General features: G+C 53.6%; 47 protein-coding genes and 3 pseudogenes (1 of these 50 running past the window's edge). 36 read left to right on the top strand and 14 right to left on the bottom strand.

The features are described 5' to 3' along the window. The 5 genes from SFA31_RS00250 to SFA31_RS00230 form a co-directional block, all read right to left on the bottom strand. Positions 1-284: the 5' portion of a YqgE/AlgH family protein gene (locus SFA31_RS00250; protein ID WP_322836190.1), read on the bottom strand. It extends 280 nt beyond the left edge of the window; only the first 284 of its 564 coding nucleotides appear in the window; the start codon lies at positions 282-284; the stop codon falls past the left edge of the window. Positions 285-378: 94 nt separating this feature from the next. Further along, positions 379-1,332 carry a glutathione synthase gene (gene gshB / locus SFA31_RS00245; RefSeq protein WP_322836189.1) on the bottom strand — a complete coding sequence of 318 codons (954 nt, stop codon included), beginning with the start codon at positions 1,330-1,332 and terminating at the stop codon, positions 379-381. An 11-nt stretch (positions 1,333-1,343) separates the two neighbouring features. Next, positions 1,344-2,075: a 16S rRNA (uracil(1498)-N(3))-methyltransferase gene (rsmE, locus tag SFA31_RS00240; RefSeq protein WP_322836188.1), complete on the bottom strand. Its 732-nt coding sequence runs from the start codon at positions 2,073-2,075 to the stop codon at positions 1,344-1,346. A gap of 98 nt (positions 2,076-2,173) precedes the next feature. After that, a complete protein-coding gene (gene endA / locus SFA31_RS00235) occupies positions 2,174-2,875 on the bottom strand; it encodes a deoxyribonuclease I (RefSeq protein WP_322836187.1) in 702 nt (233 codons plus the stop codon). A gap of 86 nt (positions 2,876-2,961) precedes the next feature. Beyond that, on the bottom strand, positions 2,962-3,474 hold the full coding sequence (locus tag SFA31_RS00230) for a SprT family zinc-dependent metalloprotease (RefSeq protein WP_322836186.1): 513 nt from the start codon (positions 3,472-3,474) through the stop codon (positions 2,962-2,964). A 654-nt stretch (positions 3,475-4,128) separates the two neighbouring features. Between SFA31_RS00230 and SFA31_RS00225 the strand changes: the two genes are divergently transcribed. The 4 genes from SFA31_RS00225 (at position 4,129) to SFA31_RS00210 (ending at position 21,714) form a co-directional block, all read left to right on the top strand. Then, complete coding sequence (locus tag SFA31_RS00225; protein ID WP_322839261.1) at positions 4,129-5,403, top strand: TolC family outer membrane protein; 1,275 nt, start codon at positions 4,129-4,131, stop codon at positions 5,401-5,403. Between the two features lie 120 nt (positions 5,404-5,523). Further along, a complete protein-coding gene (locus SFA31_RS00220; protein ID WP_416208308.1) occupies positions 5,524-18,162 on the top strand; it encodes an Ig-like domain-containing protein in 12,639 nt (4,212 codons plus the stop codon). 172 nt (positions 18,163-18,334) lie between these two features. After that, positions 18,335-20,542: a type I secretion system permease/ATPase gene (locus SFA31_RS00215; RefSeq protein ID WP_322836185.1), complete on the top strand. Its 2,208-nt coding sequence runs from the start codon at positions 18,335-18,337 to the stop codon at positions 20,540-20,542. Continuing rightward, entirely contained in the window at positions 20,539-21,714 is a 1,176-nt protein-coding gene (locus tag SFA31_RS00210; protein WP_322836184.1) for an HlyD family type I secretion periplasmic adaptor subunit, read from the top strand. Before SFA31_RS00215 ends, SFA31_RS00210 begins: the two co-directional genes overlap by 4 nt. A 50-nt stretch (positions 21,715-21,764) precedes the next feature. On the opposite strand, the gene SFA31_RS00205 is transcribed toward SFA31_RS00210, so the two are convergent. The 3 genes and pseudogenes from SFA31_RS00205 to metK all read right to left on the bottom strand — a co-directional run bounded on the left by SFA31_RS00205 (position 21,765) and on the right by metK (position 26,261). Continuing rightward, positions 21,765-22,595, bottom strand: coding sequence for a MarR family transcriptional regulator (locus SFA31_RS00205; RefSeq protein ID WP_322836183.1), 831 nt, complete (start codon positions 22,593-22,595; stop codon positions 21,765-21,767). 545 nt (positions 22,596-23,140) lie between these two features. Further along, positions 23,141-24,533, bottom strand: a pseudogene (locus SFA31_RS00200) (sugar porter family MFS transporter). 573 nt (positions 24,534-25,106) lie between these two features. Then, a complete protein-coding gene (metK, locus tag SFA31_RS00195; RefSeq protein ID WP_322836182.1) occupies positions 25,107-26,261 on the bottom strand; it encodes a methionine adenosyltransferase in 1,155 nt (384 codons plus the stop codon). A gap of 586 nt (positions 26,262-26,847) precedes the next feature. Here metK and SFA31_RS00190 point away from each other — a divergent pair. From SFA31_RS00190 to speB, 3 genes are all read left to right on the top strand, one after another. After that, entirely contained in the window at positions 26,848-26,991 is a 144-nt protein-coding gene (locus SFA31_RS00190; protein WP_322836181.1) for a hypothetical protein, read from the top strand. Continuing rightward, positions 26,984-28,960 (top strand): biosynthetic arginine decarboxylase, encoded by a 1,977-nt coding sequence (speA, locus tag SFA31_RS00185; protein ID WP_322836180.1) that lies wholly within the window; start codon positions 26,984-26,986, stop codon positions 28,958-28,960. Before SFA31_RS00190 ends, speA begins: the two co-directional genes overlap by 8 nt. Before the next feature lie 145 nt (positions 28,961-29,105). Continuing rightward, positions 29,106-30,026 carry an agmatinase gene (gene speB, locus SFA31_RS00180; RefSeq protein ID WP_322836179.1) on the top strand — a complete coding sequence of 307 codons (921 nt, stop codon included), beginning with the start codon at positions 29,106-29,108 and terminating at the stop codon, positions 30,024-30,026. Positions 30,027-30,254: 228 nt separating this feature from the next. On the opposite strand, the gene SFA31_RS00175 is transcribed toward speB, so the two are convergent. Then, complete coding sequence (locus tag SFA31_RS00175; protein WP_322836178.1) at positions 30,255-31,811, bottom strand: methyl-accepting chemotaxis protein; 1,557 nt, start codon at positions 31,809-31,811, stop codon at positions 30,255-30,257. 1,042 nt (positions 31,812-32,853) lie between these two features. Further along, positions 32,854-33,627: a M48 family metallopeptidase gene (locus SFA31_RS00170; RefSeq protein ID WP_322836177.1), complete on the bottom strand. Its 774-nt coding sequence runs from the start codon at positions 33,625-33,627 to the stop codon at positions 32,854-32,856. 379 nt (positions 33,628-34,006) lie between these two features. Here SFA31_RS00170 and tkt point away from each other — a divergent pair, with 379 nt between their 5' ends. The 6 genes from tkt to SFA31_RS00140 all read left to right on the top strand — a co-directional run bounded on the left by tkt (position 34,007) and on the right by SFA31_RS00140 (position 42,888). After that, entirely contained in the window at positions 34,007-35,998 is a 1,992-nt protein-coding gene (gene tkt, locus SFA31_RS00165; protein WP_322836176.1) for a transketolase, read from the top strand. Between the two features lie 1,409 nt (positions 35,999-37,407). Then, positions 37,408-38,571: a phosphoglycerate kinase gene (gene pgk / locus SFA31_RS00160; RefSeq protein WP_322836175.1), complete on the top strand. Its 1,164-nt coding sequence runs from the start codon at positions 37,408-37,410 to the stop codon at positions 38,569-38,571. 198 nt (positions 38,572-38,769) lie between these two features. Further along, positions 38,770-39,846: a class II fructose-bisphosphate aldolase gene (gene fbaA, locus SFA31_RS00155; RefSeq protein WP_322836174.1), complete on the top strand. Its 1,077-nt coding sequence runs from the start codon at positions 38,770-38,772 to the stop codon at positions 39,844-39,846. Positions 39,847-40,025: 179 nt separating this feature from the next. After that, positions 40,026-40,886: a small-conductance mechanosensitive channel MscS gene (gene mscS, locus SFA31_RS00150; protein ID WP_322836173.1), complete on the top strand. Its 861-nt coding sequence runs from the start codon at positions 40,026-40,028 to the stop codon at positions 40,884-40,886. 392 nt (positions 40,887-41,278) lie between these two features. Next, positions 41,279-41,929, top strand: coding sequence for an arginine exporter ArgO (argO, locus tag SFA31_RS00145; protein WP_322836172.1), 651 nt, complete (start codon positions 41,279-41,281; stop codon positions 41,927-41,929). A gap of 191 nt (positions 41,930-42,120) precedes the next feature. Next, entirely contained in the window at positions 42,121-42,888 is a 768-nt protein-coding gene (locus SFA31_RS00140) for an oxidative stress defense protein (protein ID WP_322836171.1), read from the top strand. A gap of 374 nt (positions 42,889-43,262) precedes the next feature. On the opposite strand, the pseudogene SFA31_RS00135 reads toward SFA31_RS00140, so the two are convergent. Further along, positions 43,263-43,838: pseudogene (locus SFA31_RS00135) on the bottom strand (TonB-dependent receptor domain-containing protein); the annotation flags it as partial. A gap of 267 nt (positions 43,839-44,105) precedes the next feature. After that, positions 44,106-44,633, bottom strand: a complete 528-nt coding sequence (locus SFA31_RS00130; RefSeq protein WP_322836170.1) for a helix-turn-helix transcriptional regulator — start codon at positions 44,631-44,633, stop codon at positions 44,106-44,108. A 151-nt stretch (positions 44,634-44,784) separates the two neighbouring features. On the opposite strand from SFA31_RS00130, the gene SFA31_RS00125 reads away from it, so the two are divergent. Then, positions 44,785-44,997 carry a helix-turn-helix domain-containing protein gene (locus SFA31_RS00125; protein WP_322836169.1) on the top strand — a complete coding sequence of 71 codons (213 nt, stop codon included), beginning with the start codon at positions 44,785-44,787 and terminating at the stop codon, positions 44,995-44,997. A 19-nt stretch (positions 44,998-45,016) separates the two neighbouring features. On the opposite strand, the gene SFA31_RS00120 is transcribed toward SFA31_RS00125, so the two are convergent. Then, on the bottom strand, positions 45,017-45,478 hold the full coding sequence (locus SFA31_RS00120; RefSeq protein ID WP_322836168.1) for a hypothetical protein: 462 nt from the start codon (positions 45,476-45,478) through the stop codon (positions 45,017-45,019). Between the two features lie 48 nt (positions 45,479-45,526). Here SFA31_RS00120 and SFA31_RS00115 point away from each other — a divergent pair, with 48 nt between their 5' ends. The 21 genes from SFA31_RS00115 (at position 45,527) to SFA31_RS00015 (ending at position 55,958) form a co-directional block, all read left to right on the top strand. Next, positions 45,527-47,527, top strand: a complete 2,001-nt coding sequence (locus tag SFA31_RS00115) for a transposase domain-containing protein (protein WP_322836167.1) — start codon at positions 45,527-45,529, stop codon at positions 47,525-47,527. Positions 47,528-47,557: 30 nt separating this feature from the next. Beyond that, positions 47,558-48,496, top strand: coding sequence for an AAA family ATPase (locus tag SFA31_RS00110; RefSeq protein ID WP_322839259.1), 939 nt, complete (start codon positions 47,558-47,560; stop codon positions 48,494-48,496). A gap of 2 nt (positions 48,497-48,498) precedes the next feature. Next, positions 48,499-48,738 carry a hypothetical protein gene (locus SFA31_RS00105; RefSeq protein WP_160621597.1) on the top strand — a complete coding sequence of 80 codons (240 nt, stop codon included), beginning with the start codon at positions 48,499-48,501 and terminating at the stop codon, positions 48,736-48,738. 13 nt (positions 48,739-48,751) lie between these two features. Next, positions 48,752-49,015: a hypothetical protein gene (locus SFA31_RS00100; RefSeq protein WP_322836166.1), complete on the top strand. Its 264-nt coding sequence runs from the start codon at positions 48,752-48,754 to the stop codon at positions 49,013-49,015. Next, positions 49,015-49,254, top strand: a complete 240-nt coding sequence (locus SFA31_RS00095; RefSeq protein WP_160621598.1) for a host nuclease inhibitor protein — start codon at positions 49,015-49,017, stop codon at positions 49,252-49,254. The genes SFA31_RS00100 and SFA31_RS00095 overlap by 1 nt, the downstream gene beginning before the upstream one ends. Positions 49,255-49,256: 2 nt before the next feature. Continuing rightward, on the top strand, positions 49,257-49,781 hold the full coding sequence (locus SFA31_RS00090; RefSeq protein ID WP_322836165.1) for a host-nuclease inhibitor Gam family protein: 525 nt from the start codon (positions 49,257-49,259) through the stop codon (positions 49,779-49,781). Between the two features lie 94 nt (positions 49,782-49,875). Further along, the gene (locus SFA31_RS00085) at positions 49,876-50,151 is read left to right on the top strand and encodes a hypothetical protein (protein ID WP_322836164.1); all 276 of its coding nucleotides are present in this window, start codon (positions 49,876-49,878) and stop codon (positions 50,149-50,151) included. Continuing rightward, the gene (locus SFA31_RS00080; RefSeq protein WP_322836163.1) at positions 50,144-50,614 is read left to right on the top strand and encodes a hypothetical protein; all 471 of its coding nucleotides are present in this window, start codon (positions 50,144-50,146) and stop codon (positions 50,612-50,614) included. Before SFA31_RS00085 ends, SFA31_RS00080 begins: the two co-directional genes overlap by 8 nt. An 82-nt stretch (positions 50,615-50,696) precedes the next feature. Continuing rightward, positions 50,697-51,152, top strand: a complete 456-nt coding sequence (locus SFA31_RS00075) for a hypothetical protein (protein ID WP_322836162.1) — start codon at positions 50,697-50,699, stop codon at positions 51,150-51,152. Beyond that, positions 51,149-51,601 carry a hypothetical protein gene (locus SFA31_RS00070; RefSeq protein ID WP_322836161.1) on the top strand — a complete coding sequence of 151 codons (453 nt, stop codon included), beginning with the start codon at positions 51,149-51,151 and terminating at the stop codon, positions 51,599-51,601. The genes SFA31_RS00075 and SFA31_RS00070 overlap by 4 nt, the downstream gene beginning before the upstream one ends. Then, positions 51,585-52,082, top strand: a complete 498-nt coding sequence (locus tag SFA31_RS00065; RefSeq protein WP_322836160.1) for a regulatory protein GemA — start codon at positions 51,585-51,587, stop codon at positions 52,080-52,082. Before SFA31_RS00070 ends, SFA31_RS00065 begins: the two co-directional genes overlap by 17 nt. An 80-nt stretch (positions 52,083-52,162) precedes the next feature. Further along, a complete protein-coding gene (locus SFA31_RS00060) occupies positions 52,163-52,555 on the top strand; it encodes a hypothetical protein (RefSeq protein ID WP_322836159.1) in 393 nt (130 codons plus the stop codon). Between the two features lie 90 nt (positions 52,556-52,645). After that, a complete protein-coding gene (locus SFA31_RS00055; protein WP_322836158.1) occupies positions 52,646-53,065 on the top strand; it encodes a Mor transcription activator family protein in 420 nt (139 codons plus the stop codon). Between the two features lie 112 nt (positions 53,066-53,177). Continuing rightward, on the top strand, positions 53,178-53,684 hold the full coding sequence (locus tag SFA31_RS00050; RefSeq protein WP_322836157.1) for a lysozyme: 507 nt from the start codon (positions 53,178-53,180) through the stop codon (positions 53,682-53,684). Further along, entirely contained in the window at positions 53,671-54,054 is a 384-nt protein-coding gene (locus tag SFA31_RS00045) for a DUF2570 domain-containing protein (protein ID WP_322836156.1), read from the top strand. Before SFA31_RS00050 ends, SFA31_RS00045 begins: the two co-directional genes overlap by 14 nt. A 158-nt stretch (positions 54,055-54,212) precedes the next feature. Continuing rightward, positions 54,213-54,410 (top strand): hypothetical protein, encoded by a 198-nt coding sequence (locus tag SFA31_RS00040; protein ID WP_322836155.1) that lies wholly within the window; start codon positions 54,213-54,215, stop codon positions 54,408-54,410. A 1-nt stretch (position 54,411) separates the two neighbouring features. Beyond that, positions 54,412-54,711, top strand: a complete 300-nt coding sequence (locus SFA31_RS00035) for a DUF2730 family protein (RefSeq protein WP_160621609.1) — start codon at positions 54,412-54,414, stop codon at positions 54,709-54,711. Further along, positions 54,708-54,995 carry an ArsR family transcriptional regulator gene (locus SFA31_RS00030; RefSeq protein ID WP_322836154.1) on the top strand — a complete coding sequence of 96 codons (288 nt, stop codon included), beginning with the start codon at positions 54,708-54,710 and terminating at the stop codon, positions 54,993-54,995. Before SFA31_RS00035 ends, SFA31_RS00030 begins: the two co-directional genes overlap by 4 nt. A 9-nt stretch (positions 54,996-55,004) precedes the next feature. Continuing rightward, the gene (locus SFA31_RS00025) at positions 55,005-55,583 is read left to right on the top strand and encodes a DUF3486 family protein (protein ID WP_322836153.1); all 579 of its coding nucleotides are present in this window, start codon (positions 55,005-55,007) and stop codon (positions 55,581-55,583) included. An 8-nt stretch (positions 55,584-55,591) separates the two neighbouring features. Next, entirely contained in the window at positions 55,592-55,768 is a 177-nt protein-coding gene (locus SFA31_RS00020) for a hypothetical protein (protein ID WP_322836152.1), read from the top strand. Further along, positions 55,761-55,958, top strand: a complete 198-nt coding sequence (locus tag SFA31_RS00015) for a hypothetical protein (RefSeq protein ID WP_322836151.1) — start codon at positions 55,761-55,763, stop codon at positions 55,956-55,958. The genes SFA31_RS00020 and SFA31_RS00015 overlap by 8 nt, the downstream gene beginning before the upstream one ends. On the opposite strand, the gene SFA31_RS00010 is transcribed toward SFA31_RS00015, so the two are convergent. After that, complete coding sequence (locus SFA31_RS00010) at positions 55,933-56,139, bottom strand: hypothetical protein (protein WP_322836150.1); 207 nt, start codon at positions 56,137-56,139, stop codon at positions 55,933-55,935. The genes SFA31_RS00015 and SFA31_RS00010 overlap by 26 nt on opposite strands. 71 nt (positions 56,140-56,210) lie before the next feature. Between SFA31_RS00010 and SFA31_RS00005 the strand changes: the two are divergent. Then, a pseudogene (locus SFA31_RS00005) lies at positions 56,211-57,671 on the top strand (hypothetical protein); the annotation flags it as partial.

Here is a 57,671-nt window from a genome sequence, read left to right as displayed (position 1 = left end):
GAAGCAAATGTGCGCTGAGGTGAGTGGAGAATAAAGCCGCGATCCTCCGCCAGTGGCCCGCCCAGGAACACCGGCTTATCGAGGCGAATAGAGGGATCGCGCGGCTCTGGCGTGATTTTTAACTTTTCCAGCACTTCCTCGACGCTAAGATGCCCCAGCGGCTTGTTGATAATAATCCCCATCGCCCCGTCGTCATTGTGCTCACAAATATACACAACGGAGCGGCGGAAAAAGGAGTCCTGCAGCGCTGGCATGGCAATCAAAAAGTGGTGCTGTAAATTCATGGGCGGTTATCTATGTCCATTATCAGTCATTAACCCGTCAGGAAGCCTGTTGCAAAGTATCGCCGGTAACCGACCGACGGGCCGCGGTGCCGATTTATACGCGCGCGGCCAGACGCTTTTCGATGGCGTCCATTAGCATACCGGTTATCGAAACTGGAAACGCCGCTTCAATTTCACGAATACAGGTGGGGCTGGTAACATTTATTTCCGTCAGCCGATCGCCGATGATGTCCAGCCCGACGAAAATAAGTCCCTTCGCTTTTAACGCCGGGGCGACACGCCGGGCGATTTCCCAGTCGCTATCGCTTAATGGCCGCGCTTCGCCGCGCCCACCCGCCGCCAAATTGCCGCGGGTTTCACCGCCCTGGGGAATTCTCGCCAGGCAGTAGGGCACCGGTTCCCCGTCGACGACCAGCACGCGCTTATCACCTTCGGTTATGGCTGGCAGAAAGTTTTGCGCCATACAGTAGCGCGTGCCGTGTAGGGTTAAAGTTTCGGCAATGACGGAAAGATTAGGATCGCCTGCTTTTACGCGAAAAATAGACGCGCCGCCCATCCCATCCAGCGGTTTCAATATTACATCACCGTGCCGTTCCCAAAATGCTTTCAGCTGCGCTTTATTCCTGGTAACCAGCGTATCAGGCGTGAGCTCAGGAAACCACGCGGTATACAGCTTCTCATTGCAATCGCGCAGGCTTTGCGGCTTATTGACGATGAGCGTACCCTGCTCTTCGGCGCGCTCCAGCATGTAGGTGGCATAAATATATTCAGTATCGAAGGGCGGATCTTTGCGCATTAGGATGACATCGAGATCGGCGAGGGCGATATCCTGTTCGCTGGTAAATTGGTACCAGGCGTCGTAATTCTGCTCAACGCTCAGCGTGTGCGTATGCGCGCGCGCCTGCCCCTGATATAAATAGAGATCCGCCATTTCTATATAGTGCAGCTCATAACCGCGGCGCTGTGCTTCGAGCAACATCGCAAAACTGGAGTCTTTCTTAATATTGATGGATGAAATAGGGTCCATCACGATGCCGAGCTTGATCATTCTTTTCTCCTTTAACCCAGATCGCCGAAGCGCACCTGAAGGGCGGTAATAGCGGTGAGCGCGGTTGTTTCGGTACGCAGTACGCGCGGTCCTAACAGAATATCTGTAAAGCCTCGCTGTGCCGTCATCGCGATCTCTTCTGCGGACAAACCCCCTTCCGGGCCGATGAGCAGACGCACGCGGGAAACCGAATTTGGCAGCGTATTAATACTCTGGCTGGCGCGCGGGTGCAGATTGAGCTTCAGACCGGCTTCCTGCTCAGCGCACCATGCATCAAGCGCCATCGCCGAGCGGACTTCCGGCACGGCGTTGCGCCCACACTGTTCGCAGGCTGAAATGGCAATCTTATGCCACTGCTGGCGCTTTTTCTCCAGACGTTCCTGATCCAGTTTAACGCCGCAGCGCTCAGAAAACAGCGGGGTAATAATATTTACGCCAAGCTCAATGGATTTCTGGATAGTAAATTCCATTTTTTCGCCTCGCGACATGACCTGGCCCAGGTGCAAATGCAGCGGTGATTCCCGGCACTCTTCGCGTGATGAAAGCACGCGTACCTGCACGCGTTTTTTATCGGCAGCCAGAATTTCCGCGTCGAAAATTTGATTACTGCCGTCAAATAATTGCAGCGCCTGACCGGTGCTCATGCGCAGTACGCGCCCAATGTGGGCCGCGGCATCGTCATCGAGCATAATATCGGTGCCGACATCCAGCGGGTGTGGATGATATATACGGGGAGTTCGCATGGCGTTCCAGATCCCTTAGGCGAGGTGAAGTTATAACCCTGAGCGCGGTGGTTAATCACTTTCTACGCGCAAGTTTAATTAAAGGCCGCTAGTGTAGGTTAGCTATTTCGCCGCTGGCAAGACTTCAGCACCCAGGGATTATGGTTTCCCTGTATCTGTGCGATACGTGCGTCGCGTTTACATTCCCACTCCGTCACGGGATAGCTGCGGTTCCAGGCCTCGAAGAGCTGAGTCTGCTGCTTTGACAGGCGAATATGCCAGACGTCGCGCATATAAAATTGTGCACGGGCGATAGCGCCTCTGGCGCGCGCCGGTGGCTCTGCGCGTTTGCCTTTAAAATCAACTTTCATTTCGCACCGACCATACTGACCTTCACCGCCGGACCACTGGCCGTAGCGGAAGTTATTGCGATCGCCGTTCACTTCGCCAACGGCGGGCTGCAGGTTATGTAAATCAGCCTCCATTTGCCGATAGATAGGATCCTTATTGCAGTTTTTACGCCCGCCGTGCTGCCAGCACTGACGCTGATGGCCAAACTGCCAGGCTGGTACGATGTGTTCCCACTCGATTCGTCCGGCGCGGTTAGCGTTTTTGCGTACCTGATAGCCACAGGAAGATAAATCCGGGACGCCTTTTTTGCCCAACCAGCGGATAGAACAGCCGCAATAAAAGGAGCCGGGTGCATCGGCATTGATTTTGGCACTGACGGCTTTCGCCTGGGAAAAACTATGGATAGCGGCGACCGCAGGAAAAATCATGCTATAGACCGTGATTACAGCGGCCAGCGAAATGCGATACATCTTCAGACTCCAGAATAAAACGAGCCGGGATACTGAAACAAATCGCGTCGGTTTTCAATCGGTTTACATGTTAAAAATTCCAGTAATTAGACGCTTTTTTCAGACGCCAGTCGCAGCGGCTGGCCGCACTGGGTACATCGATATTCGGTCTCTCCACGCTGGGTTTTATTGTGGCGCCGTATCGTTAAATGATGCTGGCGACAGGCGCAGCGATACAGAAAAGTTTTGCGCGGTAAAGCAGAGATATCGAAGCAATGGGTACGCTGTGCCGGAACATCAAGAATGGTTTCCATCATCCAGCGCCACTCTTTACCGTGCGGCGCGGTTTTCCCAAAGCGCTTCCACACCAAAAGATGTGCCAGTTCATGAGGCACTACGCTGTCAATAAAGGTTTGCTGATTCGCCAGTAGTAAGACCGGGTTTAGGCGAATTTCATAGTGTTCGAGCCAGGCGGTGCCCGCAACCGTACCGCGCTGGTGCCAGCTTATGGCAGGTTCCGGGAAGGATTGATTCAAGCGCGCGTTGGCCTGAGCCAGTTTTTCGCGCAGGCAGCGCATCACCGCCTGTTGTAGCGCTATCGGGATACGGTAGGTATTCATGGGGCGTCAGCATAATAGTGCGCCGTTTTGGCAGCAAGCGGCTTTTAGCCGGTAATGATCATTAAAACTTCCTGTTTCTTCCAAATATAAAAATACGCGGCTGGGGATGGGTAAATAATCTTTGCGTTAACACAGTAGGTAAATAAACGTAAAAATGTTCAAGTTTGCGCTGAATTATTTTTCATAACCTTTTGCCAGCTATGAATAAAATTTTCCTCCGATTTAAACTTTTTTTCACTAAGCATTATTCTTAATGGACTATGGATTAATCCTACGGGAGCTATAAGTGGCGTCTTAAGGAAAATTCTGATAATGTCGCGCTCGCTTTAAATCAGGGGCGTTGCTGCAAACGATTTGATTGTAATAAATATAAGTTATTAACCTAACTTGCGATTTTCCTATGGAAATATCCTAAGTGATGAGGAAACTTATAAAATAGCGATTATATTAAATAATGTGCCATGGATTATTCCTATGAATTTGACGGCGGCATTCATTATCAGGTTGTAATTTTTTACAGGTAATTTTTACAGAAAATCAACCGGGACAGGACGTTAACACAGCCCGCTGTGTATCAGGAAAGGGATATTGCTGATGAGATTGTTTAGCCTCTCACTTATTTTCTCAGTCACACTATTATGCGCTGCGCCACTTATGGCCGCTCCCTTCCCTCAGCGCGGTAACGTTTCTACGGTTGCCGGCATTGATAAACTCACTTTAAAAGAAAGCATTTTATTTGCTCTGGACCGCGACCCGTCAGTCAGTCAGCAGGCTGCGCAAACCGGGATTGGCCAGGCGCAAATTGACGAGGCGCGCAGCGCCTGGTTTCCCCAGGTGTCATTAAACGGCAATACCGGTCATAGCCGCACTACGGATTCCAGCGGTTCTCTGAAGAACTCTGCGGCATGGGGACTTAGCCTGACGCAGTTGGTCTATGATTTCGGCAAAACCAATAACACTATCGATCAGCAGAAAAAGCGGCTGGACAGCTATCGCTATCAGCTTATGGCAACGCTGACGCATGTGGCTGAACAAACGGCGCTGACGTATGTCGAGGTTAAGCGCTACGACGCACTTATCGCTGCGGCACATAACAATATCAACGCGCTGGAGGCGGTACAGCATATTGCCGGGTTACGAGCCGATGCCGGCCTTAGTTCCAGCTCTGATGTATTGCAAACCCACACCCGCATCGGCGGCATGCGCGCCATGCTTGAGCAGTATCAGGCCGCATTACAGAGCGCCAGGGCACGCCTGGGCGTATTGACCGGCGTAGACGCACGCTCTTACGCAGCCCTGCCTGACTCTATGCTTCCCGAACAAACCTCTCTTGAACATATTGATTATTCAATGGTTCCCGGGGTAATGGCCGCGCAGGCGATGGAAGACGCCTCCCGTTCCGGCGTTGAGCGTGCCAAAGCCGAGCGCTGGCCGACGCTAAGTGTGCGGGGCGGGCGCACGCGCTATCAGTCGGATAATCGAAATTACTGGGATGACCAAATCCAATTCAATGTGGAAGCGCCTTTGTATCAGGGGGGCGCAGTCTCAGCGCGCGTAGCCCAGGCAGAGGGTGCTCGCAATATCGCGATGTCGCAGGTCGAACAGGCGAAATTCGATGTATTACAAAAAGCGTCCGTGGCGCTGGCAGACTGGCAGGGCGCATGGGGGCGCGAAGCCGCCAGCCAGTCTCAGTATGAGAACGCGCTGCGCGCCCGCGAGGTTTATCGTAATGAATACAAGCTCAGTAAACGCAGCCTGAATGATTTATTGAGCGTTGAGCAGGATGTCTGGCAGGCGGAGTCGTCGCGTATTACCGCCGATTACGACGGATGGGCCGCCGCGGTGAATTACGCTGCGGCGATAGACAGCTTACTACCTCTGGCGGGCATCGCGAAGGACGCAACCAACACGCTACCCAACCTTAATTAACCGAACTGCGCGAATTTATTGAAATTCGCCCAAAGAAAAATGGGGACACCGTTCTCAGGAGCGAGTTCGTCTCAAAAAAGGATATGTCCCGGCAAAGGCTACCTACAAGGAGATTGGCAAGTGAATAAAATGATTGAAGTCATTGTTCGTAAAACGGCGGCGAAAACGGCTCTTTCGGGCGAAGGCAACCTCTCCGTCTCTCTGACTGCTCCCAGCGTGATTGAAATTCATGCTTCTGCGGCGGACGTTGCACGCTATGTCCGTCAGGGCAAAGATCTGTTGATCTACATGAAAGACGGCAGCGTGATTCGCTGTAGCAGTTACTTTGTTGCCGAAGGCGCTGACGGCCATTCCGAGCTGGTCTTTGCCGATGAACAGGGACTGACGCATATCTCCTTCCCGGACGCCGCAGACACGGTCGGTATGGCACCGGTTACGCTAACGCCGCACGCATCGCCGATCGCAAGTATCGCGCCTTTCCTCGAACACGCCTCTGGAGACAGCCAAGTCTGGGGCTGGGCCGCGGGCGCGGCGCTTGGGGGCGGTGCAATTGGCGCGCTGCTGGCGCACGATAGCGGCGGCGATGACAAACATCACACAAAAATCATCGATAAAACGCGCGAAGTGGAAAGCGCGAAGCCTTCTTTTGTCGTCAGCGATCATAAAGGCGACAGCCAGGGCGTTCTGAGCGCGAATGCGACCACGGACGATGCGACTCCTACCTTTAGCGGCACCGGACAGCCGGGCGCGACTATCCAGATAAAAGATGCGAAGGGCAATACCATCGCCAGCGCAATGGTGGGAAAAGACGGTGCATGGAGCGTTAAGCTTCCGACTCAAAGCGACGGAACGCATAGCTGGTCTGTAGTACAAATCGACGGCGATAAAACTACCGCAGCGGGGAATATCACGCTGAACGTTGATACCCGTGACGCCAGCGTAGCGCTGGACACCACGACGGGCGATAACGTTATCAACGGCGCAGAACAGGCCGCCGGTTTCACGCTGGGCGGCCACAGCGAGCATTTGGCCAATGGAACGGTATTAACCGTCAGCCTGAACGGAAAAACCTATAAAACCACCGTGGATGTTCACGGAAAATGGAGCGTGCAGGTTCCCGCCGGTGATGCGCAGGCGCTGGGCGATGGCACCTGGACCGTCACGGTGCAGGGTATCGATGGCGCCGGGAATCGCGTTAACGGCAATCAAACCCTGCACGTTGATACGCGCGCTCCGACGCTTTCTATTGACGCATTAACCGCAGATAACGTGGTCAATGCGGCAGAAAAAGGCGGTGCGCTAACGCTGATCGGCAAAAGCAGCGCGGAGCCTGGTCAAACGGTAACCATCACGCTGGAAGGGAAAACCTGGACGGCGAAAGTTGGGGCGGATGGCAATTGGTCCGTAACGCTGGATGCCAAATCCGTGGCGACGCTGGCAGAAGGTAATCACACGCTGACGGCTAGCGTGAGCGATAAAGCCGGCAATCAAACCACATCCGGCGGCCATTTTAGCGTTGATACCGAAGCGCCCGTGGTTTCCGTCAACACAGTGGCTGGCGACAATGTCCTCAATGCGCAGGAACAGACGCAAACGCAGCTTATTTCTGGTAGCGCCAGCGGCGCAGCCGTGGGTGATACGGTTATTGTGACGCTGGGTAATAGCGAGTTTCGCACCATCGTACAGGCGGATGGTACGTGGCGAGTCGGCGTCCCCTCCTCTGTCTTAAGTACCTTAGGGCACGGCGAGGCGCAAATTAACGTTAGCGTTACCGATAGCGCAGGCAATACCGGCAGCGCTTCGCGCACGATTGTGCTTAGCGGTGATGCGCCTACGTTTACGCTGGATGCGATGTGTGAGGATAACGTTCTCAATGCGGTAGAGGTTAAGCAACCGCTGACATTAAGCGGCAGTAGCAACTTGCCGGATGGTAGTTCCGTTACGGTTACGCTGAACGGGGTGCAGTATCACGCGACCGTTTCACACGGCGTATGGAGCACCCAAGTGCCCGTGAGCGATTTGCAGAACCTGGCAAATACGCAATACACCATTATCGTGAACGGTAATGACGCCGTGGGTAATGCCGGTTCCTGCGAGGGCGTGCTGATCGTGGATACCGCACTGCCGCAGGTCATCATAAATACCTTTGCCGGTGACGATAAAGTCAATCTTAACGAGCTGGGCAGCGCCCAGATATTGTCCGGGCGCGTGGTCGGTGCCGCCGCAGGCGATACGGTTACCATTACGCTCGGAAATATGCACTGGCAGGCTAAGGTGCAGAAAGATCTGACCTGGCGCCTGGAGCTGCGCCCCAACGAATTAACCCCGCTCGGCGATGGTGAATTAACTTTTGTTGCCTCGGTAACCAACGCCCATGGCAATACCGGCACCGGCCAGCATGATATCGATGTTAATGCAGCGCTGCCGGGGCTACGTATCCACATGATTTCCGGTGATGACGTCGTTAACGCCATTGAGCAACGGCACGATCTGGTAGTGAGTGGCACCAGTGAACATTTAAGCGCGGCAGCGGTAGTGACGGTCACGATTAACGGCAAAACCTATACCACCGCAGTGGACGCCCAGGGGCACTGGCGCGTAGGCGTGCCCGCTTCCGACCTTGCCACCTGGCAGGCGGGACACATTGTCGTCAACGCCAGCGCGGCGGATGCGTGGAATAATCCGGTTTCAGTCGATCGCCCTATCGAGCTCGATCTGAACAGTGTCGCGATCTCCATCGACGCGATTACCTCTGACGACATGATTAACGCCGCAGAGAAAGGCGCTGGCCTTGTTCTTAGCGGGATGACTTCGAACGTTGAAGCCGGTCAAACCGTGGTAGTCACCATCGGCGGGCAAAATCTGACGGCGATTGTCGGCAAAGACGGAAGCTGGAGCCTGACGGTGCCGCCATCGGTGCTGGATAATTTGATTGACGGGCGTGCAGACGTTCACGTTAGCGTCGCCAACGCCCACGGCAACAGCGCCGAGGCCGGGCGCGAATTTGTTGTTGATACCGTGGCTCCCACGCTCTCCATCGATAACATTACCGCCGACAATATCATTAACGCTCGCGAAATCGGACAGGACCTGGCGATTACCGGTCGCAGCGACGCCGAGGCCGGGCAGCGAGTAACCGTCACCCTTAACGGGAAGGATTACACGGGTACCGTTCAGGCTGATGGAAGCTGGAGTGTGAATGTCCCGGCAGGCGCGCTGAACGGCGTGGGTGACGGTCAGCTTCATATCACCGCGCGCGTCAGTGATACTGCGGGCAATGCGTCCAGCGCTGCGCGTGACGCGCTGGTGGATACGACGGTGCCGCAGATTTCCATTAACAATCTCACCGCCGACAACATCCTTAACGCCGTTGAGCACGGGCAGGCGCAAATCATCAGCGGCAGCGCCACCGGCGCTCAGGCCGGTGATATCGTTACTGTCACGCTGAACGGCGTGGATTATCGCACGGCGGTAGACGCCGCCGGTAAATGGAGCATCGGGCTACCGGCCTCCGTCATTAAAGGGCTGGCCGACGGCGATCACAGCATTCACGTTTCGTTAACTGATAAAGCGGGCAACACGGGTGATGCGACGCATCAATTTGCGGTTAACACGCAGGCACCGTCTATTTCTATTGACACTATTGCCGGTGACGGGGTGATTAACGCTACCGAAAAAGGCGAAGCGCTAACCATTACCGGCACCAGTAATCAGCCGGGCGGCACACAGATTACCGTGATCTTAAACGGTATTCACTATGGGGCGACGACGCTCGCAGACGGAAGCTGGAGCGTGACGGTGCCGCCTGACGCGGTCGGCGCATTAGGGGACGCGCATTATACCGTCCGCGCCAGCGTGACGGACAGCATCGGCAATGCCGCCGCTGCAGATTCTACGGTGACGGTTGATAGCGCTCACCCCATTGTCACCGTCAATAACATAGCAGGCGACAACGTGCTCAACGCGGCGGAACTGGCGGCAGGCCAGACCCTGAGCGGGCGCGTGAGCGGCGCGGCGGCGGGCGACACCGTGACGGTGACGCTGGGCGGCAAAACCTACACCACCACGGTAAACGGCGACCTGAGCTGGAGGCTGGCGCTGGACGCGAAAACGCTGGAAGCGCTGGGCAACGGCGACCTGACGGTCAGCGCCAGCGTCACCAACGCTCACGGCAACACCGGCAGCGGCAGCCGCGACTTCACCATTGACGCCAGCCTGCCCGGGCTGCGCATCGACACGGTGGCGGGCGATGACATCATCAACAGCATTGAACACGGGCAGAACCTGATAGTCAGCGGCAGCAGCACCGGGCTGAGCGCGGGCAGCAGCGTGACGGTACACATCAGCGGGAAGGATTACCCGGCCACGGTGCAGGCGGACGGAAGCTGGCAGGCGGCGATACCGGCGGGGGATGTCTCCGGCTGGGCGGCCGGGGCGCTGGACATCACGGCGTCGGGCCGCAGCGCGGCGGGTAACCCGGTGGACATCGGTCACAGCGTGACGGTGGACACGGCGCCGGTGGCGGTAAGCATCGACAGCGTGACGGCGGATAACGTGCTGAACGCGGCGGAGCGCGGCAGCGAACTGGCGCTGAGCGGCAGCACCGCGAACGTGGAGGCGGGCCAGACCGTGACGGTGACGTTTAACGGCAAACAGTACGCGGCGACGGTGCAGGCGGACGGCAGCTGGCAGGTGCACGTCCCGGCGGGCGACCTGGCGGGGCTGAAAGACGGCAACGCGCAGGTGCAGGTGAGCGTCAGCAACCAGGCGGGCAACGGCGCCTCGGCGTCGCACGAATATCACGTGGACACGACGCCGCCGTCGATTACGCTGGATGCGGCGGCGGGCGATAATATTCTGAACGCGGCGGAAAAAGGGGCCGACCTGACGCTGAGCGGCAGCAGCACGGCGGAAGCGGGGCAGACGGTGACGGTAACCCTGAACGGCAGCAGCTACACGGGGACGGTGGGCGCGGACGGGCGCTGGAGCGTGACGGTGGGCGCGGCTGATTTCGCCGGGCTGAGCGACGGTAACCTGACGATAACGGCGACGGTCAACGACAGGGCGGGCAATGGCGCCAGCGCCAGCGGCAGTGTGCTGGTGGATACCGCTGCGCCGGTTATCACCGTGGATAGCGTGGCGGGAGACAACGTGATCAACGCCCGCGAACACGGGCAGGCGCAAATCATCAGCGGCAGCGCCACCGGTGCTCAGGCGGGCGATAAAGTGGTGGTGACGCTGGGTAGCCAGAGCTGGACCACTACGGTAGACGCTGCCGGAAACTGGAGCGTCGGTATTCCGGCGGAGGTGATACGCGCGCTGGCCGATGGCAGTGTGACGCTGGACGTCAGCGTCACGAATGCGGCGGGGAATATCGGGCATATTACGCATGACGTTACGGTGGATACGGGACTGCCTTCTCTGAGCTTCGATGCGATTGCCACAGATAACATTCTGAACGCGGCTGAGAAAAATCACGACCTGGCGGTGAGCGGCGGCAGCGTTAACCTGGCAGCAGGGACAGTCGTGACCGTGACGCTAAACGGTAAGCAATACACCGCGACGGTGGGTGCGGACGGTCGCTGGAGCGCGACGGTACCCGTTGCGGATCTGGCCGGACTTACGCAGGGGAATTACGCGTTAGGCGCGACCGCGACTAACGATATCGGCAACGGTACGCGCGCGGATGCCAGTTTACAGGTGGATACCGCCGCACCCGGCGTGACCATCGATCCCATTACCAGCGACAACGTGCTCAACGCGGCGGAACTGGCGGCAGGCCAGACCCTGAGCGGGCGCGTGAGCGGCGCGGCGGCGGGCGACACCGTGACGGTGACGCTGGGCGGCAAAACCTACACCACCACGGTAAACGGCGACCTGAGCTGGAGTCTGGCGCTGGACGCGAAAACGCTGGAAGCGCTGGGCAACGGCGACCTGACGGTCAGCGCCAGCGTCACCAACGCTCACGGTAATACGGGCAGCGGCAGCCGCGACTTCACCATTGACGCCAGCCTGCCGGGGCTGCGCATCGACACGGTGGCGGGCGATGACATCATCAACAGCATTGAACACGGGCAGAACCTGATAGTCAGCGGCAGCAGCACCGGGCTGAGCGCGGGCAGCAGCGTGACGGTACACATCAGCGGGAAGGATTACCCGGCGACGGTGCAGGCGGACGGAAGCTGGCAGGCGGCGATACCGGCGGGGGATGTCTCCGGCTGGGCGGCGGGGGCGCTGGACATCACGGCGTCGGGCCGCAGCGCGGCGGGTAACCCGGTGGACATCGGTCACAGCGTGACGGTGGACACGGCGCCGGTGGCGGTAAGCATCGACAGCGTGACGGCGGATAACGTGCTGAACGCGGCGGAGCGCGGCAGCGAACTGGCGCTGAGCGGCAGCACCGCGAACGTGGAGGCGGGCCAGACCGTGACGGTGACGTTTAACGGCAAACAGTACGCGGCGACGGTGCAGGCGGACGGCAGCTGGCAGGTGCACGTCCCGGCGGGCGACCTGGCGGGGCTGAAAGACGGCAACGCGCAGGTGCAGGCGAGCGTCAGCAACCAGGCGGGCAACGGCGCCTCGGCGTCGCATGAGTACCACGTGGACACGACGCCGCCGTCGATTACGCTGGACGCGGCGGCGGGAGACAACATCCTGAACGCGGCGGAAAAAGGGAGCGACCTGACGCTGAGCGGCAGCAGCACGGCGGAAGCGGGGCAGACGGTGACGGTAACCCTGAACGGCAGCAGCTACACGGGGACGGTGGGCGCGGACGGGCGCTGGAGCGTGACGGTGGGCGCGGCTGATTTAGCCGGGCTGAAAGACGGCAATTATACCGTGACGGCAAGCGTCGGCGATAAAGCAGGAAATTCAGTAGCCACCGACTCCTCTCTGGTGGTGGATACCGCGGCGCCAACCCTGAGCTTTAACGTCGTGGCGGGAGACGACGTGATCAACGCCCGCGAACACGGGCAGGCGCAAATTATCAGCGGCAGCACCACCGGCGCCCAGGCGGGCGATAAAGTAGTAATAACGCTGGGTAGCCAGAGCTGGACCACCACGGTGGACGCGGCAGGTAACTGGAGCCTCGGCATACCGGCGGACGTCATTGCGGCGCTGCAGGATGGCACGGCAACCCTGACGGCAACCCTGACCAACGCGGCGGGCAATAGCGTTACCGGCCAGCATAACGTTGAAGTCAATACGGCCAGCGTTGGACTCAACATTGATGCATTGAGCGGCGACGATGTGATTAACGCCAGCGAGGCCGGGCGTCCTCTGATGATTAGCGGTACCAGTCATCAGCTTGCGCCGGGATCGCTGGTTACCGTGGTGCTAAACGGCATCAGCTACAGTGCGAAGGTACAGGCCGATGGCAAATGGTCGCTTTCCGTGCCCGCCGCCGACGTGGCAAATCTCACTGACGGCGATATTTATCACGTTACTGCATCCGCGCAGGACGGTGCGGGCAACGATACCTCTGTGACCCGCGATCTTAGTGTGGATACCAGTGCTCCGGTATTGTCCATTGCGCCTATCTCGACAGACAATATCCTGAATATGCAGGAGACCGGGCAAACATTGACTATCCATGGTTCTACCAGCGCAGAACCCGGGCAGACGGTCACCGTTACGCTCGGCGGTGGTCGCTGGAATGCAACGGTACAGGCCGACGGCACCTGGTCTTTGGATATCAGCGCGGAGAGTCTGGCGCAGTTGAGCGACGGCGATTATACCGTGACGGCAACCGTCAGCGATAAAGCGGGCAATAGCACCAGCCAGAGCGGCGCGCTTACCGTTGACACTACGCCACCTACGGTGACTATCGATACCATTGCGGGCGATGATGTTATCAACGTTGATGAACAGCATGCCGGGCAAACTATCCGCGGTACCACGACCGCGGAAGAAGGTCAGACGGTGGTGGTCACGCTCAATAATCATCAGTACAGCGCCGTTGTCGGTAAAGGCGGCGTCTGGTCCGTAAATGTACCAGGCAACGATTTCCTCGGCATGGCGGACGGGAGCTATACCATCACGGCAACCGTGACTGATAAAGCCGGTAATGCCGGCAGCGGCGATCGCAATGTTAGCCTGAGCGGCGAAGTACCGACCGTTAGCATTGATACGTTTGCGCAGGATGATATCGTCAGTGCCGCAGAGCACGGTACACCGCTGATAATTAGCGGTACTACGACGGCGCCGGCCGGTCAGAATGTGACGATAACTCTAAACGGTAAAAGCTACTCTGCCGTGGTGCAGGCCGATGGCACCTGGACGTATACCTTGGGCAGCGCGGATGTCACCGCGCTGGCGGACGGTGGCGCTTACACCATTCATGCAGAGGTGAAAAACGCTATCGGCAATGCGGCGAGTGACGATCGCAGTATCACCGTCGATTTAACGCCGCCTTCAATGGGGATTAGCATTGATACGCTGCAGCACGACACTGGCCTTAGCCACAGTGATTTTATTACTAATAATGGCTCCGTCACGCTGCAGGGTTCGCTGACGGCGCAGCCTGGCAACGATGAAACCGCGCAAATAAGCCTCGACGGTGGGAAAACCTGGATCGATCTGACGGTTACCGGAACGCACTGGAGCTACAGCGACGGCCGATCGCTAGCGGATGGCACCTGGAACTATCAGGTGAGGGTTATCGATAAAGCGGGCAATATCGGCGCTGTCGACAGCCGGGATGTTATTGTGGATACCACGCCGCCGGACGCCAGCGTGATTACCGTTGATGCGGTTAATCGTGATACCGGTCTGGATAACCACGATTTTATCACCAGTGATAATACGCTGACCCTTAACGGCTCGCTAAATGCCGGGCTTGCGGCAGGCGAGCACGCGCAAATCAGCCTTGATGGCGGCAAAACCTGGGTAGATGTGGCCGTGAGCGGTAAAAGCTGGTCCTGGGTGGATAACCGCACCCTGGCGGATGGCGACTACCATTATCAGTTACGCGTCATTGACGATGCAGGCAATATCAGCGCGACGACCTCAAAAACGGTCACCGTGGATACCCAGGCGCCGGACGCCAGTAAGACAGTATCTATCGACAGCATCAGCGACGATACCGGCCGCAGCGACAGCGATTTTGTCACCAGCGATACTTCCCTGACGCTGCGCGGCAGCCTGGGGCAGTCGCTGTTGGACGGTGAGCACGTTCAGATAAGCCTCGATGGTGGCACTAGCTGGACGCTGGTCACCGTGATCGGAAATCAGTGGTACTACACCGATACGCGCACGCTCAGCGATGGAAATCACGAGTATTGGGTACGCGTCATTGATGATGCGGGCAATGTTGGCGAAAGCGCGCACCGAACGGTCACCGTCGATACACAGGCACCAGATGCGACGAAGAGCGTAACGATTGATAGCATTAGCGACGATACCGGCTTTAATCAGCATGACTATCTGACTAACGATACCTCTATAACGCTGAACGGTTCGCTAGGCGCGCCGCTGGGCGACGACGAGTTTGTACAGGTGAGCCTGGATGGCGGCCAAACCTGGGTCGATGTCACGTCCGTTAACGGCACTCAGTGGCAGTATGTTGATAGTCGCACGCTGACGGACGGCAGCTACGATTATCAGGTGCGGGTTGTGGATTTGGCGGGCAATGTGGGCGCGACTACCGGCCAAACGGTGACGGTAGATACCACTGCGCCAGCCCAAAGTATCACGATTGACGGTATTACTGACGATAGCGGTCAGTCAGCCAGCGATTTCATCACCAATGATACGACGCTAACGCTGAATGGTACGCTCGGTGGCCCGCTGGGCGCCGGCGAGCACGCGCAGATAAGCGTGGATGGTGGCAAAAGCTGGGTGGATGTTGCGGTTTCCGGCAATCAGTGGAGTTATGTGGATGGCCGCACGCTGACGGATGGTGATTACACGTATCAGGTTCGCGTTATTGATGACGCAGGCAATGTGGGTTCTCACACCCAGCGGGTGGTCACCGTAGACACCGTCGCGCCGGATACCGTCGGTACTATCGTGAGTTATACCGACACCAAAGGCGAACGCACCGGCGATTTCGGCGATCGCTATGCCACGGATGATACGGCTCCGGTGCTGCACGGCACCTTGAATCACGCACTGGCAGATGGGGAGATTGCCCAGCTATTTCGCGATGGCGTACTGATCGGTCAGGTCGCGATTACGGGCGGAACGCAGTGGAGTTTTGCAGATTCCGGTCTGCCGGACGGAAGCTACCGCTATGTTCTGCGCGTGACGGACAAAGCCGGGAACTACACGGATTCTAAGGCGTTTGATTTATCCGTTGATACCAGCATTCCCACCACTATGGCAACCGTGGACGGTATTACCACCAGTGATACCACGCCTATTTTAACCGGCTCGCTGTCAGAGTCGCTCGACCATAACGCCTATCTGACGGTAACGGTCAACGGGAAAACGTATACCTCAGAGCCAGGCGGTGCGGTAGTGGTCGATCCGCTGGCGCATACCTGGTATTTACAAATTCCAGATGGCGATGCGCTAACGCTGCAGTCCTATTCTGTCACTGCGCAGGTGAAGAGCAGCGCGGGAAATGGGAATACCACGGGCGTTGTCACCGGCACGGTAGATATTATCGACGATCCTTCCGTTGCGCCCGCCTGGTCTATGAGCGCGGAGAATACCTCATATAGCGCCACCTATACGCTGGGTACGAATGGATTGTGGAATATCATGACTAATCAGCGCGTTGCGTCGGCGCACGGGCAAAATGATTACAGCGTGCTCGCCAGCGATCTGACGATGACCGGGAATTACACCAGCGGCGCCTATGCGGATATTAACCGTGACGGTATCGCTGATATTTTAGCGATGGGTACCAGTTACGACTATATGGCGCAGTGGAACGGGAATGCCGACGGCAGTTTTTCCTATACGCGCCTGACCAATCTGGCTGATGTTCACGCCGCGGTGTGGTATGGCTCCGTGGTTGCTATCGATCTTCAGGGCGATGGCTACACGGACTTTGTGTTAGGGGATGCGGGCGGTCCTGACTCAAATACGTTAATGCTGAACAACGGCGGTACGCTGTCAGGAAGTTCAAAAGGCGGGGTTTACAGTAAGTTCGTTAGCGGTGCGAAGGTAGGAAACTACAACAGCCTTATTGAGGCATCCGGCGTAGACCTGAATAATGACGGTATGGTGGATATTGCTCAGCACACCACGAACGGCGCTAATAACTATGCGTTATCGACCATGTTAAATCAGGGCGATGGTAGTTTTGTTTGGGGCCAGAACTTTATTAATACCATGTATAGCGGCATTGGCTCAGCCGCTGCGCCAAACGCTGTCAGTATGACCTGGGCCGATTATAACGGCGATGGCTACATGGACCTTTATATGGGGATGTCATCCGGCAGCGGCACCAATGGTTTCCTGATGCTCAATGACGGGACAGGAAAGCTAAATGCCGGGCAGAAAGTCGATAGCGATGCGCTGGCCGGGCGGGTGAGCGTCGCCGTCGACTGGGATCACGATGGCGATATGGACATCATCAAGCTGGGGAATACCGCGCAGTCCCGCCTGTACACCAATGACGGCAGCGGGCACTTTACTTCCTCGGCGCTGGGCAGTGCGAACGCTAGCCCGGTCGCAGGAGCTGCGCTAATGGATTATGACTGGGACGGTGCGGAAGACCTATTGATTATCCGCAAAAATGGTGATGTCACGCTGGAGCGTAATACCCATGCCGTTGCGGAAGGGACCGCGCTTCATTTGAAGATTGTGGACGGAGAGGGCATCAATGCGTTCTATGGCAATACGGTTCAGCTTTTCAACGCCGCAGGACAATTAGTCGCCTCGCGGATTATTAACGCGCAGTCTGGTATGGGGGTGAATGACGCATCCGGCTTAGTCAGTTTCTATGGCCTCAGCCCGGATGAAACTTACAGCGCGGTGCTGGTGCGCGGTATTAACGGTGTGTCCAGTAACGCGACCTGGGATGATTTGACCACAGGCGATGCGCGCCATAACTATGTGCTAACCGCAGATGCCGCGTCCGGTGGCAATAGCGGCACTATGACCGGTACCGGATATAACGATACGTTTATTGCCGGCGAAGGTACGCATATCTATCAGGGCTCCGGCGGCTGGGAGACCACTTCGGAGCACCGGACATGGAGTTCGACGGGCGGCATGGATGTTGTGGATTATCGCCATGCGACATCCGGTATTACGGCCGATCTGAGTGTGGACAGCGCTCAGAATACGGGGTACGACACTGCAACGTTTAAAAATATTGAAGGAATTAGCGGCTCGAATTTCAGCGATGTGATTACCGGCAGCAGCGGTAATAACCTGCTGGAAGGGCGGGGCGGAAACGACACCTTTAATATCGGAAACGGTGGACACGACACGCTGCTATACCGATTGATTGATGCCGGTGATGCAACCGGCGGCAACGGTAGCGATGTGGTGAACGGTTTCTCCGTCGGTACATGGGAAGGCACCGCCGACAGCGATCGCATTGATTTACGCGATCTACTGAGCCACAGCGGCTATACCGGTAACGGCTCCGCCAGTTATATCAACGGTACGGCGCATCTGGACGCAGGAGCGGGGAATATTACTGACTATATCCGGGTGGTTCAGAACGGTAGCAATACGGAGATTCAGGTAGATCGTGATGGAACGGGGGGGCAGTTTGATCCTACCACGGTGATTACCCTGAACGGCGTGCAGACCGATTTGGCGACGCTGCTGGCGAATCATCAGTTACAGATAGTGTAAAACCAGAGAGACCGGCAGGTGCAAACCTGTCGGTCTTTGCGCTTATTTACCTGGCAGGCAATAACTACAGATAAAAAGGGCTACTTTAAACAAGATAAGAATTTTCTTAGATTGATGTCGTCGGCTAAAGTATTTGATCTGCGTTTTAATGTCTGCTCACAGGAAGTGAATTATGAGTACCACGCATCCATTTTATGAACCCTGGCTACAGGCAATGCTTAATATCGCGCACCACTATCGGCTGGACTGCTCCGAAGAGCAGGTGCGCACCGTTATCAGCCACGAGACGCAGACGCCGCGTGAATTACTACTGGAAGATATGGCGCGTCAGCTGGGATTGGGGCTACATCGGGCCGCAGCCGATATTTCTCTGATAGATCCCTGGCGCATGCCGCTGCTGGCGGATTTTGGCGATGGGCAAATCGCCGTGCTGACGCGGATGGATGCCGAAGGTAATGTTGTATTGCAATTTAGCGGAGAAGGGGCGCTGGAAACGGTGCTGCCGCGCGCCGAGCTGGCCGGTCGCCTGAAGAATCTGCTGGTGCTGCGTCCACTGGAGTCCGTTCCGGACGCCCGGGTGGATGATTATGTCAAACCCTGGCAGAAAAACTGGTTCTGGAGCCTCGCGCTCAGGGACTGGCGCCGGTACGGCGATATTATGCTGGCAGCGATGGCGGCAAATATCCTGGCACTGGCGGGAATGCTATTTTCGATGCAGGTGTATGACCGCGTCGTGCCTTCTCAATCAGAACCCACGCTGTGGGTACTGTTCGGCGGCGTGATGCTCGCCATTCTGTTTGAATTTATTATGCGCATGCTGCGGGTGCATATTTCTGATGTTATCGGGAAACGCGCGGATTTACGTATTTCCGATCGCGTATTCGCGCACGCCCTGCGGATTAAAAATCATGCGCGCCCGAAATCCACCGGATCGTTTATATCTCAAATTCGCGAGCTGGAATCGGTGCGGGATCTGATTACTTCCACCACGATTTCTGCGCTATCCGATCTGCCCTTCTTTCTGCTGTTTGTTTTTATTCTCTGGGCGATTGGCGGACCGCTAGTATTTGTGGTGCTGCTGGCGGTACCTTTACTACTGATACCGGGGCTTTTAATTCAGCGTCCGCTAGGGCGGCTTTCCAGCGAGGGGATGCGCGAGTCTGCCATCCGTAACGCAACGCTGGTTGAAGCCGTTCAGGGGATTGAAGATATTAAGCTGCTGCGTGCGGAGCAGCGCTTTCAAAACCAGTGGAACAACACCAATGACGTCGCTGCTTCAGTCAGCATGAAGCAGCGCTGGCTTACCAGCCTGCTAATGACGTGGACCCAGGAAGTGCAATCCATCGTGTATGCGGTTGTGCTGCTGGTGGGCTGCTACCTGGTTATTTCTGGCGATATGACCACCGGCGCGCTGGTTGGTACTTCGATTCTGGCCTCGCGCACCATTGCACCGCTCTCGCAAATCTCCGGCGTGCTTTCACGCTGGCAATCGGCCAAAGTGGCGCGCAAAGGGCTGGACGATCTGATGCAGCGCCCGACTGACGAGCCGGAGCGCGGAAAGAGAGTGCATAAAGCGCAGCTCCGCGGCGCATATCAGCTTAACGATGTCGGCTTCTATTACGACGAAGAAGAAAAGATTAATAACCTGACCATTCCGAAACTGGTGATTCAGCCCGGGGAGCGCATTGCCGTTCTGGGCCGCAACGGTTCCGGGAAAAGCACGCTATTGCAACTGCTGGCCGGAATGCAGTCCCCGCAGCAGGGGCAAATTCTCCTGGACGATATCAATCTCAATCGCCTCGATCCCGCCGACCTGCGCGGAAATATGCGGCTTCTTAGCCAGCAGGCGCGCCTGTTTTTCGGCTCGATTCGCGACAATATTACGCTGGGGCGACCGCTGGCGAGCGACGAAGAAATTTTTCAGGCGCTGCATATAAGCGGCGCGTTGGAATTTGTGCAGCGTCAGAAAGCCGGGCTTGATTATCCCATTACGGAAGGTGGCGCCGGTCTTTCAGGCGGGCAGCGCCAGTCGCTGCTTTTAGCGCGGACGCTTATTAACCGCCCGGCTATTTTGCTGCTAGATGAGCCAACGGCGTGGCTCGATGAGGTCAGTGAAGCGCAGTTTATTCAGCGGCTGGGCGCCTGGTCGACGCGCCAGAAAACGCTGGTCGTCGCCACGCATCGCTTGCCGATCCTCGAACTCGTCGATCGCATTATCGTGCTGGATAACGGGCGCATAGTCATGGATGGACCGCGGGAGGCTATTTTACGCGAACACGGTATAGGGAACCCCGCCCCTCCGGCCCGCGCCGAACCGCAAAGAACCGCAGTGCGCGCGGCCGTAAATAGTGCGCGGTCCGATAGGGAGGAAGCCGTATGAGTGACATAACGCGTTACAACAGCCGGTTACGTGAGCCTCATTTACCGCGCGCTTCGCTGGTGGTATGGGGGCTGAGTGCTATATTGCTGGCGTTTATCGGCTGGGCGAGTTTTTTTACCCTTGATGAAGTGACCACCGGCGGCGGCAAAGTTATCCCATCGGCGCATGAGCAGGTAATTCAGTCGCTGGAAGGCGGGATAATCCACAAGCTGGATGTCCACGAAGGGGATATCGTGGAGCGTGGACAGGTGCTGGCGCAGCTCGATCGCACTAAAACAGAATCCAGCGTGCTGGAAAGCGCTTCTCGGCTCAAAGCGGCGCTAGCGACGGCGGTGCGGCTCAGCGCAGAGGTGAACAACGCCACGCCGGTATTTCCTCAGGAATTGAATGATTCTCCTGAACTGGTGCGCCAGGAGACGGCGCTTTGGCAATCGCGCCGCGAAAGCCTTGATAAAGGGCTTGCCGGGCTGCGTCAGGGCGCGGCGCTGGTGCAGCGAGAGCTTTCAATGACGGTGCCGCTGGTTAAAGAAGGTGCAGCCAGCAGCGTGGAAGTGCTGCGTTTACAGCGCCAGAAAAACGAGCTTGAAAGCAAAATAACGGAAATGAAAAATCAGTATTATGTACGCGCGCGTGAAGAGCTGGCGAAAGCTAATGCCGAAATTGAAACCCAGCGTTCAGTCATGCGCGGAAGGGAAGATTCGCTGACGCGGCTCACTTTTACCGCACCGGTGCGCGGGATTGTAAAAGATATTGAAGTGACCACCGTGGGCGGCGTGATCCCACCTAATGGAAAATTGATGAGCCTGGTGCCGCTGGATGACCAAATGTTGATTGAGGCGAAAATTTCCCCAAGAGACGTGGCGTTCGTACATCCTGGGCAAAGCGCAATGGTAAAAATTACGGCGTATGACTACTCGATTTATGGCGGGCTGCATGGAAAGGTAACGATGATTTCGCCTGATACCATCCAGGACGAGGTTAAGCGCGATATTTATTATTATCGCGTTTATATCCGCACAGAGAGCAACCACCTGACTAATAAGCAGCGCAAAGATTTTCCTATCTTCCCCGGCATGATTGCGACGGTTGATATCAAAACCGGCAATAAAAGCGTACTGGACTATTTGCTGAAGCCGTTGAATAAAGCGCGAGAAGCTCTGCGTGAGCGATAGCTCCTTTGCCGCCGCGCGCCGGGGGGCGCTGCGGCGGTTATTTTGCTCTTTTAGATGTCGGATAAACCGAGATAGTTAAGAGGGTAGGCGAAGTAGAATCCCGCGTAGTTTTCTACCAGTTCAAAAAAGGAGGGAAATAAGGTCAGGCTACCGTCTTCATTTTCCGCTAAATATCCAGCCTGTTCGGCAGCCTGCAGAATACGGCGCGTATGTGTACGGGAAATAAAGAATATTTTTGCAAGCTGGCTCAATGGGCAGCTTACCGTTACCTGATTTTCCTGGCACTGTTCGCGGGCAAGCAGGTAGAGGTACAGCATTAACATGCGGCCTCCGTCTTTTTCAATAAAAAGACATGCATCCGGAAGAATCTTTTTATAAATAACGCCATTAAACAAGTAATCTGCTGCATTATGAAAGAAACTCTGGCGTAAACGTCTTTTATCCATCACATTTACGCTTATATTCTCTTTCGGGAATAACAGTCCTAGCGGTTCCAGAGTGCCCCTCAAATAATATTTGAGTTCTTCTACGCCTTTTTCCGTGGGGCCAAGAATCACCCTGCGGCGATCGTCGCCGTCGCGGCGCGTCTGCACACGCCCGGTGGTGCGCAGCAGCGTCAATATGGCGATAACCCGGTTAGGGCTGGCGATTCTGTAGCGTGCGCACAATTCTTTAATATCGCTAACGCAGGCTATACGCTGCCCAAAAATAAAACACAGCGTTGCCAGAAGAATATTAAAACGAGACTCCTGAAGCATGGTTTTATAAAAAAGTGGCTGCTTATGGTAAATATCCATATTTATTTTGTAATGTAACTGTATTGCCGTGAGAAAATCGGGATGTGACTTAATTTTCTCACAGCTTTTATAGAGCTCTTTCAACGTTTAAATATTCCCTGTTACATAACTGGCGTGATGAGAACTCGCGGAGTTTCTCATCAGTCATGAGTATTAAATTCTGGTCTGGACTCTCTATTATTACATAATTATTTTGCTTCGGTGCACATCAATCTCTCAATAATGCCATTATCTGATAAAACTGATTGCGATACGGAAATAATTACGCTGTTAAGTAGGTTTATTAGGATGGGGAATGTAAAGGCTGTTAATAATGAAAACGCATTTATTGCCGGAAATTAGCAATAAATTGCAAAGGAAATTGCTGAAATTGCAGGAGAAGTATTCTTTTACCCAGGGAATTAGGATGAGTAAATGATATATTTCATAAGGAAATTTTAAGTATTTAAACGGCGCCCAATACCGGCCTAATAGGAAGTTTTTGTAATTTAAAATGTATTTTTACACTGTTGATAAATAGGTTTATTTATGTCCATGAAAATATGCAGAAGAGTTTGTATATCGATATAGCGCAGGGCATGAAAAAAGGGGCCATATGGCCCCGTAGCGTTATTTTGCAGTCCACAGGTTTAATCGTGTGCGCCAATCTCGCGCAGCGGGCGTCCTTTCATTAGATTACGCTCAATATGCTCCAGGGAAACGTGCTTCGTTTCCGGCACCAGCGCCAGCGTCAGAATAATAAAGAATAGATTCAGGCCGGCGTAAACCCAGAAGGTATTCGCATTCCCGAGACTATTCAGCATCGTCAGGAAGGTCGCGCCGACAATCATGTTCGCAATCCAGTTGGTGGCGGTGGAACAGGTAATACCGAAATCACGGCCTTTGAGCGGCTGGATTTCGGAGCACAGAACCCAGATAAGCGGCCCGGCGCTCATGGCGAAGCCAATAATAAACATCAGCAGCATTGCCACGGCAAAATATTGGGCCGTCGCCGAGGCGATACCGATGTGAATCATTGTGCCCAACGTACCCATACCCAACGCCATAACCAGGAAGCCGAGGATTAAAGTAGGCTTACGTCCCCAGCGATCGACCAGGCCTATAGCAATGAACGTGGCTAACACGTTGGTCAAACCAACGATAACGGTGCCCCACATTTGCTCCGTTGTATTGCTATACCCGGCCATTTCAAAAATCTTTGGTGCGTAATACATAATGACATTCATGCCGGTAAACTGCTGCATGACCTGCAATAAGATGCCGAGAAATACGGCGCGGCGGAAATTACGGTTTTCTTTAAAAAGCGCCCATCCGCTTTGTTTAACCTGCAGGCTTTCTCGGATCTCATCCAATTCGCGTTTAGCTTCGGCGCTGGTATCGCGCAGGCGTATCAGCACGCGCTCGGCGTCGTGAAAACGGCGCTTTGCGGCAAACCAGCGCGGGCTGTCCGGTAGGAAAAAGACGCCAATAAGCAGCAACAGCGCCGGGATGGTAATGACGCCCAGCATCCAGCGCCAGGCACCGGTGTAGCTGAAAGCCGTATCAGAAAGATAGGCTCCCAGAATGCCGATAGTTATCATCAGTTGATACATCGAAATCATGCTGCCGCGGATACGCTCCGGTGCGATTTCTGACAGATAAAGCGGTGCGGTGTAAGAGGCGATACCTACGGCTAAACCTAATAAAATGCGCGAGATAATAAGCGCTTCGACATTAGGAGCGAAAGCCGAAGCCAAAGAACCGATTACGAATAAAATAGCGCCGGCCATCAGGCTATATTTTCGTCCTAAACGGAATGAAAGCCACCCACTGCCGACGGCACCTACCGCCGCGCCGAACATCATCGAGCTGACTACCCATTCCTGCGCGCGCAGTAATTTGAAAGTCCTGCGAAATAAAAGGCAGCGCGCCTGCAATCACGCCAATATCCAGGCCAAACAGCAAACCTGCCAGGGCGGCAAGGAAACAGACAAAAAAAGTCATTGCCCTATTGGAACGCCCCTGTTTATGAGTACCAGGCATAACGCCCTCCGGTTGGTTATCATTATATTCGCGGTTAAGAATAGGTTAAGTTTGCGTAAAGTTGTGTGATTTATATCACAGCAGTGTAATCGATTACATCCGGAAATAACTGAAAATACTAATAATATTATTATATTTCAAATAGTTATCTGGAAACTGGCGCCTGATGGTGTTTCGGAACTCCCTGAGTGATAACATCGTGCTGCATGGGAGAAAAAATAATCAACAAACTTGCTTGCTGCGAAGGTATTGAAGGCATGTAACCGGTTTCAATTGTCAGGGTAATCCCGTACCTAAGGCGTTGGGATAATGGTCAGGCGGATAATTTTCAGGTGCTCACAGCGCGCTGCGTGAAGTAGGCCGTAGCGCTATGAATGCCTGTGCAGAAGAGGTCTGAGGATATCAAGATGAGACGGAAAGCCGTTATTAAAATACCGGCTGGTTTGCTTTAAGATATATGGCCCTTGCTCGATTGGCGCTGAGCGCAAGCCATTTTCAACACCGCTAGCTGAAAACAAACGCCCTGGCGGGCGTTTTGTTTCAACGGGTGCTTAAACAGGGCGTTCTGGTTGCTTATTTCAACCCTGCGGCATCGCGGAGCAGCGCCGCTTTGTCGGTTTTTTCCCACGGGAAGTTTTCACGGCCAAAGTGGCCGTAGCTGGCCGTTTCACGGTAAATTGGGTGTAGCAAGTCCAGCATTTCAATCAGGCCATACGGGCGCAAATCGAAAAATTCGCGCACCAGCAGCGTAAGCTGCTCGGTGGAGACTTTCTCGGTGCCGAAGGTTTCTACCATGATTGAGGTCGGTTCTGCGACGCCGATCGCGTAGGAAATCTGAATTTCACAGCGATCCGCAAGCCCGGCGGCCACGATATTTTTTGCCACATAGCGCGCGGCATAAGCCGCGGAGCGGTCAACTTTCGAAGGATCTTTACCGGAGAACGCGCCGCCGCCGTGACGCGCCATGCCGCCGTATGTATCGACGATAATTTTACGTCCGGTCAGGCCACAGTCGCCCATTGGGCCGCCAATCACAAAGCGGCCGGTTGGGTTGATGAAGAATTTGGTGGAAGCGGTCAGCCACTCTTGGGGCAGGGTTGGTTTGATGATTTCATCCATCACCGCGTCATGCAGATCCTTTTGCGAAATATCTTCCGCGTGCTGGGTTGAGAGTACGACTGCATCGATGCCAGCGATTTTGCCATCGTCATACTGGAAAGTGACCTGGCTTTTCGCGTCCGGGCGCAGCCAAGGCAGCGAGCCGTTTTTACGAACTTCGGCCTGGCGCTGCACCAGGCGGTGCGCGTAGGTGATAGGCGCAGGCATTAGCACATCCGTTTCGTTGGTTGCATAACCGAACATCAAACCCTGATCGCCGGCGCCCTGCTCCAGAGGATCCTGACGATCGACGCCCTGGTTAATATCCGGAGACTGTTTCCCGATGGCGCTTAGTACGGCGCAAGAGTTGGCGTCAAACCCCATATCTGAGTGCACATAACCAATGTCACGCACCGTATTACGCGTGATTTCTTCGATATCGACCCATGCGCTGGTGGTTATTTCACCGCCGACCAGCACCATGCCGGTTTTTACATATGTTTCGCAGGCGACGCGCGCTTTCGGATCCTGGGCGAGAATAGCGTCCAGCACGGCATCGGAAATTTGGTCGGCGATTTTATCCGGATGTCCCTCAGAGACAGACTCAGATGTAAAAAGGTGTTTAGCCATGTTTATTTCACTCAATATAAATCAGTTGCAGCGAACGGCGGCGCCGTTCCTGGAGACGTTCACCCGCGTAAAGCATAAGCGCTGGCGGGTTCGCCGTTAATCAGTATGGATGGATTAACATCTGGACGTCTATTTTAGGATAATCTCCTGGATCATTGCCAGCGATTTTTTAGGTTTGACACATTGTGTAAAACATACAACGACGTGCACAAAGCCGGAGATTTCTCTAAGGCGATTTTGTTTTGCTTTTTTTGTTACCAGTGGGTATAAAACGGCGGCGCGGGTAGCAAACCTCCGCGCAGGGCATAACTCACAGACTCGGCTTTTCGCATGGCGCATGCGTGGAGGTGATACCACAGATGAATCGCTTAATTCGCAATATCGTGCGCCTGCGCACGGCCGCAGAGAACTCGCCTGCTTTTTCCCTTTTGTACGCTGTCCCTTCTGGCCGGATAAACGCTACCGGCGCTTCTCAGGACTCCCGAGCCGGTTTCTATCCAGAGTGCTGACCCAGGCTGCGCCTGCTGCAGGCGTTTTTCTGACTTTTCTCAGCGTTGTTGTAACGCTAAATCATAACGAATAGAGCATGATTACACCGCTTAGCGTGCGCTGCTTCCGTCGTTCATCGCCGGAGAGAAGCGTAGTAAATGGGTTGTTATCGCAAATCTCCCCTGCGATAGTCATTAATCGCGTGATACATAACGGCAAAAATGAGGTTCGCAATGTCTGACGATAAATTATCGATTTCTGGTTCGTCAGCGGGCGAACAAAACGCACTCCGTTCAATGCAGGAGGTGGCAATGAACTCACAGGAAGCTAGCAAAATGCTGCGTACCTACAATATTGCCTGGTGGGGCAATAATTATTACGACGTTAACGAGCTGGGACATATTACCGTTTGCCCCGATCCCGATGTGCCGGAGGCTAGCGTCGATCTCGCTAAACTGGTGAAAGCGCGCGAAGCTCAGGGCCAGCGTCTGCCAGCGCTATTTTGCTTCCCTCAGATATTGCAGCACCGCCTGCGTTCTATTAATGCGGCCTTTAAGCGCGCGCGCGAATCCTATGGCTATCACGGGGACTATTTTCTGGTTTACCCGATTAAAGTAAACCAGCACCGGCGCGTGATTGAGTCGCTAATTCAATCCGGCGAACCGCTGGGGCTAGAGGCCGGCTCAAAGGCGGAGCTAATGGCCGTGCTGGCCCATGCGGGTATGACCCGCTCGCTTATCGTTTGCAATGGTTATAAAGATCGTGAATACATTCGTCTGGCGTTAATTGGCGAAAAGATGGGGCATAAAGTCTATCTGGTTATTGAAAAGATGACGGAGATCGACCTTGTGCTGGAAGAAGCCGCGCGGCTGAACGTCGTGCCGAGGCTGGGAGTGCGCGCGCGCCTTGCGTCTCAGGGATCCGGGAAATGGCAGTCCTCGGGCGGAGAAAAGTCGAAATTTGGCCTTGCGGCGACTCAGGTACTGCAGCTTGTCGAAAAGCTGCGGGCGGCAAATAGCCTGCAAAGCTTACAGTTATTGCACTTTCATCTCGGCTCGCAGATGGCGAATATTCGCGATATCGCTACCGGAGTTCGTGAATCGGCGCGTTTTTACGTGGAGCTGCACAAACTCGGTGTCGATATTCAATGTTTTGACGTCGGCGGCGGTCTCGGCGTGGATTACGAGGGGACGCGCTCCCAGTCCGACTGTTCGGTTAACTACGGCTTAAATGAGTACGCCAATAATATTATTTGGGCAATAGGCGACGCCTGCGAAGAGAACGGGCTACCGCACCCAACGGTGATTACCGAATCCGGGCGCGCGGTGACGGCGCACCATACCGTGCTGGTATCGAATATTATTGGGGTTGAGCGCAATGAATACACCGCTTCCGGCGCGCCGGAAGAAGACGCTCCGCGCTCTTTGCAGAGCATGTGGGAAACCTGGCAGGAAATGCACGAGCCGGCTAACCGCCGCTCGCTGCGCGAATGGCTGCACGATAGCCAAATGGATCTGCATGATATTCATCTCGGCTATTCGGCGGGGACGTATAGCCTGCAGCAGCGCGCCTGGGCTGAGCAGCTCTATCTGAATATGTGCCATGAAATTCAAAAACAGCTCGATCCGCAAAATCGCGCGCATCGCCCGATTATTGATGAGCTCCAGGAACGTATGGCGGATAAGCTCTACGTTAACTTCTCGCTGTTCCAGTCTATGCCGGACGCGTGGGGGATAGACCAGCTTTTTCCCGTGCTCCCGCTGGAGGGGTTAAACCACGCGCCAAGCCGCCGTGCGGTTCTGTTGGACATTACCTGTGATTCTGATGGCGCTATCGATCACTACGTGGATGGCGATGGCATTGCGACAACGATGCCGCTGCCGGAATACGATCCTGATAATCCGCCGCTATTGGGCTTCTTTATGGTCGGCGCTTATCAGGAAATCCTTGGGAATATGCATAACCTGTTCGGCAACACCGAGGCCGTGAATGTCTACGTCAATGCGCCTGACAGCGTGGAAGTTGAACTGTCAGATGAGGGAGACACGGTCGCGGATATGCTGGATTATGTCAAACTGAAGCCAGAGACGCTGCTAACCCGTTTTCGCGATCAGGTGAAACAAACCGGCCTTGATGCCGAGTTACAACAGCAGTTCCTTGAAGAGTTTGAAGCGGGTCTCTACGGCTATACTTATCTGGAAGATGAGTAATTTGCTCAGGGTTGAAACCCGATAAAAAAGCGGCGATAATTCACACAGTTTATCGTTTTATGCATACGGTCCCTTCCTCGTCGGGTTTAACGACGCGGAAGGGATTTTTTTTTTGAGCATCATTTATATTAAGCGAGGGCAGGGCATGAGCACTCTGGGTCATCAGTACGACAATTCTCTGGTATCCAACGCCTTTGGTTTTTTACGTTTACCGCTAAATTTTCAACCTTACGATAGCGATGCCGATTGGGTTATTACCGGCGTCCCTTTTGATATGGCGACCTCGGGCCGGGCGGGCAGTCGTCACGGGCCGGGGGCAATTCGCCAGATTTCGACGCAGCTTGCCTGGGAAGGGTGCCGTTTCCCGTGGCATTTTGATATGCGGGAACGCTTAAACGTGGTGGACTGCGGCGATCTGGTTTACGCCTTCGGCGACGCGCGGAACATGAGTGAAAATCTTCAGGCGCACGCAGAAAAGCTGCTGGCGGCCGGTAAGCGCATGATTTCTTTTGGTGGCGATCATTTTGTTACCCTGCCGCTTCTGCGTGCGCACGCGAAACATTTTGGCAAAATGGCGCTGGTGCATTTCGACGCGCACACTGATACCTACGCGAACGGCAGTGAATTCGATCACGGCACTATGTTCTGGACGGCGCCGCAGGAAGGGCTCATCGATCCGAAACATTCAGTGCAAATCGGCATTCGTACCGAATTCGATAAAGACAACGGCTTTACCGTACTTAGCGCGCCGGAAGTGAACGATCGTAGCGCAGACGACGTGGCGCAGCAGATTAAAAGTATCACAGGCGATCTGCCGGTCTATTTGACGTTTGATATTGACTGCCTCGATCCTGCCCACGCGCCGGGGACCGGCACGCCCGTTATCGGCGGCCTGACTACCGATCGGGCGCTGAAGTTACTGCGCGGCCTGAGCAGCCTGAATATCGTCGGCATGGACGTCGTGGAAGTGGCACCGGCATACGATAGCGCGGATATCACCGCGCTGGCGGCAGCGACGCTGGCACTGGAAATGCTGTATATTCAGGCCTCAAAGCGGGGCGAATAATTACGGTTACTGCGGTGGGTTGCGGAGCATTCCCGCTCCTGCATTGACCGGAGCGAAAGTGTAATGCTAAAACGCAGAATGCTGCGATAACCGGCCTTTCGCTGAAAGGCCCGGTTTAAACTTCAGGGCTAAGGTATTGCAAAACTACTTTAGCCTGACTTAACCCGACGCCAGCGCGGCGGGTTAAGTCTCTCCAAAGGCCCGTAAAGTCAGCCACCCGAAACCACGTTACAGCCCGTTTTCCGCAGCGCCTGCCGATGCGTTTAATTTAAATGCTCCCATGCTGATATTAAGCTGGCGCGCCATTTCTGACATGTTGTTGGATACTACGGCGGTTTCTTCTACCAGCGCGGCGTTCTGCTGCGTAGTAATATCCATCTCAGTAATCGCCGTCGCAATTTGATCGATGCCTGCGCTTTGCTCCTGAGTGGCGATCGAGACGTCGTCCATGAGTTGGTTGACCTGGGTTACCGCCTGAATAATATTCTGGATAGTGCTCCCGGCCTGTTCCACCAGCTCGGCGCCGGTTTGCGAGTTCTCTTCAGATTCCCGGATCAGTTGGCTGACCTCTTTGGCGGCATCGGAACTACGCTTCGCCAGATTACGCACTTCCCCTGCCACTACGGCAAATCCGCGCCCCTGTTCGCCTGCGCGCGCGGCTTCGACCGCCGCGTTTAACGCCAGAATATTGGTTTGATGCGCAATGCTATCAATCACGGCGTTGATTTCAGAAATTTTGCGTGAGCTTTGCAAAATACGCTTCATTGTTTCCGTAACCTGCTGCATGACAGTGCCGCCTGCCCGGGCGATATCACTGGCTTTTTCTGTCGACTGACGCGCGCAAAGTACATTTTCGGCATTTTTGCTTACCGTAGTGCGTATCTGCTCCATGCTGGCTGCGGTTTGCTGCAGCGCAGACGCCTGTTCTTCCGTGCGCGATGCCAAATCGTCGTTGCCTTTGCCAATTTCTGCGGCGCTGTTATCAATATTCGCCGTTCCCATCTGAACTTCATTCACGATATGGCTCAGCGAGTTTTGCATCGCTTTTAGCGAGGTGAGCATCAGCCCTAGCTCATTTTGACGGCCGGTTTCAATCTTGTGGTAAAGCTCTCCTTTGCCGATATTTTCCAGATGGGAAGTGGTGACTTCCAGGCGCCGTAATAGCGTATTACGCAGATTAAGATAGGTTAGAATCGATAAGCCCAGGCCAAATGCCAGTACCAGCAGCGTTATGGAAACCGCTTTGTGCGCTGCCGCTGATAGTTGAGATGAGAATGACTCAAAACGCTGGACATTATATTTAGTATAACTGTCTATAGATTTAGCAAAGGCGGCTTCTTGTATTGCGTTTTCAAAGCCGTGGTTCTGGTAATTGAGTAGTAGGTCAGTATCGTGTTTATAGTTTGCGACCAAATCGTGATAAGCGCGATTAATGGTTTCTTCCAGAACCTGCCCCTTTTTATCATCATCTTCTATGTTGTTAAATGCATTCATATTTTCCTGAGCATTAGCCAGAAATTTGTTCACTCCAATGCGTTTTTCATCCATAAATTCTCGGGTGGCGGTAGTGTCATTATGGATATAATTAAGATCGCCGCGCGCATTGGTCAGCATATCCGTCATTAGCAACAGGCGGCGCTGTTTGATATTTAAACGCGTAGTGAGATCGAAGAGCTCCTGACTAGAATAAGTGTGTGTAATAGATTGTATGCCAAGGATAATTATTAAAGAGAAAAGTAAACCAAACGACACTTTAATCCATGTCGAAATATAAAAAGTTTTCATCTATGCGTCCGTAGGAGGTAACTTAATGATAAATATAAAGTATTTGCATGCGAAAGATACTGTGAAGAGAAAATTTCGCAGCAGTTGCTCTATTTTACATCGCCGCTGCTAATAAAATCGATCAATATTATTATTAACCATTAGTAAATGCCCGTGATTGACTATCAAAATTATATATATCAATAGGAATCATCAACAAATTACCTGAATTTGTTTCTAATTTGTTAGTGATTGGTTTTTTTATTGCTTGTTTTTGGCTGGAGGGATGCTTAAATTATCAGAAAAAATGATGTTTCAAGGAAATAGTTTAGTAAATCTGTATAGAAAAATGAATTTTAGAAAAATCTCATTACATATCTATCCTAAAGTAATGTACTCCATGTCCTGGGGGGGTTATTAGGACGAATAGCAGAATTATACGTTCATTAGGGGGAATTGAGCGCTGAGGGTAGTTCTTATTAATAAGAGAATCTGTTTTAAATAAAAGTAATAAAGAAATGCAGTGGCCTTAACAATAAGCAAACCCGTAAAGATGAACAGGTTTAGGGCGTAGTTTTGCCTCGCCCGCTGTAGGTAAGTAAATCATCATGCCTTTAGATAACCTACGCTGCGGCAGCATAGTCACTCTTAGGGCGTGCCGATAACATTATCCCGCGCTGTACTTATTCAGAACTGACCGTTGGTGGAATCGTTGAGCGGGTGTTTTCAATGCATGAATATAGTTTAGTGGCTTTAAAATAGAGCAGCGGATCCGGTAACTGAAGCAATCCGCGGCGCTGAATTTGCCGTCTTGACGTGCCTGTACATAACAAAATGACCAATCAACTTTATTAGGGTTAAAACCTGATGAGCATGGAACGGCGTGAACTGGGCGGGCTATTCAGGAATTGGTAACGTACGAATAATTGCGGGCAAATGGCGGCACATTTGGCAACAATGAATGCGCTATTCCGTATGATACAGGTTTCAGCGGTGAACTTATTATAATGGGCGGCTATTCATCTATAGGTTGATGAATAGCCTGGCGTTTCTCACTTCACTGTTACGGCTGCGGCGGCGGAGTAAGGCCGTCAGCAATCATTCGTTCGCGAATATGCTGCGCCCGCGCATCTGAACCCGGATGGTCGTCGAGCATGGAGCTTTGGCGTCCTTGTTCGCGCGTGGCCAGCTTTTCAAAGCTGGTGACCAGCCCGGTCGGATTGATACCGCGTTTGCGCAACAGAGCATAGGAATAATCATCCGCTTCCGACTCCTGGCGCTGGGAGAATTGGGCGTTAACCAGTTTCTCGCCTAGCGCTCCGATATCAGACTGCGAGAGATTGCCCAGTACGCCGCCTGTAGCAGCGGCTGCCGCGCGCAGCGCATTGGTACCCATGGCAACTTGCATCCCTTTTTTCACGTGGCCGAGGGCGACGTGCCCCATTTCGTGGCCGACGACGGCTTCAACTTCGTTATCGTTCATCAGATCCATCAGGCCGCTATAGACGCGAATGCAGCCGTTTGCCATTGCAAAGGCATTAATATCCTTGGTCTGGTACACCTTATAATTCACCGGCTGCCCGTTAATATTGTCACCCAGAGCAGCGGCAATTTTGTTCAGACGCTGGACGTAAGCGCTTCCTGCCGGTGCAATGGACGCTTTGCTGTCCATATCCTCGCAGGCCTTATCGCTGAGCGTGGTCACCTGCTCGTCGCTGAGTGTAAATGCCTGAAATGCGCCAGCACCGGAAGAAAGCAGGCCGCCTGAGTCCAAATTTTGACAGCCGCTCAGCAGCGCGGCGAGCGCGAAACACGCAGTGGCATAACGAAATTTCATAATTCTGATATCCCTGTAGGTTGACGGCGTTTTCGCTGAAAACGCCGGGAAGCCGGTAAATCCTGAGTGGGCGTTAAGTATAAAGAAGCGTCTCTTATCGCGGCGAGAAAATTACATAAATTGCGAGTAGCTTCCAGAGATTTCTGAGGCGGGAGAGGGAGACTCCATGTACATAAAAGGTTGTTTAGGTTACATTGTTGTTCACCTTTTCGCGCGTAGCCTGGACATTGCGTTTTCTGCACTGCGGTGGCGCTATAGGCGCCTGAATGTGCTTTAAGCCCGTTTTTTAATCGCCGCGTATCGGAAAACGCATGGACCATAACACTCTGTTTCTTAACAGGGTAGGGCGTGGCCTTTAACTATCCGATCTGGAGTCAAAATGTCTTCACGTAAAGAGCTTGCCAATGCTATCCGTGCGCTCAGCATGGACGCCGTACAAAAAGCTAAATCCGGTCACCCCGGAGCCCCAATGGGGATGGCGGATATCGCTGAAGTTCTGTGGCGAGACTATATGAATCATAACCCGACGAACCCCAACTGGGCCGATCGCGACCGCTTTGTGCTGTCTAACGGGCATGGTTCGATGCTGATTTATAGCTTGCTGCATCTCACGGGTTATGAGCTGCCGATAGAAGAGCTTAAAAACTTCCGTCAGCTTCATTCAAAAACGCCGGGCCATCCGGAAGTAGGCTATACGCCGGGCGTAGAAACGACGACTGGCCCTTTAGGGCAGGGTATAGCAAACGCGGTAGGTATGGCGATTGCAGAGCGAACGCTGGCCGCGCAGTTTAATCGCCCCGGGCATGAAATCGTTAACCATTACACTTACGCCTTTATGGGCGACGGCTGCATGATGGAAGGAATATCCCATGAAGTTTGCTCGCTGGCGGGCACGCTGAAGCTTGGTAAGCTGATGGCATTCTATGACGATAATGGTATTTCGATCGACGGCGAAGTTAAAGGCTGGTTTACCGACGATACTGCCAAACGCTTTGAAGCTTACGGCTGGCACGTAGTACGTGGGGTCGATGGTCATGACGCTGAAGCCATTAAGCGGGCAATTGAAGAGGCGCGCGCCGTTACGGATAAACCGTCGCTGCTGATGTGTAAAACGATAATTGGCTTTGGGTCGCCAAATAAAGCCGGTTCTCATGAAGCGCACGGGGCGCCGTTAGGGGATGAGGAAATCGCCGCAACTCGTAAAGCTTTGGGCTGGAAATACGCGCCGTTTGAAATCCCCCAGGATATCTACGCCCAGTGGGATGCTAAAGAGGCGGGTAAAGGGAAAGAAAAGTCGTGGAACGATAAGTTCGCCGCTTATGCGAAAGCTTTCCCGGCAGAAGCCGCAGAATTTACGCGCCGCATGAAAGGCAGTATGCCGTCTGATTTTGATAGCAAAGCAAGCGCGCTGATTGAAAAGCTACAGGCTAACCCGGCAAACATTGCCAGCCGTAAAGCGTCCCATAATGCCATTGAAGCTTTTGGCCCGTGGTTGCCTGAATTGCTGGGGGGCTCGGCGGATCTGGCGCCCTCGAATTTGACCATGTGGTCAGGGTCTAAGTCGATTAAAGATGATGCTGCGGGCAACTACATTCATTACGGCGTGCGTGAGTTTGGGATGACAGCGATCGCTAACGGCATTGCGCTGCACGGTGGTTTCCTGCCATATACTTCCACCTTCCTGATGTTTGTTGAATATGCGCGAAACGCGGCGCGCATGGCTGCATTGATGAAACAGCGCCACGTTATGGTTTATACCCATGATTCAATTGGCTTGGGTGAAGATGGGCCGACGCATCAGCCGGTCGAGCAATTAGCCTCGCTGCGCGTAACGCCAAATATGAGTACCTGGCGCCCTTGCGATCAGGTTGAATCTGCCGTTGCCTGGAAATACGCGGTAGAACGTCACGACGGCCCAACTGCGCTGATTTTGTCTCGCCAAAATCTGGCTCAGCAGGAGCGTAGCGCGCAGCAATTAGCCGATATTTCTCGCGGTGCTTACATATTGAAAGACTGCGATGGCCAGCCACAGCTTATCCTGATAGCCACCGGCTCTGAAGTAGAGCTGGCCGTCGCTGCCTGGAAAAAGCTGGGCGCGGAAGGTGTGAAAGCGCGCGTCGTTTCTATGCCATCAACAGACGTATTTGATAAGCAGGATGCTGCGTGGCGTGAGGCGGTATTGCCAAAAGCCGTGAGTGCGCGTGTTGCAATCGAAGCCGGCATCGCTGATTACTGGTTTAAATATACCGGCCTTAATGGAGCGATTGTTGGAATGACCTCTTTCGGCGAGTCCGCCCCGGCGGAGCAGTTATTCACTGAATTTGGTTTTACGGTAGATAACGTCGTTAGCAAAGCAAAAGCGCTGCTGTAGCGCATTTACGGTATTTCGCTCCGTGGGCCTGGGAGGGCTTACGGGGCGAATAGCGCGGTACACGTTCGTTTATGCAAGGTGTGCCAGGAAGCAATTCCCGTTTGCGTTACCTTTCGCGAAACGTTGCATTATTTTTCTGTTTATCGAAAGGCGGCCTGTGCAGAGTCTACAGGCCGCTTTTTTCTGGCAAACCGAAATCTTGAAAGCTGAGCTTTATCCCGAACCCTACAGCGGTTGAGTCATATTGACTGCGGTTTTACAGTAAAACCGATATCCGTTCTCTGACCTTCCTGCGTTAGCCCCGCCGTTACGGTGAGGCTTGATGCTATTTTTACCCCAAACCCCAAACCCCAAACCCCAAACCCCAAACCCCAAACCCCAAACCCCAAACCCCAAACCCCAAACCCCAAACCCCAAACCCCAAACCCCAAACCCCAAACCTTGGGAAATGGCTACCAATACGTTTGTTTTTCCTTACCGTCTGTGGAATTAATCCTTACTGCATTGGGTATGGCTGTTATCAAAAGGATTGATATGCTTGCCCGATGCTAATAAGGCCGCATAGAGGCCAGAATTAGGGCTGCTCTTTATCAGCTTTGCCAGACCTTTTCGCCACGCGCACAGCGAATGCATTTTCAATGCAGCTTAGCTTTGCGACTCTTTTATTAAGAATGGAGAGCGAGAATGTATTGCCTGCAGCTTCTTACTTTTCTTATTTTCAATTCCGCACAAAAATTTGTGACTCATGTCAGAAGTTTTTGCAGCTTCATTTGCAGATCATTCCTTTTAGATTCTATTTCGACTATTCTTAGCTGAAGCGTTTCAGTTAACAATGTTGCATGACGGCTGCGAACTTAATAGCGAGTTGATGACACGGTAACGGCTTTACACCGCATTTTTCTTATTGGCTACATAATGGCCAGATTATTGAAATTGGCCCGGTTATGTTATCTCACCGGTCTTCTTAAGCCTTGCGGCTAGCCAGTAATTTATCCGTGGGGATTTCTGGCACTGCGGGTTTAGGCAGAAACTGCATAGCGCCTTTTGGCGCATTTAAGAGCGCTATATGCGACCCGGCCGGTGATAGTGATGGTTGTGGGGGATGCTATTCGAAAAGTTGCCGTCAGCGCCGGGCATGCTGGCCCCGCAGTGGCGAAAAGCGTCGCCGAGGGTATTTCATGGTATAGTTGACTATGCAGAACCGCTGAGAGTCTCAATATTTTTGACCCCGATCCGCACCGTGTAAACGTGGATGAGCGGCAGTCACCTGGTCAGGATGCTGACTTAGGATGATAGTGAATGAGGCTTTGCTAATGGTATGCTGCATACCACATTGGCACGGCTAAGACAGGTTTCAGGTAAGGCGCGAGTGCGCCCGAGACATTCAAGAATGAACGAGAGGATTCACCATGTCTGTAATTAAGATGACCGATCTAAATCTGGCAGGTAAACGCGTACTGATTCGCGCCGACCTGAACGTGCCGGTAAAAGACGGTAAAGTGACTTCTGATGCCCGTATTCGCGCATCCCTGCCGACGATTGAACTTGCTCTGAAACAAGGAGCAAAAGTGATGGTCACTTCTCACCTTGGGCGCCCGACTGAAGGTGAATACAATGAAGAATTCTCTCTGCTGCCGGTAGTTAACTATCTGAAAGAGAAACTTTCAAATTCGGTGCGTCTGGCGAAAGATTACCTGGATGGCGTTGACGTTGCCGACGGGGAGCTGGTTGTTCTGGAAAATGTGCGCTTCAATAAAGGCGAGAAGAAAGACGACGAAACACTGGCGAAAAAATACGCGTCTCTGTGCGATGTTTTCGTAATGGATGCTTTCGGCACCGCGCACCGCGCGCAGGCGTCTACGCATGGCGTTGGTAAATTTGCCGCAGTCGCCTGTGCAGGGCCGCTGCTAGCGGCTGAGCTGGATGCGCTGGGCAAAGCGCTGAAAGAGCCAGCGCGCCCGATGGTCGCTATCGTAGGCGGTTCTAAAGTTTCTACCAAACTCACTGTGCTGGACTCCCTGTCTAAAATCGCTGACCAGTTAATTGTTGGCGGCGGTATCGCGAACACTTTTGTCGCAGCGCAGGGTCACAACGTGGGTAAATCGCTGTATGAAGCCGATTTGGTTGATGAAGCAAAACGCCTGCTGAGCACCTGTGATATTCCGGTTCCTACCGATGTGCGCGTAGCGACCGAGTTTTCTGAAACAGCGACCGCGACGCTGAAATCGGTTAACGATATCAACGACAATGAACAAATCCTGGATTTGGGCGATACGTCTGCAGAGAAACTGGCTGAAATCCTGAAGAACGCCAAGACTATCCTGTGGAACGGGCCGGTTGGCGTATTTGAGTTCCCGAACTTCCGCAAAGGAACTGAAATCGTGGCGCAGGCGATTGCCGATAGCGACGGCTTCTCTATCGCAGGCGGCGGCGATACGCTGGCGGCGATTGACCTGTTTGGTATTGCCGATAAGATTTCTTATATCTCTACCGGCGGCGGCGCATTCCTTGAGTTTGTGGAAGGTAAAGTACTGCCAGCCGTAGCGATGCTGGAAGAGCGCGCTAAACAGTAAGTTTTAAGCAGGCGGATAGAATCCGCCTGTATTCACTCATTTTTATTACTTCTATTTCGTCAGGGAATCGATGGGTAGCGCTAATCGGCTACTCATGTACCGCAGCCGTATTCATTGGTTGTTAACACCACGTTTGCGGCGAGCGTCGGTTAACTGCGCGAGTTGAGTAACACTGCCGAAGATACAGGACAATGAACTATGTCTAAAATTTTTGATTTCGTAAAACCTGGCGTTATCACTGGTGACGACGTACAGAAAGTATTCCAGATAGCAAAAGAGAACAGCTTCGCGCTGCCGGCAGTAAACTGCGTCGGTACTGATTCTATTAACGCCGTTCTGGAAACTGCTGCCAAAGTTAAAGCGCCGGTTATCGTACAGTTCTCTAACGGCGGTGCCGCTTTTATCGCTGGTAAAGGCTTTAAAGGCGAAGGCCAACAGGCCGCAATTCTGGGCGCTATCTCTGGCGCACATCACGTACACCAGATGGCTGAATACTATGGCGTTCCGGTCATTTTACATACCGACCACTGCGCGAAAAAACTGCTGCCGTGGCTGGACGGCCTGCTGGACGCCGGTGAAAAACATTTTGCTGCGACCGGTAAGCCGCTGTTCTCTTCCCATATGATTGATCTGTCTGAAGAATCGCTGGAAGAGAATATTGAAATTTGTTCTAAGTATTTGGCGCGCATGGCGAAAATTGGCATGACGCTGGAAATTGAACTGGGTTGCACCGGTGGCGAAGAAGACGGCGTGGACAACAGTCATTTGGATAACTCCGCGCTGTATACTCAGCCGGAAGACGTGGATTATGCCTACACCAAGCTGAATGCGATTAGCCCCCGATTCACCATTGCGGCTTCTTTCGGTAATGTTCACGGTGTTTATAAGCCGGGTAACGTTCAGTTAACGCCGGTAATTCTGAAAAACTCTCAGGAATATGTCTCTGAGAAGCATAACCTGCCGCACAATAGCCTGAACTTTGTATTCCACGGCGGCTCTGGTTCAACCGCTGCGGAAATTAAAGAAGCGGTTGGCTATGGCGTTATCAAAATGAATATCGATACCGACACTCAGTGGGCAACCTGGGAAGGTATCCTGCAGTATTACAAGAAAAACGAAGGCTATCTTCAGTCTCAGCTGGGTAACCCGGAAGGCGACGACAAGCCGAATAAGAAATTCTACGATCCGCGCGCATGGCTGCGCTCAGGCCAGCAGACTATGGTGGCTCGCCTGGAACAGGCATTCAAAGAACTTAACGCGGTCGACGTGCTGTAATTTTATCTGGTCGTGTCTAAAAGCCCGCCATTGGCGGGCTTTTTGTCTGGTTTTTCTCATCATCTCTGCAGCTTTGCTGCGTATCCTGGTATAATCCGGCGTTTTATTACCCTTTGCAGGCTTGTTAGCCTGCGGGCTACGGTTTTCATCTGACCATACAATGAGAGAAGGAGTCGGAAATGGACGATCTTCATGTAATAGGCGGCATTCAAAGCGCTGGCGACTGGCTGGTGCGTAATCAGGCACTGCTATTAAGCTATGCGGTGAATATTGTGGCGGCGATCGCGATTGTCATCGTCGGTTTTGTTGTGGCGCGGATGTTATCCAAAACGACTAATCGCCTGATGCAGGCGCGCGGTATCGACAGCACCGTTGCAGATTTCTTGTCCGCGCTGGTGCGTTACGGCGTTATTGCGTTTACGCTGATCGCTGCACTCGGGCGCGTAGGGGTACAAACGGCATCGGTTATTGCCGTGCTGGGTGCCGCAGGTCTGGCCGTGGGGCTGGCATTACAAGGTTCACTATCAAACCTGGCGGCGGGCGTGCTGCTGGTGACTTTTCGTCCTTTCCGCACCGGCGAGTATGTTGATTTAGGCTCTCATGCCGGTACAGTATTGAACGTGCAGATTTTTTCAACCACGCTGCGCATGAGCGACGGAAAAATTGTGATTGTCCCGAATGGCAAAGTGATTGCCAGCGACATCGTAAATTATTCTCGTGAGCCGGTGCGTCGCAATGAATTTATCATCAACGCCTCCTATGACGCGGATATTGATGAGGTGGTTAACACGCTGTCTGCTATCGTTGCAGCCGATGAGCGTATTCTAAAAGATCGCGAGGTCGTGGTGCGTTTACACGAGCTGGGGGCTTCCTCGGTCAATTACATTGTGCGCGTCTGGAGCAAAAGCGGCGACTTGATGCCGGTCTATTGGGATTTCCTGGAACAGGTAAAACGCCAATTTGATGAGAAGGGGATTGGCCTGCCTTATCCGCAAATGGACGTGCATATTGTGCAAGAGTCGCAGCCAGAAAATGCCTGAGTATCGCTATCCCGATTGCCGGGGAGAATCCTCTGGCGGCGGGCATATCGGCGCCGCTAATTCCGCGTTTTTCTCAGGATGCTAAGCGGCGCGATAACATCCATTTCCTTTGTAAGCTGGCCGAGGCCAGCTTTTTACTGCCAGCTAAAGCCACGGTTTGTGGGCGCGATTTCAAATAAATTGCGCTTTGAAAGCCGCTGCACAGGCGCGAGAGACAGCGGGTGCCTGCGCTGGCGTGTATTCATCCGTTCGTAGCCATCTGCCCCGCGACAGGGCAGGCGCGTGAAACCATCTGAGTATTAGTTTCCCTGATGCGTAATTAAAATTACCCATTTCCTCTAATGTGACTGAATGGATACACTGCGCTTTTTCAGGGTTAAAAGGATGAGGCAGTGCTGGGATATTATTTTCAGGGGCTTATGTTAGGCGCGGCGTTAATTTTGCCGCTGGGTCCGCAGAATGCGTTTGTATTGAATCAGGGGATCCGCCGGCAATATCACCTAATGGTGGCGCTGCTGTGTTCCTTAAGCGATACGTTGCTTATCGGTGCCGGTATTTTTGGCGGCAGCGCCCTGTTAATGCGTTCGCCGTGGCTGTTAACGCTGGTGACATGGGGTGGCGTAGCTTTTCTTATCTACTATGGCTGGGGCGCGCTGCGTACAGCATTTAGTAAACACATGGCGCTGGCCGAGGCTGAAAATATGGGGCAAGGGCGGCTGAGAATTGTGGCTACCATGCTGGCCGTCACCTGGTTAAATCCGCACGTATACCTGGACACTTTTGTCGTTTTAGGCAGTATCGGAGGGCAACTGGCGTCGATACCAAGACGCTGGTTTGCTTTAGGGACGGTGAGCGCCTCATTCTTGTGGTTTTTTGGCCTTGCACTACTTGCGGCCTGGCTTGCGCCGAGACTGCGCACTGTTTTTGCTCAGCGCGTAATTAATACGCTGGTTGGCGGCGTAATGCTATTTATTGCCTGGGGGCTGGCGCGCGAGGGTTTGCATCACCTTGCGGTGCTAAGGGGAACTATCTCCGGAATCTGATAGACAAACATACCGTACCCACTATGCTTCAGGCTGGTCTCCCCTTTGGGGGGTAAAAAGCGCTTGCATCTGAGTCATCATTTATGCCGAATACCCTGCTGTATCCCACCCATAATTTGGGCCAGCGGCGTTATTTCCGGCCTGATGCACGGCGGGAGCGTTTATCCGAAAGTATGCATGGAGGAAGAATCGTGAAGTTTACAGTACTGGCACTGACTGCCGCACTAGGGGTTGGCAGCATTTGCGCTCAGGCCGGCGAATTGCCCGATGGCCCGCATATTGTTACCTCGGGAACGGCAAGCGTCGATGCGGTTCCTGATATCGCCACGCTGGCCATTGAGGTCAATGTTTCCGCAAAGGACGCGGCTTCTGCGAAGAAGCAGGCCGATGAGCGTGTGGCGCAGTATTTAGGATTCCTGCAAAAAAATGGCGTTGAGAAGAAAGATATCAGCGCGGCAAATTTGCGTACCCAGCCTGAATACGATTACCTGAAAGACGGGAAATCACAGCTTAAAGGCTATCGCGCCGTGCGTTCCGTAGAAGTGACGGTACGTAAACTGGATAGCCTGAATGAGCTATTAGACGGTGCGCTGAAGGCGGGGCTAAATGAAATTCGCTCCGTATCACTCGGTGTGGCCAATCCGGAGCAGTTTAAAGATAAGGCGCGGCAGGCGGCGATTGATGACGCTACCCGGCAGGCTCAGCAACTGGCGAGCGGTTTTCATAGCCAGCTAGGCGCGGTTTACAGCGTGCGTTATCACGTGTCGAATTATCGCCCGGCACCGGTAATGCGGATGATGAAAGCGGACGCCGCACCCGCCGTATCGGCACAGGAAACCTACGATCAGCAGTCTATCCAGTTTGACGACCAGGTTGACGTGGTATTTAGCCTGGAGCCGCAGCAGCGGTCAGTTAATCAGGACCCTGCTAAACATGATACTGCTAAGCAGGCCGAGTAACCATTCGGGCTGGTGCGAGGGCAGTTTTAATGCAGCCGGGCGCGATAACGCGCGCCCGGTAATTTTAATCCACGATTTTGTCATTTGTCCCTGGCGCCGGCGCGCGGTTTTATTCCTTTCTCTGAGACGATGATTTTTAGCTTCTGCGCTATTACGCTCTGACGATAAGCTGTCGATGAGCGCGGTTGCGTTTCATCGGTGCGATAACCGCTATCGCCCGAGTGCCTCGGTTAGTCATTGAGTTTCGGGCAGCTTACCTGTGCCGGAACGCAGCTATGCGGTTACCTGACATATTAAAGAATTGAAGCCTCGCCGCAGTGAGAGCCAGAACCGTATCTGTACGCGTTCGCCGCCTGGCGGCTAATGAATATGCGTCATAAGAACTGATAGCTCAGGGTAAGGCCAACGCCGTAATTGCGCCCTGGAGCAGGTTCATAGTATCGCCCGTTGCTTTCATTAACGATGACAGATCCCGCATAGCGTTTATTAAACAGATTATCCACCCGGGTATACAGGTCGGCCGTCCAGCGCTCCTTCACGAACTTATAGCCCGTACTTAGGGCGGCGGTGGTATAGCCGGGCGCTTTAGCCGTATTGGCGTCATTCGCTTGAATACTGCTGAGATAGCGTACTTCTCCAGCGGCGTACCAGCCCTGCTCCGGCTGCCAGCCCACGGAAGCAAACAGGCTATTTTTAGCGATACCGGGCATTCGGTTATTGCGCATGATACGGTCGCCGACGTTTTCACGATAGGTTGCGTCCAGCAGCGTCCAGGCCGTTTTTATGCGCCAGCTATCGTAAACGATTTGATCCCACGCGGCTTCAATGCCGCGGCGGCGCGTCGATCCAGCATTCTGATAACTGGTTCTGCCATTGCTGCTGCTGGCGGTCACAATCTCATCGCGGGTGCGGGTTTCGAATAGCGCAAGGCTGATTAACCCATTGCCGACTGTATTGATTCACTAGAGGTACGACATTAAACCGGGATCAGATTGGAGGGTACGGGAATTGGTGGGACGTAGGACTGGTAAGGCTTGGGCCGCTTAGATGCTTGGGATTTGCACCTCAGCTATGAAATACGACAAATTTCAAAATCCAGGTAGTTGGTTCATTTTAGATACGAAATTGACTTTGATCACCCACACATGTTCAAGCCAGCTTCAATAGCTTCCCATGCTGTTAAAATGTGGGGAGGTAGCCGTGCGTACACAGCTACCTTAACCAGTTTTCTTATGGGTTAGCGGATTGCTCTTCGAGAACGCCGAAGACGTGCGCTGTCCAGCGGAATCACGTTCTGACACACTCTCTGTAGAGTTTGTTAGGATGCTAGCAAACAATGCTGTCTTTCCTCCATTTTTAAACGCCTCCACAGCCCTTAATAACTCATCTCTCGACATTGAGCGAGCAATGATATCCCACCATTCCTGTAATTCTTTATCGGAAACTTCAATCTCATTCTTTTTCTGGGGTGCGTCATCTGTAGTTCCTGTGAGAAACCATTCCAACGGCTTGCCGCTTGCGCTTGCTATCGCAGGGAGCTTGTCAATCCCGGGGTATGATTGTCCCCTTATATAGCGACCGATTAGTGAATCTGACATTCCGCACTTTTTAGCGAACGACATGACAGATTCATTTCCTATAGCCTCCTTCAGCCGTTCACCAAATTGCATTATTGAACTATCAGTGAAGATGCGATCTGCATTTTTGCTGCTTTTTTCATCTGAATCTGTATAAGTATATGACATAAGCTGAAAATCCCGATGTAAGTTGACTGCAATACAACTCTGCAAATAATGCGAATTTGGCTTTACATCCGCATTATTTAGCGGTATTGTTTTCCCGTAACCGGTAGCCGATGGCGGCTACCGTTATCGGTAAACATTTAAGGATCGCAGAATGTCAGTAAAAAACCAAGACTGGCACGCGGAGCAGGTGAAGGCCGCCGTTCGCATGAGGGGTAAAACGCTATCGCAGCTATCACGCGAAGCGGGGTTGAAGTCTGACACCATGCGTAATGTATTTCGCTGCCATATCCCGCGCTATGAGGCAATTATCGCCGGATATCTGGAGCTCGACCCGGCGCAAATCTGGCCGAGTCGTTATCAGTAAGAGGGAAATTTTATGTCTTTCAAAACTTTAATACGTCGAGTGTTCGCACCCACGCAACAGGAAGCTTGCCAAAACCAAGTAGCCACTCAATACGAGTGCGATAAGAAATTGGCAACAACAAACCCGTCGCAGCTCCCTGCTCATCTACGCACTGGTCGGAATATTCAACAGCCGCAATCGCCCGATTCAAAAGCTGTTGCATCAGCCAGCGATCGTTCGGTGTGGTTGAGTCCAGGAGACAATCGGTCACGCTACCGTTTTCGGAACTAAATCCCAGGCACTCCAGGAGTTGAACCAAGAGAGCCGTCCAGCTTTCATCGGTCATTTTCCTTTGTGTTCGCCGGACAGGAAGAAGTTGTTTAGACAGAGATAAAAGTTCGTTTTTTATCTGCTCTGGTGTGAACAACGTCATAGCATCAGGGAAGCGAGCTGGGTTCTCGCGCAATGAATCAGCGGGATTATTGCAAATGTGTAACGTCATGATAATTGACCTTTTTTGTATTGAAAATCAGGTTATGGAGAAAACAGCGTGTTAAGTCAATGGATAACTGTCCAGGAATGCGTTGGTTTATCCTGCCTCCCTGGACACGCCGTAAATGTACGGCGTCATCTGGAACGCCTCGTTGAGGGGCACCCTGAGTTTCGCCGTAAACGGTCCGGAACCAAAGCAATAGAGTATCGCCTTGACGTCCTGCCCGTTGAAGCCCGCGCCGAGCTGCTGCTAAAGCAGGGTGCGGTTGAAACCAGCCAGGGCATTGTTGAACTTGCCCGCCCGGCGTCATCCTCTCTGGACTCAGAGCGGCGCGCTCTGTGGCAGCGCTGGGACGCGGCCAGTGACTCACAGCGTCAGCTCGCTGAACGCTGGCACCCTGTGGTGATGCTGGCCGACGAGCTGATCGCGAGCGGCATCACCGCAAAAACGGCCTTTCAGACTGCGGCCAGTCGTTATGAGGTCAGCGCTGCGTCGTTGCGGGATAAGTATTACCGGGTACAAAAATATGCAAAGCAGGACTGGGTTGCTGTCCTGATTGACCGGCGCGGCGGCGCGAAGCATGAATCAAAACAGGTCGGTTTCGACGAAGACGCCTGGCAGTTCCTGTTAGCTGATTATCTTCGCCCCGAGCAACCGGCATTCCGCAAATGCTATGAACGCCTGGAGCTGGCCGCCCGTGAGCACGGCTGGAATATTCCCTCCTATTCCACCGCGTACCGCCGTGTGCAGCAGAATGTAGACAGGACAATGGTTGTCGCCTGCCGTCAGGGTGAGCACGCGCTGATGCATCTGCTTCCGACCCAGCGCCGAACGGTTGAACACCTGAATGCACTGCAATGGCTAAATGGTGACGGCTATCAGCACAACGTCTTTGTGCGCTGGTTTAACGGCGAGATATTACGCCCTAAAACATGGTTCTGGCAGGACGTTAAGACCCGCAAAATCGTTGGTTTCCGTTGTGATGTGAGTGAAAACACTGACTCCATTCGCTTGAGCTTTATGGACGTCATTAAGAAGTACGGCATCCCGGAGGATTTCCACATCACTATCGATAACACCCGCGCAGCGGCTAACAAATGGCTGACCGGCGGCGTTAAAAACCGCTACCGCTTTAAAGTGCGTGAGGACGACCCGACCGGGCTTTTCCCGCTGATTGGCGCCACTATCCACTGGACGAGCGTTGTTGCGGGCAAAGGCTGGGGCCAGGCAAAACCCATCGAGCGCGCCTTCGGTGTTGGTGGCATGGAGGAATACGTTGATAAGCATCCGGCGCTGTCCGGTGCGTACACTGGCCCGAACCCAATGGCGAAGCCGGACAATTACGGCTCACGGGTAATTGAGGCCGAGCAGTTTCTGGAGATTCTGGCCGAGGGCGTGGCGATGTTTAATGCGAAGGTCGGGCGCCAGACTGAAATGTGCGCAGGTCAGTTTTCCTTCGACCAGGCTTTCGAGCGTGAATTTCCAAAAACCATCGTTCGCAAGCCTACGGCAGAGCAGTTGCGCCTGTTCCTGCTGCCAGCGGAGGCCGTTACAGTCAACCGCAAGGGCGAGTTCAGCCTTACCGCAGGCGGCACGCTGCGCGGCGCCAAAAACGTTTACCACAATATGGCGCTGATGAATGCAGACATCCGAAAAGTGGTCGTGCGCTTCGACCCGCAGAACCTGCATGGCAACGTTTTCTGCTACACACTGGACGGCAAATTTATCTGTGAGGCCGCCTGTATCACGCCTGTAGCGTTTAATGACACTCAGGCCGGGCGTGAACACTCCCGCCAGCAAAAACGGCTTAAAAAGGCAACTGGCGCCGCTATTGCAGCCCAGAAGCAGAAAGACGCACTGGAGATATCCGAGCTGATGCCCCGTCTGGCCGAGCCGGAAGCGCCGGAATCCCGTGTTGTTGCTGTATTCCGCCCCCAGACACACGGCAATACCGCAATAGCGCACGCAGTTGACGAGGAATCACTGCCTGATAACGACGAATATCTGAATAATTCGCTGGATATTCTCGAATTAAATAAACGCAAAGACATTATTTAAACCGAATTTAAATAACTGGAGTTAATTATGGTGAATATTACCGATATTCGCGCAGGCCTGCGCACGCTCGTTGATGCCGGTCGCACCACTTACGCTCAGGTGGCCCGTGAAACCGGAATAAGCTCCGGCACAATCAGCGGTTTCATGAATGATAAATATAATGGCGACAATGAGCGCGTTGCTATCACGCTGTCCCGCTGGATTGAAAACCAGAACGCCGCCTCAGAGCTGCCGGAGCCGCCACGCTTTATCGAAACTCAGACAGCGAAGCAAATCTGGACGTCCATGCGCTTTGCCCGCCTCACTGAGAGCATTGCGGTTATTTGTGGCAACCCCGGCGTGGGCAAAACCGCCGCCGCCCGCGAATATTGCCGCTCAAACGACAACGTGTGGATGATTACGATCACCCCGTCCTGTGCCAGCGTTCTGGAATGCCTGACAGAGCTGGCGTATACGCTGGGGATGAATGATGCCCCTCGCCGCAAAGGCCCGCTGTCCCGCGCCCTGCGCCGCCGCCTGGATGGTACGCAGGGGTTAGTTATTATCGACGAATCTGACCACCTGCAAATCGAAGCACTGGAGGAACTGCGTTTACTCCAGGAGTCAGCAGGAATCGGCCTGGTGCTGATGGGGAATCACCGTGTTTATTCCAATATGACCGGTGGTAACCGCACTGTTGAATTTGCCCGCTTATTTTCTCGTATCGCAAAACGCACAGCGATAAATAAGACCAAAAAAGCGGATGTTAACGCAATTGCTGACGCCTGGCAGATTACCGGCGATAGCGAACGCCAGTTATTACAGGCTATTGCTCAAAAGCCTGGAGCGCTGCGCATTCTGAACCATGCCCTGAGACTGGCTGCTATGACGGCTCACGGTAAAGGTGAACGTATTAACGAAGTTTATTTGCGTGATGCATTCAGGGATTTAGATCTGGACGTTGATATCGGCTCTTTGTTGAGGGGATAAAGATGATTATCGAAAAAATAGCTGAACATATCAGCATGGCAGAAGCGGCGCAGGACTGGCTGCGCCAGCGCGGTAGCCGGGTAACTGATATTCGCGTTTTTATGCGCCGCCCGCTGCTTGAGATTGCCTGCCCGCCTGCGGAACTGGTGCAGCGCGCCACCCGAATTATTGAACGTTGTGAAACCGGCACCCGCTCCGTGTGGATTGCCAGCCTGAATGATTGCCAGATTATCTGGCGCTGAGAGGACATGAATAATGGCTAAAGTGACTTTTGAACTAACCAGTGATTTTTCTCATGAGTTAAAAGACGGTGTTCTTGATGGATTAAATGTAAAGGTCAATGTTGAATTTAACAATGATAAAAATACGCCATGTGGTGCCGTTATTACCATGATGGCAAATCACCGACAGGAAATTTGCGCCTTCGCAATGGAAAAAGTCGTAGAGTACCTTCGCGCTAATGGGAAGGTAGCCAGTTGTGGAGTTTATTCTCCTGAATCTAAAAAAGGTTTGCACTAATGAAAATCGTTGCTTACGCCTGGGCGTCAGGCTTAATCGAATTCGGTAAATCATGCCCGGACGGCGCGCTGCCCGTTCTGGTTGGTGACAATAAAGAAGTGCGCTCTGCGGTAAGCGTCCTGGCACGCCATTCCCGCACTAATGACGATCTGCTGGTGCCGGGAGTACCCGAAGCGGCAGACCAGAACGAGGCCGTAAAGGCCTTATCCCGATTCGCAAAAAGACTGAGAGAGTTTTAATTATGGCCAGTAAACCGAAACGCATTAAAAACGCTGCGGCGCTGTATGTTCCGCAAAGCCGCGAGGATGTTGTTCGCGATATCCGTAAGCTTGGCGATGTTCAGCGTACTGTGGCCCGTATGCAAACGGAAATGAACGACAAAATCGCCGCTATTACGGAGGTCTATGCGGAGCAAATGAAACCGCTTGAAGACGACTTCAAAATGCTTTCAGCAGGCATTCAAAGCTGGTGTGAAGCTAACCGCGATGACCTGACGAACAATGGAAAAGTTAAGTCAGCAAATCTGGTGACAGGTGATGTCTGCTGGCGAACTCGCCCGCCATCCGTCACCATTCGTGGCATGGACTCAGTTATGGAGACTCTGAAGCGACTGAAGCTTGAACGTTTTATTCGCACCAAAGAGGAAATCAATAAAGAGGCCATCCTGAACGAACCGAAAGCAGTTGTTGGAGTGGCAGGTATTAAAGTTAATTCGGGCATTGAGGACTTTTCTATTATTCCGTTTGAGCAAACGGCAGATATTTAAATCAGTCTGAATTAATAAAAAACCAATTTTAGATTTTATTCGGCGCAGCGCGTCGGGGACTCGTTCGCGCCGAATACAGCAAAAGGAACATTTCATGAACGAACAAGAATTAATTTCGATGATTATCGACCTTCAGTCATGGCACCAGAACCGTGTCGATAAATGTCAGATGATTATTGATAACAGGGATGCTGATATCTGTTTGCATATGGGTGATTTAGGCGATAACCAGGTGCTGGAATTCGGTGCTCACACTAAAGAAGCCCGCTTTATCAGAATCGGTGTTCAACTGGCCCTTCTTCAATTCAAGCCATTCCCTGTCACCATGAAACAAGTTGATGACGACGCGGAGGATGAAGGCGATGAATAAATCCCGGATTTACGATGCAGCTCTGGCCCGCTGGGGGTTTGATGCTCAGGTGTTAACAGTCTCGGAAGAATGCAGCGAACTGGCCGCAGCCTGCACACGTTTTGTTAACCACAAAGCTAACGGAAACTCCGTCGCAGAAGAGGCTGCGGACGTTGAGATCATGATTGAACAGCTACGGCACAACGGTATGAATGACATGATTGAGCAGCAAAAAGCCCGGAAACTCACCCGCCTCGCCCAGCGTGTTGGCATTGAATCCGAACCCGTTAGCCCGTTCGCACCAGCAGTCAGTGAGTTGCTTGCAGAAGCGCGGGAACAGTTTGAAATGGCTGAAGCGCTGTATCTCGACTCAGGAACCAGTAAGCGCCTTTCGGCTGCTCAGGCTCGGATGGCAATCGGTCTGCTCATGCGCGCCGCTCAGGCGATGATTAGCGAGCAGCAGCGGGCGGAGGCGCGGCGATGAAATATACCCCATCCGCGCAGGCTTTCCTGTGGCTGTTGTTCGTTGGCAGTTCGTTCCTGGTCTATAAACTGGCGGTGATGTTATGAGCATTATTACTGAGATTAAATCGTTTATCCGGGCCAACGGTCCGGCTACCTGCCGCGATATTGCAGCGGCGGTTAATGCGGAGCCCCGCGATATTATTCCCGTTCTGCGTAATGCCGTCGATCGCATGGCGCTGTCAGAGCGCAACGGATTTTATGACCTGCTCTCCACAGAATCGCGACGCCAGTCTTTCAACTGGATTGAAGGGTGCGCCCTGCCTGGCTGGGTTTATCGCCTGGCCCGAGGCCCGAGGACGTGCGAATCCATTGATGTTGTTGTCGAACTCAATTCAATAAAGCAGGAACAAGGATGGCCCAGCTTTATCTTCGCGAGTATTGATGTCCGGTTAGGCTGTTTTAAGTGCCTTTCAACAGGTGAGATTGTAGACCGGTATGTGCTGCGCTATATGCCCTTAGACACCACGCCTTCTGCTCGTAACGGAGGCGCATTATGATAAGTCGTGAGCAATGGAGCGGTATTGAAAACACTCTCAAAAATGGCTTTTTTGAGGTGGTGAAATTCAAAATGCCGTCTGGTGAAGAAATCACCGTCCAGAAATCGCCGGTATCAGAAAATAAGATGGCACTTATTGTCTGGATAGACGGTAAGCGCAGCACCGCCTGGGGTTGGCCCGATCATGATGAATTTCGCACTCTGACCCGGCAAATCTGGCGCCGCAGAACCTTTAAACCAGGGGCACCCATTATTCGACGACTCTCAAAAACCAAGCAGGGCCAGCGGATTCTAAAGAGTAAAGAACATGCAGACCTGCACAAAGTGTTTGAATACTGGGACTGCTGTTTCAACACGGCATCATCCCTTGTGCGCCAGTTCCGTAAAATCGATGGGCTGGAGCTAGTAGAGCCTGTGGCCGGGGGGGGGCGTGATGACGAACCGCGCTAATCTTATCAGGCTGATCCACGTTGCCCGTCGTGCGCTGGCGCTTGATGACGATACCTATCGCGTAATGATTGGTCGCGTGGTTCCGGGCAAAACAAGCTGTCGCGACCTGAAGCCTGCCGAGCTTGAACGGGTGTTGCATGCCATGCAGGAACAGGGATTTAAGCGGCGCCAGCCATCACGCACGGCTCCCGCAGGCGTTACAGATAAAATCCGGGTGATATGGCGCATCATGCACCGCGAAGGGCACGTGACAGATGGCAGCGACAAAGCGCTGGATGCCTTTGTCCAGCGTACCACCCGCGTTAAGAACGGCGGCGCTGGTGTTGCTCGCCTGGCATGGTTGCGCGGCGAGCAGGCTTCTGTCGTTCTGGAAAGCCTGAAACGCTGGCACATGCGTTGTATGTTGGAGCGATTGCCAGATACAGGTATCCGCCGTACCTATGAGCGAGTCTGCGAACTGTACAAAAAAACGATACGTTAACAGGGGTTGCGCTCCGTCAATGCGAGGGGCGCGCTCTGATGGATAATGGCCGCATTTGACGGGGGAGGAGGAACGAAAACGTGATTAACACCAGGTGGATAGCGGGGGTTTTACTGGCAACGTGCAGCATGATGGCTGCGGCGGCTGACGCCAGTAACCCCGATGAAGAAACGGTAAAGGCTGACCCTGCGTCTGGTTTCTGGTCTTGTAATGGCATCCGGCTGCACATGGGTGTAAACATGGTATCGTGGACTAATCTTGATACCGGCGATATGTTCACTCGAACAGAAGATCCATCACCAGTTGATCCAGCAGATAAGGACGAGAAAGTAAAGGGAACAGACTATCTCTATGCCTGGACTAAAAACCCGGCGGTTATGAAACTTTTTGTCGTGGATAAAACGGGCAAAAATCTCTATATGCGTGATGACCTTAAATATTACAAAGTATATCGCTGCAAGCGAGACAAGTAATCCGCCCGGTTATCCGAATAAATCCCGCTGATTTGCGGGATTTTTTTTGTATACTGTATACTCACTGTACAAACGATCAGGAGGTGCAGCATGGCAGAGCAGCAGACAGACATGTTCGATAATGACCCGCAACTGGAGCAGGTACTCGGGCATATCGACAAAATCCCGGCAGCAGAGCTTGAGGCGGCGTGGCCTCAGTCTCTCGTTGACCTGGTGGATGTGATGGAGGCAGAGTTAACCCGCCAGGGTGTCACGGGTGACCCACGCGCCGCAGCGCGCAAGCTGGCGGTGGCAATGAGCCACTACATGGGTGGCCGCGCCTATTACCTGCCGACCGGCGTCCGGATGCTGAACGCTATCCGCGATGATATGATTTACTGCGAGTTTGATGGTCGCAACATCGAACATCTGCGCCGCAAATACTCCCTGTCCCAGCCCCAGACCTACAACATTCTGGCCCAGCAGCGCCGCCTGCATACCCGACGCCGCCAGCCTGACATGTTCGCCTGACCCATCCCTGCAACCGGCTGCGCTCGAGAGCGCGGGTTGTCATATTGCATAAGAAACCCACAACTAACCGCCTGACTTTTATCCTCGGTTTAAATTCTTACGGAATAAACCGATGGCCTCAAAGCTCCCCAAAACCCTGAGTGCGTCGCTACTGGCTATAGTGCTGGCCGGGGGCGGCTACCACGAAATGACCCGCGAAACGCTGGTACATCTGGAGGGCGTCGCATATGAGCCGTATCGCGATGTCGCCGGAGTGCTGACGGTCTGCGTCGGCCACACCGGGCCGGATATCCAGATGCGACGCTATACCCACGCTGAGTGTATGACTCTGCTCGACCAGGATTTAAAGCCGGTTTATGCCGCGATTGACCGCCTCGTTACCGTTTCCCTGACGCCGTACCAGCGCACCGCGCTGGCGACGTTCGTCTTCAACACCGGCACCGGAGCATTTGCCAAATCTACCCTCCTGAAACGGCTGAACGCCGGTGATTTTGCCGGAGCCCGTGACCAGATGGCCCGCTGGGTATTCGCTGCGGGTCATAAGTGGAAAGGACTGATGAACCGGCGCGACGTCGAAATGGCGATCTGGAATGTCAGGGGGCCGGATGATCTTAAGTAACTATCTGTTGATGGGCGCCGGTGTAGCCGCAGCAATCAGTCTGGTCGTTGCCACTCACTGGATTGATAACCTGCGCAGTGACAACGCCACACTGCGGCGGGACTTGCAGTCGCAGACTCAGGCCCGTAACACCGCCGAATGGTTACTACAGAACCAGATGCAGGCTATGCAGGTTTTTTCCGCTATCAGGGCCGCAAACATCGCTGCCCGCGCCGCAGATGAGAATCAACGTGATGAAGCAAAACAAAAAATCACCGCTGCAACGGCTGACGTTTGCGGTAATGGCCCCGTGCCTGCCGCTGCTGCTGGTGAGTTGCAAAGACTCGAACGCGCTACCCGCGCCGCCAGTGGTTTTATCACCTCAGATTGACGCAGATCTGCTGGCCCCCACGCCGGTTCCGGCTATGCCGGTGCCGCTCCTGTGGCGCAGCTCGTTGTTGTGGAATGCCGACCTGCTGACGGCGCTCGGGCAGTGCAACCGCGATAAGGTGGCGGCGCGCCAGCAGGACGAACAGAGGAAACGAATTTATGGACGACCAGACCCCGGAGCTGGACAGCCTGCTCCGTGATATCTGGCAACAACAGGGGTGTGCGTATTCTACCCCACAGAGGGCACCGTTTGATTCGCCCCGCGCCTGCGCCGGTTGTGGCAGGCCAATAGCGCCGTCCGTGCTGACCGTTCAGCCGATGGCTACCCACTGTCATTACTGCCGCTCAGGGGGCTGATATGGATTTTTACCCGGTGCTGACCGGTGCGCTGGCGCTCCTGAGTGCCGTTGCAGGTATCGCCTGGTGGGCGCTGCGTCGCACGTTCGCCAGCACGGAGCGGGTCGAGCGACTGGAAAACCGCCTGACCGAAATGGAAACACGTTACGCCAACATGCCCGGCGCGGAGGACATGCATGAGATGCGCCTGCGCATGGCTGATATGAGCGGCGAAGTGAAGGTGCTGGGCAGCACGATGAAAGCCATTTCACACCAGCTTGAACTGTTACTCGAAAACGCTGTGAACGGAAACAAACGATGATTAACGACATTCTGACCGAAGACCGCCGCCTGGTCATTCTGCGTTCTCTGCTGGACTGCAATAACGAGGCGAATGAGTCGATTTTACAGGACTGCTTGGATGCCTACGGCCATAACATTTCGCGTGACCTGGTTCGGGGGCTGATTGACTGGCTGGCTGAGCAAGGGCTGGTCACCGTTGAGAGCCTGAGCGGCTTTTATGTCGTTACCATTACCGGGCGTGGTCAGGACGTTGCCGAAGGCCGTGCAAAGGTTTCCGGCGTGAAGCGCCCGCGAGCACGCTAAGGAGATCTGATGGAAAAGAAACCCACCCGTGGCCGGGCTTCAAAAGTGGATTTACTGCCAGAAAACGTGCGTAAAACGCTGCATGAAATGCTGCGTGATAAGGCCCTTCCGCAGGCGCAGATCCTTGAAGAGATTAACGAGCTGATTGAAGACGCCGGTCTGCCGGAAGATATGAAACTGTCACGCTCCGGGCTGAACCGCTATGCGACAAGCGTCGAACAGGTCGGTCACAGTATGCGACAGCTACGCGAGGCGACGTCGCAACTGACCGCTGATCTCGGCGACAAACCAATGGGCGACACAACCAAACTTATTCTCGAAATGGCCCGTGGGCAGTTGTTCAAACTGTTTATGTCACAGGTCAATAACCCTGATATGCAGGTTGATATTGACATGCTGAAAAACGCCATGCTGGCCGCGCAACGGCTTGAGGCAACGGCAATGTCCAGCCATAAGCGCGAGAAAGAGATTCGCCAGGCGTTCGCAGAAGAAGCCGCTAACGCAGTTAGTGACGAACTTCGCGGGCAGGACGGGATGAGTGAGGAGCTGGAGCAGCGCATCCGCAATGTGCTGCTGGGCAAAGCGTAGGAGGAACGATGCAACAAAACTGGCAAACATGGCTTAACCAGTCCCATGCGAATACGTTCAGAGTGGCTGTGTTGTCGCCGCTGGTCACGGACCGCTTTCGTCGTCTGGTTACTCAGGCGATCAATGATGGTCTTACCCTGGAAGATTTTACTTATCTGACTGAAAGAGAGATGAAAAATGGCTGAAGAAAAAATTGAATATAAAAGTTCAACGGAGCTGGCGCTGGAACTTTACCCCGTGATTAAGAGCATGATTGATGGAGACCCGCGGGTCAGATCCGGCGTTATGGTTATTGCTCTGTATCAGCTTATGCAGTTGGTAGATGGCCCGTTTACAGCGGGCCAGGTAATCAGTAGTTCTCAGGTCCATCGGTGATCTTTTTAGCAACGATATCAAATAGCGTCAGAAATAGTTGGTCATTGTATGGGCCACCAGTATCGATAGATAGCGCATTTTGAACAGGGATTTTATGCGCGTTGTTTATTGTAGCTTGCGTCAATGTTGCTGCGATCTGAGCAATTTGAATCTTCTGGTCAATGGTGAGTTTTTCTTTCATTTGAGCCTCTTTTGGGTGTGTAAAAGCCACGACACATTATCAAAGAGGCTTGTTTTTTCACAGGTAATGCGATGGCAAAAGCACAACTAAAACGCCTGAAGCCGCTTTCTGAACCCCGCCAGATTGATCTTCAGGAAGAGGCGACAAAACTCGGCGTCGATATTGTTACCGATATTGCCAGCGCCCAGCCAGCTAACGAGGCAGTCTTCCTCGGTTATCAACGCAGGTGGTTCGAAGACGAAAGCCAGATTTGTATCGCTGAAAAGTCACGCCGTACTGGTTTAACCTGGGCTGAAGCGGGTCGCAACGTAATGACGGCGGCGAAGCCACGTCGCCGTGGTGGCCGTAACGTGTTTTACGTAGGCTCCAAACAGGAAATGGCGCTGGAATACATCGCCGCCTGCGCGCTGTTCGCCAGGGCGTTCAACCAACTGGCGAAAGCTGACGTCTATGAGCAGACATTCTGGGACAGCGACAAAAGCGAAGAAATCCTGACCTACATGATTCGCTTTCCGAACAGCGGTTTCAAAATCCAGGCGCTGTCCTCTCGCCCCTCTAACCTGCGCGGCCTCCAGGGCGACGTGGTGATTGATGAAGCGGCATTCCATGAATCGCTGGACGAGCTGCTCAAAGCAGCAATGGCGCTCACGATGTGGGGCGCCCGCGTGCGTATTATCTCCACGCACAACGGCGTCGATAACCTGTTTAATCAGTACATTCAGGATTCACGCGAGGGACGCAAAGACTACAGCGTACACCGCATCACCCTGGACGATGCGATCGCCGATGGTCTGTATCAGCGTATCTGCTATGTAACCGGTCAGGAATGGTCGCCGGATGCCGAAAAAAAATGGCGCGACGACCTGTACCGGAACGCGCCGGATAAAGAGTCCGCCGACGAAGAATACGGCTGCGTGCCGAAAAAATCCGGTGGCGCCTACCTGTCCCGCGTGCTGATTGAAGCAGCGATGACGCAGGCCCGCGATATTCCAATCTGCCGGTTTGAAGCCCCGGACGACTTCGAATCGCTGTCACCGGCGACGCGTGAAAACATCGTGTCCGACTGGTGCAATAATGAGCTGGCGCCGCTGCTGGGCCGCGCTGAATCCGAACCACAAACACGCGTTCGGCGAGGACTTTGCCCGACGCGGCGACCTGAGCGTATTTATCCCGCTGGAGATTACCGAAGACCTGCGCAAGCGCGAATGTTTCAGGGTCGAGCTGCGCAATCTGACCTATGACCAGCAACGCCAGATTATGCTGTTCATCCTGGCGCGTCTCCCCCGGTTTATTGGCGCTGCATTCGACGCCACCGGTAACGGTGGCTATCTGGCAGAGGCGGGCGCGGCTGGTCTACGGCCCGGAGATGATTGATTGCGTTCATCTCACCACCGCATGGTATCAGGAGTGGATGCCAAAACTTAAGGGCGAGTTTGAAGCCCAGAACCTCACCATCGCACGCCACCAGACCACGCTGGACGACCTGCTGCAAATCAAGGTCACCAAAGGCGTGCCACAGATTGATAAAGGCC

The sequence above is a fragment of the Erwinia sp. HR93 genome, from assembly GCF_034555055.1.
Lineage (GTDB): Bacteria > Pseudomonadota > Gammaproteobacteria > Enterobacterales > Enterobacteriaceae > Apirhabdus > Apirhabdus apintestini.
This window is presented reverse-complemented; position numbering and strand designations above follow the sequence as displayed.

What these genes read in the sequence shown, in the direction of transcription:
- SFA31_RS00080 (WP_322836163.1), top strand. Translation starts at nt 50,144, where the DNA reads ATGAATAAATCCCGGATTTACGATGCAGCTCTGGCCCGCTGGGGGTTT.
- SFA31_RS00130 (WP_322836170.1), bottom strand. Translation starts at nt 44,633, where the DNA reads ATGTCATATACTTATACAGATTCAGATGAAAAAAGCAGCAAAAATGCA.
- speB (WP_322836179.1), top strand. Translation starts at nt 29,106, where the DNA reads ATGAGCACTCTGGGTCATCAGTACGACAATTCTCTGGTATCCAACGCC.
- SFA31_RS00010 (WP_322836150.1), bottom strand. Translation starts at nt 56,139, where the DNA reads ATGAAAGAAAAACTCACCATTGACCAGAAGATTCAAATTGCTCAGATC.
- SFA31_RS00030 (WP_322836154.1), top strand. Translation starts at nt 54,708, where the DNA reads ATGATTAACGACATTCTGACCGAAGACCGCCGCCTGGTCATTCTGCGT.
- SFA31_RS00190 (WP_322836181.1), top strand. Translation starts at nt 26,848, where the DNA reads ATGATTACACCGCTTAGCGTGCGCTGCTTCCGTCGTTCATCGCCGGAG.
- SFA31_RS00040 (WP_322836155.1), top strand. Translation starts at nt 54,213, where the DNA reads ATGGACGACCAGACCCCGGAGCTGGACAGCCTGCTCCGTGATATCTGG.
- SFA31_RS00045 (WP_322836156.1), top strand. Translation starts at nt 53,671, where the DNA reads ATGATCTTAAGTAACTATCTGTTGATGGGCGCCGGTGTAGCCGCAGCA.
- SFA31_RS00035 (WP_160621609.1), top strand. Translation starts at nt 54,412, where the DNA reads ATGGATTTTTACCCGGTGCTGACCGGTGCGCTGGCGCTCCTGAGTGCC.
- fbaA (WP_322836174.1), top strand. Translation starts at nt 38,770, where the DNA reads ATGTCTAAAATTTTTGATTTCGTAAAACCTGGCGTTATCACTGGTGAC.
- SFA31_RS00230 (WP_322836186.1), bottom strand. Translation starts at nt 3,474, where the DNA reads ATGAATACCTACCGTATCCCGATAGCGCTACAACAGGCGGTGATGCGC.
- gshB (WP_322836189.1), bottom strand. Translation starts at nt 1,332, where the DNA reads ATGATCAAGCTCGGCATCGTGATGGACCCTATTTCATCCATCAATATT.
- SFA31_RS00175 (WP_322836178.1), bottom strand. Translation starts at nt 31,811, where the DNA reads ATGAAAACTTTTTATATTTCGACATGGATTAAAGTGTCGTTTGGTTTA.
- SFA31_RS00075 (WP_322836162.1), top strand. Translation starts at nt 50,697, where the DNA reads ATGAGCATTATTACTGAGATTAAATCGTTTATCCGGGCCAACGGTCCG.
- tkt (WP_322836176.1), top strand. Translation starts at nt 34,007, where the DNA reads ATGTCTTCACGTAAAGAGCTTGCCAATGCTATCCGTGCGCTCAGCATG.
- SFA31_RS00085 (WP_322836164.1), top strand. Translation starts at nt 49,876, where the DNA reads ATGAACGAACAAGAATTAATTTCGATGATTATCGACCTTCAGTCATGG.
- SFA31_RS00125 (WP_322836169.1), top strand. Translation starts at nt 44,785, where the DNA reads ATGTCAGTAAAAAACCAAGACTGGCACGCGGAGCAGGTGAAGGCCGCC.
- SFA31_RS00070 (WP_322836161.1), top strand. Translation starts at nt 51,149, where the DNA reads ATGATAAGTCGTGAGCAATGGAGCGGTATTGAAAACACTCTCAAAAAT.
- speA (WP_322836180.1), top strand. Translation starts at nt 26,984, where the DNA reads ATGTCTGACGATAAATTATCGATTTCTGGTTCGTCAGCGGGCGAACAA.
- rsmE (WP_322836188.1), bottom strand. Translation starts at nt 2,075, where the DNA reads ATGCGAACTCCCCGTATATATCATCCACACCCGCTGGATGTCGGCACC.
- SFA31_RS00215 (WP_322836185.1), top strand. Translation starts at nt 18,335, where the DNA reads ATGAGTACCACGCATCCATTTTATGAACCCTGGCTACAGGCAATGCTT.
- SFA31_RS00095 (WP_160621598.1), top strand. Translation starts at nt 49,015, where the DNA reads ATGAAAATCGTTGCTTACGCCTGGGCGTCAGGCTTAATCGAATTCGGT.
- SFA31_RS00015 (WP_322836151.1), top strand. Translation starts at nt 55,761, where the DNA reads ATGGCTGAAGAAAAAATTGAATATAAAAGTTCAACGGAGCTGGCGCTG.
- SFA31_RS00225 (WP_322839261.1), top strand. Translation starts at nt 4,129, where the DNA reads ATGGCCGCTCCCTTCCCTCAGCGCGGTAACGTTTCTACGGTTGCCGGC.
- SFA31_RS00170 (WP_322836177.1), bottom strand. Translation starts at nt 33,627, where the DNA reads ATGAAATTTCGTTATGCCACTGCGTGTTTCGCGCTCGCCGCGCTGCTG.
- SFA31_RS00210 (WP_322836184.1), top strand. Translation starts at nt 20,539, where the DNA reads ATGAGTGACATAACGCGTTACAACAGCCGGTTACGTGAGCCTCATTTA.
- SFA31_RS00020 (WP_322836152.1), top strand. Translation starts at nt 55,592, where the DNA reads ATGCAACAAAACTGGCAAACATGGCTTAACCAGTCCCATGCGAATACG.
- mscS (WP_322836173.1), top strand. Translation starts at nt 40,026, where the DNA reads ATGGACGATCTTCATGTAATAGGCGGCATTCAAAGCGCTGGCGACTGG.
- SFA31_RS00050 (WP_322836157.1), top strand. Translation starts at nt 53,178, where the DNA reads ATGGCCTCAAAGCTCCCCAAAACCCTGAGTGCGTCGCTACTGGCTATA.
- SFA31_RS00025 (WP_322836153.1), top strand. Translation starts at nt 55,005, where the DNA reads ATGGAAAAGAAACCCACCCGTGGCCGGGCTTCAAAAGTGGATTTACTG.
- pgk (WP_322836175.1), top strand. Translation starts at nt 37,408, where the DNA reads ATGTCTGTAATTAAGATGACCGATCTAAATCTGGCAGGTAAACGCGTA.
- SFA31_RS00090 (WP_322836165.1), top strand. Translation starts at nt 49,257, where the DNA reads ATGGCCAGTAAACCGAAACGCATTAAAAACGCTGCGGCGCTGTATGTT.
- endA (WP_322836187.1), bottom strand. Translation starts at nt 2,875, where the DNA reads ATGTATCGCATTTCGCTGGCCGCTGTAATCACGGTCTATAGCATGATT.
- SFA31_RS00055 (WP_322836158.1), top strand. Translation starts at nt 52,646, where the DNA reads ATGGCAGAGCAGCAGACAGACATGTTCGATAATGACCCGCAACTGGAG.
- SFA31_RS00100 (WP_322836166.1), top strand. Translation starts at nt 48,752, where the DNA reads ATGGCTAAAGTGACTTTTGAACTAACCAGTGATTTTTCTCATGAGTTA.
- metK (WP_322836182.1), bottom strand. Translation starts at nt 26,261, where the DNA reads ATGGCTAAACACCTTTTTACATCTGAGTCTGTCTCTGAGGGACATCCG.
- SFA31_RS00120 (WP_322836168.1), bottom strand. Translation starts at nt 45,478, where the DNA reads ATGACGTTACACATTTGCAATAATCCCGCTGATTCATTGCGCGAGAAC.
- SFA31_RS00105 (WP_160621597.1), top strand. Translation starts at nt 48,499, where the DNA reads ATGATTATCGAAAAAATAGCTGAACATATCAGCATGGCAGAAGCGGCG.
- SFA31_RS00065 (WP_322836160.1), top strand. Translation starts at nt 51,585, where the DNA reads ATGACGAACCGCGCTAATCTTATCAGGCTGATCCACGTTGCCCGTCGT.